This is a genomic window from Streptomyces sp. NPDC002853 (genome assembly GCF_053591915.1).
On record NZ_JBSFUS010000008.1, the window covers coordinates 452876 to 508983 of the forward strand.

Genomic DNA, 56108 nt, shown 5'->3' on the forward strand with positions numbered 1-56108 from the left:
TCAGTTCCATGCGAGCCGTGTGCGTGCCCGGCGTCGCGGGGGTTTCGGGGGTGGGTTCTGGGGTGGGGGCGACGGCGGCTCGCGTGTGTGGGTCGGGGGCCGTGGTGTCGGCGTTCCGCTGCGTGGGTGGGGTGCTGTCTTTCGCTGGACCGTCCGCCGTCGTGCGGTCATCGGCTGTCTTCGACGGATGGTTCGCCCTCGTGCGGTTGTCGCCGTTCGCCGTGGAGACGTCCGACCCTGCCCGCGCTTCGCCCGAGTCCGAGTCCGAGGCCGTGAGCAGTGTGAAGACCGGTGGGGCCGTGCTGTACGCGTCTGTTGGTGAGGGGGGTGATGCGGTGTAGGTGAGTTCCACGGTGGTCACTCCGCGGGCCGTGAACTCCAGGCGTATCCCGGCCGGCAGGCCCGCCCGTTCCCAGGTGTCCCGGGGGAGTCGCTCGCGGTCCGCCGGGTCGGCGCGTGTCATACGGCCGTTCTCCGCCCACCAGGGCACACCCCGCACGAACTCCCTCATCGTGCGCCCCCGATCGTCGGATACGGGAACTTCACGCCGACCCCGCCGTCCACCACGAGCGTCTGCCCGGTGACGTACGAGGAGAGCGGCGAGGCGAAGAAGAGCAGGGCCGATGCGATGTCCGAGGTCTCGGCCACGCGGTCGAGCGGGGCGTTGGCGGCGTTGCGCGCGCGGCCCGCCTCGCCGATCAGGCCCGCCACGCGTGGCGTCCACACGACCCCGGGCGCCACCGCGTTCACTCGTACGCCGCGCGGTCCGTACTCCACGGCAGCCGAGCGGACCAGGGACATCAGGCCCGCCTTGGCCGCCCCGTACGCGGCGTGCAAGGGCGCCGCGGTCAGGCCCGACACCGACGCGACGAAGACGAGGGGACCGCCGCCCGCGTCGGCGAGCGCCTCGCCGCCGTACTGGACCGCCAGCCACGCGTGCCGCAGGACGAGGGAGAAGTGCCAGTCCCAGGAGGCGTCGTCCAGCTCGGCCAGAGGCGTGTAGCGGGCCATGCCGACGATGTCGACGACACCGCCGAGCGGGCCCAACTCCCGCCCTGCGTAAGCGAAGAGATCCCGCATCTCCTCGCGCCGCGTCACGTCCGCGACGTACGGGACCCCGCCCGTCTCGGCGGCGACCGCCTCGGCGCGGCCCTTGTCGAGGTCCACGCACAGGACCCGCGCGCCCGCTGCCGTGAGTGCGTGCGCGGTCTGGCGGCCGATGCCGTTGCCCGCGCCGAGCAGGACGAAGGCGCGGTCGTCCAGGCGGTGCAGGGCGGCGTAGTCGGGGACGGGGGAGGTGTCGAGGGGCTCTTCGCTCACGGCGTCGAGAGGCTCCTCGCTCACGGCGTCGCCCGCCCCTGCTTCGCTCACGGCGTCGCCCGCCGGGGCCGGTAGGACGCCAGCTCCGGGATGACTTCCTTGCCCAGGATCTCGATCGTGCGCAGGATCTCCTGGTGCTCCAGATAGCCCCACTGGACGTAGCAGATGAGCTGGTCGATGCCGAGGTCGGCGTACCGCTTGGCCTTGCGGACGATCGTCTCCGCGTTGCCGATCAGGATCATGTCGCCGTCGCTGAACTCCTTGACCGGTACGTTCCCTTCGATGATCGGGGTGAGGAAGGGGAAGGTCCGCTCGCGCTCGTCGGGGGTCAGGTGCGGCAGCTCCCAGTCGAGCGTGAACTGGGCCAGGTTGCGGTACCACCACGCCACCGAGTCCCAGACCCGCCGCGAGGGACGGTCCGCGACGTGCACCAGGGTGTATGCGCTGACGCGGTCCGTGGTGACGTCCGTGATGGGGGAGGGGGCGAGTGCCGCCGCGCGGTAGGCAGCGACCTGACGGGCCATCACGTCGAGCGGCTGCATGATCGAGAAGGAGAGCAGCCCGAGGCCCGCCGCGCCCGCCACCTCTGCCGAGCCGGGCGATGTCGCCGCCATCCAGCACGGGGGGTGCGGGTCCTGCACCGGCTTCGGGGTGACCATCCGCCGGGGGAAGGTGAAGCGCTCCGACTCGTACGCGAAGTACTCCTCGCGCCACATGCCCGTCACGATCTCGATCGCCTCGCGCCAGTCGGACCGCGACTGCTCCCTGTCGACGCCAAAGGCCGTCTGTTCCATGGGAGTTGAGCGGCCTGTGCCCCACTCGACGCGGCCCTCCGACAGTACGTCCACCGCCGCCACCTTCTCCGCGATCCGCTGCGGGGGAGTGAAGCCGAAGGGGGTGAGCGTGACGCCGAAGCCGAGGCGTATCCGCTCGGTGAGTGCCGCGATGTGGCCGAGGAGCACCTCGGGCGCGGGGCAGTGCGAACGTCCCTCGCGGAAGTGGTGCTCCACCGCCCACACCGTGCGGAAGCCGACCCGGTCCGCGAGCCGGATCTGTTCGACGGCCTCGCGATACGCGCGCTGCTCGGCGCTGCGCTGGCCGTGCGGATGGGGTCCGTTCCAGGGCTTCGGTACGTCGATCTCGTACAGCACGTCGAGGTCCATCGCCTGCTGCCTCCCTATCGACCGGGGCTCGACCGGAGCCCGACCGGAGCCCGACCAGGACTCGACCCGGGGCGCACGATCGGCTCGACCGGAGTGCACGATGGGGGAGATCTGACGAAGTGTCAATGACCTCCCCGGAGCCCCGGCACGCAACGGACGAAACGGACCGCGCAACGAAGACCCGCGGGAAGGGGAAGTACGCAACGATCATGCGGGTCTGCGCAAGGTTGCTGCATTACGTACGTGAAGCACGTCTCATAGAGTCGTCCGCTGTACGTGGTGTGGCGGGGACCGCCTGCTCGGCGGTCCCCATCCATGCATGGGTGCTGCCGCCGGTCCCGCCGCCCTGACCGGCAGCGATGAAGGAGCCATGCGTGCTCGACCAAGGCGCACCCCCGCAGAACCGACCAAGTCCCCCGGGGGCCACGGGGCTCGGTCGTCGCTTGATGCGGCGAAAGCCGGTGGAACTGCTGGTCGCAGAGGGCGGCCAGGGTGAGGGCGGCTCGCTGCGGCGGTCCCTCGGCATGTGGCAGCTGACCATGATCAGCATCGGCGCCACGCTCGGCACCGGCATCTTCGTCGTCCTCGGCGAGAGTGTCCCCAAGGCCGGACCCGCCGTCACCATCTCCTTCGTGATCGCCGGACTCACCGCCCTCTTCTCGGCGCTCTCGTACGCCGAGCTGGCCGGCACCATACCGGTCGCGGGCTCTTCCTATTCGTACGCGTACGCAACCATGGGTGAACTGATCGCCTGGGTCTGCGGCTGGTGCCTGGTCCTGGAGTACGGCGTCTCGGTCGCGGCCGTCGCCGTCGGCTGGGGCGAATACCTCAACGAACTGCTCGACGGCACCATCGGTGTCACGATCCCGGACGCGCTCTCCGCGGCGCCCGGTGAGGTCGACGGGGCCATCATCAACCTGCCCGGCCTGATCGTCGTCCTGCTCGCCATGGTGTTCCTGCTCGGCGGCGCAAAGGAGTCGGCGCGGGCCAACACGATCATGGTCATCGTGAAGATCGCCGCGCTCGTGCTCTTCTGCACCATCGGCTTCATGGGCTTCAAGTCCGGCAACTACTCGGACTTCATGCCGCTGGGCACGGCCGGTGTCAGCGCGGCCGCCGCGAGCCTCTTCTTCTCGTACATCGGCTTCGACGCCGCCTCCACCGCCGGTGAGGAAGCGAAGAACCCGCAGCGCGACCTGCCCCGCGCGATCATGCTCTCGCTGATCATCGTCACGGCCCTCTACGTCCTGGTCGCCGCCGTCGCCGTCGGCGCCTGGAACTGGAAGGACTTCGAGGGCTCCGAGGCCGCGCTCGCCGCGATCATGAACGACGTCAGCGGCCAGAGCTTCTGGGGCACGCTGCTCGCGGCCGGCGCCGTCATCTCCATCGCGTCCGTCGTCCTGACCGTCCTCTACGGCCAGACCCGCGTCCTGTTCGCCATGTCCCGCGACGGCCTGGTCCCCAAGGCGTTCGGCAAGGTCAGCAAGAAGACGGGCACGCCCCGCGTGAACACCGTCATCGTGTCGCTGTTCTGCGCCGCGCTCGCCTCGGTCATCCCGCTCGGCAAGCTCGTCGACGCCACCAGCATCGGCACGCTCTTCGCCTTCGGCCTGGTCAACATCGCCGTCGTCGTGCTGCGCCGGACCCGCCCGGACATGCCGCGCACCTTCCGCGTGCCGCTCGGCTGGCTCTTCCCGGTGCTCGGCTTCGCCTTCTGCGCGTACAACATGTTCAGCCTCGACTCCATCACCTGGGTCGTGTTCGGTGTCTGGATGGCCGTCGGCCTCGTGTTCTACTTCCTGTACGGCATGAGCCGCTCCCGATTGGCCTCCGCAGAGAAGTGATCCACCCCCAGTGCGACTGAACGATCTCGACGAACGCATCGTGCACGCCCTCGCCGAGGACGCCCGCCGCTCCTACGCCGACATCGGCCAGCTGGTCGGGCTCTCCGCGCCCGCCGTGAAGCGGCGCGTCGACCGGCTGCGGGAGACCGGTGCCATCACGGGATTCACCGTGCGGGTCGACCCGGCCGCGCTCGGCTGGGAGACCGAGGGGTTCATCGAGATCTACTGCCGTCGCAACACCTCGCCGGAGGCGATCCGGCGAGGTCTGGAGAGGTATCCGGAGATCGCGTCCGCGTCCACCGTCACCGGTGACGCGGACGCGGTCGTCCAGGTCTTCGCCGCCGACATGCGGCACTTCGAGCGGGTGCTCGAACGGATCGCGGGCGAGCCGTTCGTGGAGCGGACGAAGTCCGTGCTCGTGCTGTCGCCGCTGATGCGCCGGTTCTCTTCCGGGGCGCCTGCCTAGATCTTCGGCCGCGGGCCCGCTGTGTGGCGTGTCGCGCGGTTCGCCGCGCCCCTTACGGGCGCTGATCCATCGGCCGTACGTGAAGGTCGCCGCTGCCGGGCCTCGTCCTGTCGAACGGGGCCGCGCTCACGCACTTGGGCATGTCGTCCGGCAGGTCGTTCGGGATGCCGATCATGGCCCAGCTGTAGCCGAAGCGGTCCTGCTTGCCCTGGTCGTGGACCGTCATGCCGACGCGCTTGCCGACCGCCCCTTTCAGGTCGCCGTCCGCCTTCGTGACGACCGCCGACACCGTGGCGACCTTTCCGCCGGTCAGCAAACAGTCCACGCGGGCCTCGGCGGAGCCGCCGAATTTGGGGTGCTCCATGTAGTGGCTGAACACGATGGTGCCGTGCGCGGCCGTGGGGTCGTTCCTGTCCCCGGCGTCCAGATGGGCGTCGAAGGTGACGGTGGCGTCGTCTCCGGGCCGGCGGTCCAGCTCGGCGGTCCCGGTCAGGGCGGCGGCCTCGCGCCCGGGGCGCGGGGGCTCCGACGCGGTCGCGGACCCGGCGACTCCGGCGAGCGCGAGGAACGCGGCGCCCACGGCGACGACTCGGATGAAGGTGGAGCGGCGGTGCATGCAAAGCCCCCGTCTGACGGCGGTCCGTCCGGGCGTGGTCCACGCTCCCGCGCGCCGACGCCCGGTACATCGTGCGCGAGGGGGTGAGCGCCTCCGCCGCGCGGCGGGGTGCGGCCGCTTCCCGAGGAGGAGGCACCGGGCCCGCCCGACCCCCGTACGGGCGGGCCCGGTGCCGTCAGCCGGTCGGGTACGTGGGGGACCAGGGCTTGACGTCGAAGTCACCGGTGCCCTTCCTGACCTTCTCGAAGGGAGCCGCGCTCGTGCACTTGGTCAGCTTCTTGGTCCCGTCGGGGCCGCCCACGGCGGCCCAGCTATAGCCCACGCGGTCGTGCTTGCCCTGGTCGTGGACCGTGAAGCCCACCCGGCCCCCCTTGATCTCCTTGAGGTTGGTGTCCGTGATGATGCCGGTGGCCGTGGCGACCTTGCCGCCCGTGATCAGGCAGTCGATGCGGCCCTTCGCCCAGCCGCCTTCGCCGCCCGGCTTGTCCAGGTGCACGAACTCGAAGGTGCCGGTCGCCTTGTCCGGGCGCATGGTGTCGCGCTCGGCCAGGTGCGCGTCGAAGGTGAACGTCACGTCTTCAGTGGTCTTGCGGTACAGCTTCGCGCTGCCGGTCAGCGCGGCGGCCTCGTGAGCACGGGTCTCCGAGGCGGCCTTGTGCGCCCCGCCGGCGTCCGACGCCACTGCGGCTCCCACCGCCCCCATGGCCAGCAGCAGGGCGGTCCCGACGGTGATCACGCGGCCGCGGCCGCGGCTGCGGGTACTGGTGGGGCGGCTGTAGGCGGTCCGGGTGCTTGCGTTGCGGCTCACGGGGAGCCTCCGTCCGATGTGCCGTGCACCCGGTCCTTCCGGGCGAGATCACGGTCTCGCGGCAGGGGGTGCCGGCACGTCCGGCCACAGGCGGCAATCCGCCTCCGCCGTGCGGCGGGGAACACCCCCGCCCGCCCTGCACCCGGCGGAGGACACGGCTACGGCTCCGGTCCCATGCCGCCGCGCAACGAATCGCCGCCGAGGGGCCCGCACGCGCAACGGATCGAGCATCTGCCCGCAACGCTCGCGCCTTGTCCGGACAGGGCCGCCGACCGTACCGTCTAACGGACCCCACCTGCCCCTTCGTACGCCCCGAGGATCCGCCATGCCTGCGCTGCGCACCGCCCTGCTCCAGAGTTCCGGGCAGCTCGGCTCCGTCGCCGAGAACCTCAAGGCGCTCGACGAGGCCGCCGGTCGTGCCGCGGCGGCCGGTGCGGGGCTGCTGGTCGCGCCCGAGCTGTACCTCACCGGGTACGCGATCGGCGACGACGTGCCGCGTCTCGCCGAGACCGCCGACGGGGCGTCGGCCGCCGCGATCGCCGAGACCGCCGTACGCCACGGCGTCGCGATCGCCTACGGCTACCCCGAGCGGGACGGCGAAGCGGTCTTCAACTCCGTCCAGCTGATCGGCGCCGACGGCGCCCGCCTGGCGAACTACCGCAAGACCCACCTCTTTGGCTGCTTCGAGCGGGACTACTTCACCCCCGGTGAACAGGCCGTCGTACAGGCGGAGTTGGGCGGTCTGCGGATCGGCCTGATGATCTGCTACGACGTGGAGTTCCCGGAGAACGTCCGCGCGCACGCCCTCGCGGGCACCGACCTCCTGCTCGTGCCCACGGCCCAGATGCACCCCTTCCAGTTCGTCGCCGAGTCGGTCGTGCCGGTGCGCGCCTTCGAGAACCAGATGTACGTCGCGTACGTCAACCGGGTCGGCAAGGAAGGGGAGTTCGAGTTCGTCGGGCTCTCCACGCTGGCAGGACCCGACGGCGTCGCGCGCACCCGCGCCGGACGGGACGAGCAACTGGTGTTCGCCGACGCGGACCCGGCCTTCCTCGCCGAGTCGCGCGAGGCCAACCCCTACCTGCGCGACCGCCGCCCGGGTCTGTACGCCTCCCTGGTCTGATCCCTGGTCCGACCAGCCCCGAGCTTCCCCTTCTTCTGTTCTGCCGTTCCCGCAAGGAGTCCGTACCCCATGACGTCCACGGTGCCCACCGCCGTCCAGCACACCGACGCCCAGCCGCCGATCACCATGTTCGGTCCGGACTTCCCTTACGCGTACGACGATTTCCTCGCCCACCCCGCGGGCCTCGGCCAGATACCCGCGACCGAGCACGGCACGGAGGTCGCGGTCATCGGCGGTGGCCTTTCCGGCATCGTGGCCGCGTACGAACTGATGAAGATGGGCCTCAAGCCCGTCGTCTACGAGGCCGACCAGATCGGCGGCCGGCTTCGCACCGTCGGCTTCGAGGGCTGTGACGGTGACCTGACCGCCGAGATGGGCGCGATGCGCTTCCCGCCGTCCTCGACGGCGCTGCAGCACTACATCGACCTGGTGGGCCTCAAGACCCAGCCGTTCCCCAACCCGCTCGCCGAGTCGACGCCCTCCACGGTCGTCGACCTCAAGGGCGAGTCGCACTACGCCGAGACCGTCGCCGACCTGCCGCAGGTCTACCGCGACGTGGCGAAGGCGTGGAACGACTGCCTGGAGGAGGGCGCCGACTTCTCCGACATGAACCGCGCCCTGCGCGAGCGTGACGTGCCGAAGATCCGCGAGATCTGGTCCAAGCTCGTCGAGAAGCTCGACAACCAGACCTTCTACGGCTTCCTCTGCGAGTCCGAGGCCTTCAAGTCCTTCCGGCACCGCGAGATCTTCGGCCAGGTCGGCTTCGGCACGGGCGGCTGGGACACCGACTTCCCCAACTCCATCCTGGAGATCCTGCGCGTCGTCTACACCGAGGCCGACGACCACCACCGCGGCATCGTCGGCGGCAGCCAGCAGCTGCCCCTTCGGATGTGGGACCGCGAGCCGCAGAAGATCGTGCACTGGGCGCCCGGAACCTCCCTGAGCTCGCTGCACGAGGGCGGCGTGCCGAAGCCCGCCGTGACCCGCCTCGACCGCACCGCGGGCAACCGCGTCACCGTCACCGACGCCTCGGGCGACATCCGCACCTACCAGGCGGCGATCTTCACCGCCCAGTCCTGGCTGCTCCTCAGCAAGATCGCGTGCGACGACACGCTCTTCCCCATCGACCACTGGACGGCGATGGAGCGGACCCACTACATGGAGTCCTCCAAGCTCTTCGTCCCGGTCGACCGGCCGTTCTGGCTGGACAAGGCCGTCGACGACAGGGGGAACCCGACCGGCCGTGACGTCATGTCGATGACGCTCACCGACCGCATGACGCGCGGCACCTACCTGCTGGACGACGGCCCGGACAAGCCCGCCGTCATCTGCCTCTCCTACACCTGGTGCGACGACAGCCTGAAGTGGCTGCCGCTCTCGGCGAACGAGCGCATGGAGGTCATGCTCAAGTCGCTCGGCGAGATCTATCCCAAGGTCGACATCCGCAAGCACATCATCGGCAACCCGGTGACGGTGTCGTGGGAGAACGAGCCCTACTTCATGGGCGCCTTCAAGGCGAACCTGCCGGGGCACTACCGCTACCAGCGGCGCCTGTTCACGCACTTCATGCAGGAGTCCCTGCCCGAGGACAAGCGGGGCATCTTCCTCGCCGGTGACGACATCTCGTGGACGGCAGGGTGGGCCGAGGGGGCGGTGCAGACCGCGCTGAACGCCGTGTGGGGCGTCATGCATCACTTCGGCGGGGCCACGGACGCGACCAACCCCGGTCCTGGCGATGTGTACGACGAGATTGCTCCCGTCGAGCTGCCTGAGGACTGAGCGCCGTCTCAGTCGGGGCGCGTGGGAATCTGCCGGGCCGTCGTGGCTTGTCGCGCAGTTCCCCGCGCCCCTAGGGCCTAGACCCCGGCCGCCCTCGCCGCCTCGTACACCTCCGCCGCCACGTCCTTCAGTTCCTCCGCGTCCCGTGTGCTGCCCGCGAGTTCGATGAGGATCTCCTCCACGGAGCCCGTGGAGGCGTGTGCCTCGATGTCCTCGACGATCTGGGCGACGTTGCCCCGGAAGGGGGAGCGCTTCTCGCCCTCGTACGGGGTCGGCGTGTACCGCGCGTTGGCCCGCAGGACGCTCTGGACCGGTTTCGTGCGGCCCCGCTCGGCGGCCAGTTCCTTCAGGGCCTGCGCCTGCTCGGCCAGCTTCTCGGCGCCCACGCCCACCGGCATCCAGCCGTCGGCGCGGTCGACGAGCCTGCGCAGGGCGCGCGGGCTGTTGGCGGGCAGCAGGATGGGGATGGGGCGCGCGGGCTTGGGGCCGACCACCGAGGGGGCGATCGTGGTCAGCTCGCCCTCGTACGACACCGGGTCCGGGCCCCACACCGCGTGGCAGACGTCGATCAGCTCGTCCAGGACCTTGCCGCGCTGCTCGAAGGGGGCCACCCCCGAAGCCGCGTACTCGTCACGGGACCAGCCCGTGCCGAACCCCGCGACGACGCGGCCGCCGCTCGCCGCGTCCAACGTGGCCAGCGAGCGCGCCAGTTGGAACGGCACGTGCAGCGGGGCGACCAGGACACTGGTGCCCAGGCGGGCCCGCTCGGTGGCGGCAGCCGCCAGGGTGAGCGTGATCAGCGGATCGGGCACCGAGCGGTAGGTGTCGGGCCAGGGCAGTCCCTCGATGCCGTACAGACCCTGGGTCGCGGGCTCGGGGAACAGGACGCGTTCATAGACCCACAGGCTCTCGTACCCGATCTCCTCGGCGGCGCGGGCGACAGCCGGGACATCCCGTCCGATGCTGTACTGCCGGCCCTGCGGGAGGCCGAGACCGAGTCGTGTGGCCATGCTGGTGCTCCTTCGCATCCGGGGTCACTGCCTTCAACGTACAGCTATTTGCGGGTAGTTCCCCGGCGGCGGGCGCACGGCGGCCGGATCAGTCCGGCAGGGGAGTCAGCAGCATCCGGCCCACCAGGCCGACCGCTCCGTCCAGACGCTCTCGGAACCCTTGAGCGACGAGAGGCAGTTCGTCCAGCGCCCGCATCGCCAGTGCCGTCGCCCAGGCGCCGTCCCTGGCCCGCTCCAGGCTCCAGGAACCCAGCAGGTGGGTGAGCGGGTCGGCGATCTGGAAGAGGTCGGGGCCCGGCATCAGCTCCTCGCGGATGCTCTCCTCCAGCGAGACGAGGATGTCGCCCACGCGGTCGAACTCGTCCTCCAGGTCCGCCGGTTCGCAGCCGAGCGTACGACAGGTGTCGATGACGGCCAGCGGAAGGTCGTGGCCGATGTGCGCGTTGATGCCCGCGAGCGCGAACTGCAGCGGACGTACGCCGGGATGGCGCCGGAGCTGGAACAGCGGGCGCCAGCAGGCGGGCGGCCTGCGGTCGGCGGCCACCGCGTCGACCGCCCGCAGATAGCGCTCGGCGAAGAGCACGTCCAGCGTGACCGCGGCTCCGGTGTCCCGGAAACGACCGGTGTCGAGATGGCGGCCCACCTCTTCGGTCACCGACAGATAGACCCGGTTGAAGACCCCGACCCCGTCGCCCGAGGGGAAGCCGGCGCCCAGCGCGCGCATCCGCGTCACCACGCCGTCAACCCCGTGTGCCGAGCCTGTGAACTCCGCGAACCGCTCCGACTGCGCCATGGTGGCAGGGTCCCAGCCCTAGGCTGGCCCGAGTGCCACCGCACCGGCCGCTTCCCCAGAACGAGGGAACGACAGCCGCGTGTGCCCCTGGGGAGGGGAGCCGGCACGCCGTGTCAGGGGGACACGGGAGAGGGAGGGACAGCACTGTGACAGGTAACCGCGCACGACATCGCGCCGAACGGCGGGCCGAGCGGAGGGCCGCCGCCCGCCGTGGCGTCGCGGTCGCCGCGGCGTCGGTCGTGGCCGCCGTCGGCGCCGTCACCGGAATGGTGTCCGCCGTGGACGAAGGCGGCGGCAAGGACCAGGCGCGCCCGAAGGTGACGAAGTCGCCGACGCTGGAACCGCTGCCCGCGGTGCCGACGCCGTCCGCCTCGAAGACCTCGGCGAAGCCTTCGCCCGCGAAGTCCTCCGCATCCCCGAAGCCGAGACCGAAGCCCTCGACGCAGCGCCCGAAGAAGCCGAGCAGCGCGGCTGCCTCTTCCAACTCCCTCTACCGACACGGTGATTCACAGGTCCTGGACTGGGTCAGGGCCAATCGCGGCGACCCGCGCCGGCCGCTCATCGAGTCGCGGATCGCCGCCCATCCCGCTGCCGTGTGGTTCGCGGAGTACGCGCCGGGGACCATCACGTCACGGGTGCGCGCGGTGACGTCGAACGCGGGGAGCCGGGTGCCCGTCGTCGTGCCGTACGCGATACCGGACCGTGACTGCGGGGGCGCGTCGCAGGGCGGTGCGCCGGACCTCGCGGCGTACGACGCGTGGATCGGGAAGTTCGCCGCGGGCCTCGGCTCCGGCGAGGTCATCGTCATCCTGGAACCGGATGCGATCGCGCTCTCCGAGTGCCTCTCGGCGCAGGAGCGCTCGGCCCGCTATGCCTCGCTCGCCCGCGCGGGCCGCACCCTGAAGGCCGCCAATCCCAGGGCCAGGGTCTATTACGACGCCGGGCACTCCGGTTGGAACGCCGCGGCCAAACAGGCCGGACGGCTGCGCGCGGCGGGCGCGGCATCCTCCGCGTCGTCCGACGGCGTCTTCACCAACGTCTCGAATTTCCACCGCACCGACGCCGAGACCGCGTACGCCCGAGAGGTCCTGTCCGCGCTCGGCGGTCCGGCGGGCCTCGGCGCCGTCATCGACACGAGCCGCAACGGAAACGGCGCCCCTGCGGACGGCGAGTGGTGCGACCCGGCCGGCCGCGGGCTCGGGTCGAGCCCGACACTGCGCACCGGCCAGGCCCGCATCGACGCCTATCTGTGGGTCAAACTGCCGGGCGAGTCCGACGGCTGCAAGGGTGCGCCGGGGATGTTCACGCCCGGCTACGCCTACGACTTGGCGCGCGGCTGAGAGCCGTCGCCGCTCTCGTTTCCGTCCGCTTCGTCGTACGTGGACGTGCCCGAATCGAGCAGCGGCTCCTGCGACTTGAGGTGCGGCGGGGCGAAGGCGCGCAGCACGTGGTAGCCGGTGATCACGACGATGGTGCCGAGCGCGATGCCGCTCAGCTCGAAGTTGTCGGTGATCTTCAGTGAGACGCCGCCGACGCCGATGATGATGCCCGCGGCGGCCGGGACGAGGTTCAGCGGATTGCGCAGATCCACCCCGGCGTTGATCCAGATCTGGGCGCCGAGCAGGCCGATCATGCCGTACAGGATGACGGTGATGCCGCCGAGGACACCGCCCGGGATGGCCGCCACGACCGCGCCGAACTTGGGGCAGAGGCCGAAGAGAAGGGCGAAGCACGCGGCGGCCCAGTACGCGGCCGTGGAGTAGACGCGGGTCGCGGCCATCACGCCGATGTTCTCGGAGTACGTCGTGTTGGGCGGGCCGCCGACCGCCGTGGAGAGCATGGAGGCGGCGCCGTCGGCGGAGATGGCGGTGCCGAGCTTGTCGTCCAGGGAGTCACCGGTCATCTCGCCGACCGCCTTGACGTGCCCGGCGTTCTCGGCGACCAGCGCGATGACGACGGGCAGCGCGACGAGGATCGCCGACCACTCGAAGCTCGGCGCGTGGAAGGTCGGCAGGCCGATCCAGTCGGCGTTGCCGACGGCGGAGAGGTCGAGGCGCCAGTGGTCGACGACCTTGCCCGAGCCGTCCGCCGAGTGGATCTTGCCGAAGACCAGGTCGAGGACCCAGGACAGGACGTACCCGAAGATCAGGCCCAGGAAGATCGCGACGCGTGACCAGAATCCGCGCAGGCACACCACGGCCAAACCGGTGAACAGCATCACCAGGAGCGCCGTCCACTGGTCCTGCGGCCAGTACGTGGACGCGGTGACCGGCGCCAGATTGAAGCCGATCAGCATGACGACGGCGCCGGTGACGATCGGCGGCATCGCGGCGTGGATGATCCGCGCCCCGAACTTCTGGACGGCCAGACCCACCAGGAAGAGCGCCGCGCCGACCACGAAGACCGCGCCGGTCACGGTCGCGGAGGAGCCGCCCTGCGCGCGGATGACGGCGGCCACGCCCACGAAGGAGAGCGAACAGCCCAGGTAGCTGGGGACCCGGCCACGCGTGGCGAGCAGGAAGATGACCGTCGCGACGCCCGACATCATGATCGCGAGGTTCGGGTCGAGGCCCATCAGGACGGGCGCCACGAAGGACGCGCCGAACATGGCGACCACGTGCTGGGCGCCGAGCCCGAAGGTGCGCGGCCACGAGAGCCGCTCGTCGGGACGGACGACTGCTCCGGGCGCGGGGGTGCGCCCGTCGCCGTGCAGTCTCCAGCGCACGCCGAGATCCATGGTTCTGTTCCGCCTTCTGTGCGCCCGACTTTGTCAAGACCTGAATGAGTCAGCGCAATGTTAATCCGGCGTAAGGTTCACGGTTTCCCGGCGGGCGCGTCCGCCGGAGCGGCCTCAGTGACCTCGCGGGCGTCCGTGCGCAGCACTCCCGCGAACACCGCGAGCCCGCAGGCGAGCACGGTCACCAGGCCGAAGGAGACCACCAGGCTCGTCGCGTCGGCGAGCGTGCCGATCGCGGACGGGGCGATCAGGCCCGACGTGTAGGTGATGGTGGCGACGCCCGCGATGGCCTGGCTGGGGTTCGGTCCGCTGCGTCCGGCCGCGGCGAACGCGAGGGGCACCACGACCGCGATGCCGAGCCCGAGCAGCGCGAACCCGGACATGGCGACCGCCGGGTGCGGCGCCACCACCACCAGGAGACCGCCGAGCGCCGCGACCACGCCGCCCACGCGCACCGTGCGGACCGCGCCGAAGCGGTCCACCACCGCGTCGCCCGCGAGCCGCGCGATGGCCATGGTGAGCGTGAATCCGGTGGTGCACGCCGCAGCGACACCCGCCGAGCTGTCCAGGACGTCCCGCAGATAGACCGCCGACCAGTCCAGGCTCGCGCCCTCGGCGAAGACCGCGCAGAAGCCGACCGCGCCGATCAGGAGCGCCGACTTGGGCGGCAGCGAGAAGCGCGGCGGCGCCTCGTCCTCGGGCTCCGCCTGCAGGTCGAGCACGCCCTGGCAGGCGACCAGGCCGACCGCGGTGAGCGCCGCGGCGGCGAGCGCGTGGTGCAGCCGGGCGTCCGAGCCCAGATGGGCGGCGACCGTGCCGGCCGCGGAGCCGATCAGGGCGCCGACGCTCCACATGCCGTGCAGACCCGACATGATCGACTTCTTCATGCGGGCCTCGACCTCGACACCGAGGGCGTTCATCGCCACGTCCGACATGCCCGCCGTCGCGCCGTACACGAACAGGGCCAGGCAGAGCGTGAGCAGGTTCGGCGCGAGCGAGGGCAGGATCAGGGAGAGCGTCCACAGGGCGAGCAGGCCGCGCAGCGCGGTCCGCGCGCCGAAGCGGTGACTGACCCAGCCCGCGAGCGGCATCGCCACCGAGGCGCCGATCGCGGGGAAGGCGAGGGCGAGGCCGAGGAGTCCGGCGCTGAGGTCGGCGTGCTCCTGGATCCAGGGCACGCGGGTGGCGAAGGAGCCGGTGACGGCGCCGTGCACACAGAAGACGGCGGCCACGGCGTACCGCGCCCGCTTCAACTGACGTACGTCGTAGGTCACTTCACTCATCGATGCTCCGCCCCTCCCGAGGTCCGCCCCGCTACGGCGACGTAAACTATCAGGAACCCTGCCTGATAAATAGCAGCTTTATGGAAGGATCCCCGGCATGCCCGCATCACCGAGCACCGCCCGGGCCATCAACGACCGGCTCGCCCTGGGGCTCCTGCAGCGCGAAGGGCCGCTGACGGCCAACCAGTTGAAGCAGCTGACCGGCCTCTCCCGGCCCTCGGTCGCCGACCTGGTCGAGCGCCTCCAGGGCTCCGGCCTGATCGCGGTCGTGGGGGAGGCAGGTGCCCGGCGCCGGGGCCCCAATGCCCGGCTGTACGGGATCGTCGCCGACCGGGCGCACCTCGCGGCCGTAGACGTACGCACCGACGGCCTCTCCGTCGTGATCACCGACCTGCTCGGCGCGGAGCTCGCCGAGGCATCCGAGCCCATCGGCGGCGACACCGGCACCAGCCCCGCCGTAGAACGCGCCGTCGCCCTGGTGGAACGCACCGCGCGGCACGGCGGGGTCCGGCGGCTGCACACCGTGGCGATCGGCGCACCCGGCCTCATCGACCCCGCCACCGGCGAACTGCGTGACACCACCTCGCTGCCCGCCTGGCACCGCCGCCTCGCCGGAGCCCTCCAGGAGCGGCTCCCGGCCCGCGTGCTCGTGGAGAACGAGACCAACCTCGCCGCCCGCGCCGAACAGCGCGACGGCGCCGCCCACGACCGCGACACGTTCGTCCTCCTGTGGCTCGGCGAAGGCGTCGGCGCCGCCGTGGTGCTCGACGGGAGCCTGCGCCGCGGGGCGTCCGGCGGCACCGGGGAGATCGGCTTCCTGCCGGTGCCCGGCACCCACGTACTGCCGTCCGCCACCGCCTGCGAAGGCGGCTTCCACTCGCTGGCCTGCGCCGCCGCCCTCCGCGAGCTCGGCGAGAAGCACGGCATGGCGGCCGGGGGCCAGGCCGCGGACATGATGCGCCGCGCCGTGGAGTCCGGCCCCGCGGCCTTCCTCGACGCCGCCGCCGACCGGATCGCCGTGGGCGCCGCCGCCATGGCCGCGATCCTCGACCCCGGCTGCGTCGTCCTCGGCGGCGAGGTCGGCCGCGCGGGCGGCGATGCGCTCGCCGCCCGGGTGGCGGAGCGCCTCGCCGCCATGTCACCGCTGCACACCGAGGTGCGCGCGAGCGCGCTCGGCGGCGCCGCGGTCCTGCGGGGCGCGCTGCTCGCCGCCAGGGACGCCGCCCAGGACGACCTCTTCGGCCCCGGAGGCTGAGCCACGGCGGTGCGGCCGCAGCATCGGCCTTGCGCGGCGGCAGCAACTCTTGGCCCGTAGTGGTGGGTTCGATGACGGGGATGGCCGGTGGCCCGCTGTGACATCGACCCGGCCGAAGGGATCGTCACCGCCGGTCAGAGGCCTGTCACAGGCTGCTGTGAGCCAGGCCACAGGGGTTCGCCCGTATGGGCGTCGATCAGGCGTGGCACACTGGCCTCGTACCAAAAGCAGCGCACTCCGGGGTCGGTGTAATTCCGAACCGGCGGTTACAGTCCGCGACCCGGCCGCCTCCAGCGGTCGGTTGACCAGGTGAAATTCCTGGACCGACGGTGAAAGTCCGGATGGGAGGCAGTGCGCGGCGGGCGGGCATTCGTGCACGTCGCCGAGTGGCTTGTTTTTGGGATACCCGTCTTTTCGGGTTTCCCGGGGAGAGGTCTCGTTTCCGGCGTCGCTCCCGGTGCCGCTGTCCGTACATTCTGTCGTCATCGACAGGCCCCGGAGTCCGTGCCTTATGAGGCAGGAGGACCCGGTGGCCACCGCACCCGCAACAGCAGCGGACGAGCACGAGCTCGCCGCCATGCGCCGTGCCATCTCGCTCGCTGCCCTCGGGCTCGGCTCCACCAGCCCCAATCCGGTCGTCGGATGCGTGATCGTCGACGCCTCCGGAGCCATCGTCGGCGAGGGCCACCACCAGCGCGCCGGCGGTCCGCACGCCGAGGTCCACGCCCTGCGCGCGGCCGGCGAACAGGCCCGCGGCGCCACCGCCCTGGTCACCCTCGAACCCTGCAACCACACCGGACGCACCGGCCCCTGCGCCCAGGCGCTCATCGACGCCGGGATCGCCCGCGTCGTCTACGCGGTCGGCGACCCGAACCCCACCGCGACCGGGGGCGCGCAGCGACTGCGCACCGCCGGGGTCGACGTACGGGCGGGTCTCCTGGAGGCCGAGGCTGCCGCGGGCAACGCCGCCTGGCTCACCTCCGTACGCCTCGGCCGCCCCCACGTCACCTGGAAGTACGCGGCGACGCTCGACGGCCGCATCGCCGCCGCCGACGGCAGCAGCCGCTGGATCACCTCCGCCGAGGCCCGCGCCGACGTCCACCGGCTGCGTGCCGAGTGCGACGCGGTGGTCGTCGGCTCCGGCACCCAGCGCGCCGACGACCCGCACCTCGCCGTGCGGGGCATCGAAGGCGCCGTTCAGCCGCTGCGCGTCGTCGTCGACACGAACGGCACCGCGGTGACGCCCGGCGCCCGCGTCCTGGACGACGCGGCGCCCACCCTCATCGCGCTCGCCGACAACGTGACCCCGCAGAGCGACGCCGAGACGGTGCGACTGCCCCGCGCGGACGGCGGGTTGGACATCCCCGCCCTGCTCGACGCGCTCCACGCGCGCGGGGTGCGTTCCGTCCTCCTCGAAGGCGGGCCGACGCTCGCCGGAGCCTTCGTCGCCGCGGGCGCCGTCGACCGCGTCATCGCCTACCTCGCCCCCGTCCTGCTCGGCGCGGGCCCCGCCGCCCTCACCGGCGGCGGAATCACGACCATCACCGAAGCGTTGCGGCTCGACGTGAGCGAGACCGTCCGCATCGGCCCCGATCTGCGCGTCACCGCGACCCCCGTAGCCCTCGTAGCGAAGGAGCACTGAAGTGTTCACCGGAATCGTCGAAGAGCTGGGCGAGATCACCGCCGTCGAGAACCTGGACGACGCGTCCCGCTTCCGCGTCCGTGGCCCCGTCGTCACCGAGGGCGCCAAGCACGGCGATTCCATCGCGGTCAACGGCGTCTGTCTGACGGTCGTGGAGCACGAGGGCGACGAGTTCACCGCCGACGTGATGGCCGAGACCCTGAACCGCTCCAGCCTGGGCGCACTGGCGGCGGGCTCGCGGGTCAACCTGGAGCGGCCCACCGCGGTCGGCGACCGCCTCGGCGGCCACATCGTCCAGGGCCATGTGGACGGCACCGGCGAGATCGTCGAGCGAAAGCCATCCGAGAACTGGGAGATCGTCAAGATCTCGCTCCCCGCGGACCTCTCCCGCTACGTGGTCGAGAAGGGCTCCATCACCGTCGACGGCGTCAGCCTCACGGTGGTCGACGCCGGGATCGACCACTTCACCATCAGCCTCATCCCCACCACCCTCGCCCTGACCACGCTCGGCATCAAGCAGCCCGGCGACCCGGTCAACCTCGAGGTGGACGTCATCGCGAAGTACGTCGAGCGGATGCTCGGCGACCGCGTCCTCGCCGCCGCTCCCGCCCCGGCACCCGCTCCCGCTCAGGAGGCCACGAAGTGAACTGGCTCAACTCCGAAGCCTTCACGGCCTTCGGGCAGCACGTGATCTGGTCCGACATGGTGGGCAACACCATCGGTCTGATCGCCCTCGCCCTCGGCTGGCGGCGCTCCATATGGACCTGGCCCGCCCAGTTCCTCTCCGGCCTCATCCTCGTCGGCGCCTACGCCTCCGCGCAGCTCTCCGGCGGCGTCGGCAAGCAGCTGCTCGTCATCGGCGTCGCCCTGTGGGGCTGGCGCTTGTGGACCAACGGCAGGCAGCAGGCGCAGGACGGCTCCATCGCCGTCCGGTTCGCCACCTGGAAGGAGCGCGGCGTACTGCTCGGCGGCACCGCCGTCGGCACCCTCGCGGTCGGCGCCCTGTTCTCCGCCGTCCCCGACCTGTCCTGGAACCCCTGGCCCGACGCCTACATCTTCGTCGGCACCCTCGCGGCGATGGTCGCCCAGGCCCGCGGTCTGGTCGAGTTCTGGTTCGCCTGGCTCCTGGTCGACGTGGTCGGGGTGCCCCTCGCGTTCAGCAGTGGTCTGGCCTTCTCCGGCCTCGTGTACGTCATCTATCTCGCGCTCGTCCTGTGGGGCATGCGCGACTGGTGGCTGCGGTCGCGCACAGCGTCCTCGCAGCCCGTCATGGAAGGAGCCCCGGCATGAGCGCGGCACCGGTCTGGTACAGCACGGGACACGAAGAAGACGCCTCCGACCTGGCCCTCGACCCCGTCGAGGCGGCCATCCGCGACATCGCCGCCGGGCGGCCCGTCGTGGTCGTCGACGACGAGGACCGGGAGAACGAGGGCGACCTCGTCATCGCGGCCGAGAAGGCCACGCCCGAGATCATCGCCTTCATGATGAGCGAGTGCCGCGGCCTGATCTGCGCGCCCATGGAGGGCGACGAGCTGGACCGACTCCAGCTCCCGCAGATGGTCGAGAACAACACCGAGTCGATGCGGACGGCCTTCACCGTCTCCGTCGACGCGAGCGGCGCGCACGGCGTCACCACCGGCATCTCGGCCGCCGACCGCGCGACCACGCTCCAGATGCTCGCCGCGGGCACGTATCAGCCCACCGACTTCGTGCGCCCCGGCCACATCTTCCCGCTGCGCGCCAAGTCGGGCGGCGTCCTGGTCCGCAACGGCCACACCGAGGCCGCGGTCGACCTGGCACGCCTGGCGGGCCTGCGCCCGGCCGGCGCGATCGTCGAGATCGCGGGCGAGGACGGCACGATGCTCCGCCTGCCCGAGCTGATCCCCTTCGCCCGCAAGCACGGCCTGACGATCATCTCCATCGAGGACCTGATCGCCTACCGCGGCAGCTCCGAGCCGACCGTCCGCCGCGAGGCCGAGGTCCGCCTGCCCACCGCCTTCGGCGAGTTCACGGCGTACGGCTACCGCTCCACCGTCGACGGCGTCGAGCACGTCGCCCTCGTCCACGGAGAGGTCGGCGAGGGCGACGACGTCCTGGTCCGCCTGCACTCCGAGTGCCTGACCGGCGACGTCTTCCACTCGCTCCGCTGCGACTGCGGCCCCCAGCTCGAGGCGTCGATGCGGCGCATCACCGACGAGGGACGCGGCATCGTGGTCTACCTCCGCGGCCACGAGGGGCGTGGCATCGGTCTGCTCTCCAAGCTGCGCGCCTACGAGCTCCAGGAGCGCGGCAGCGACACCCTGGACGCCAACCTGGAACTCGGCCTGCCCGCCGACGCCCGGGACTACGGGGCGGGGGCGCGGATCCTGGACGACCTCGGCGTCCGCAGCGTGCGACTGATGACGAACAACCCCGACAAGACCGACGCGGTCATCCGGCACGGCCTGAAGGTCACCGGACGCGAGCCGATGGCGGTCACGGCGGGTGAGCACAACCTCCGGTACCTGCGCACCAAGCGGGACCGCATGGGCCACGACCTGCCCTGGCTGGACACCGCCCCCGAGGTGTCCGCCTGCGGCAACCAGTAAGTACCGGCACAACGACAACCAGGAGAAGCGCGTGAGCGGCAAGGGTGCACCCGAACTGAGCGTGAAGAACTGCGGCGACCTGCGGGTCGCGGTCATCGCAGCCCAGTGGCACGAGAAGGTCATGGACGGCCTCGTCGACGGCGCCCTGCGCGCCCTGCACGAGCTCGGCATCAGCGAGCCGACCGTCCTGCGCGTACCCGGCAGCTTCGAGCTGCCGGTCGTCGCCAAGGTCCTCGCCGGCCGCGGCTACGACGCGATCGTGGCGCTCGGCGTCGTCATCCGCGGCGGAACCCCGCACTTCGAGTACGTGTGCCAGGGCGTCACCCAGGGCCTGACCCAGGTCACGGTGGACACCGGCGTGCCCATCGGCTTCGGCGTCCTCACCTGCGACACCGAGGAGCAGGCCCTGGACAGGGCGGGCATCGCGGGCTCCCGCGAGGACAAGGGGCACGAAGCGGTCACCGCGGCCGTCGCCACCGCGACCACGCTGCGTACGATCTCCGAACCCTGGCGGTGAGCGGGGCCGGGGAGCCGCGTAAAGTAAGCGACATCATGTCCAAGAAGACTTTCGAGGAGCTCTTCACCGAGCTCCAGCACAAGGCCGCCAACGGCGACCCCGCCACGTCGCGCACCGCCGAGCTGGTCGACAAGGGCGTCCATGCCATCGGCAAGAAGGTCGTCGAGGAGGCCGCCGAAGTCTGGATGGCCGCCGAGCACGAGGGCAAGGAAGCCGCGGCCGAGGAGATCTCCCAGCTGCTCTACCACGTGCAGGTGATGATGGTCGCCCGCGGCATCTCCCTCGACGACGTGTACGCCCACCTCTGAGCCGTACGCCCCCTCCGCCTAACTCTCCCGTCACGCAAAGGAATCCGACCTCATGCTGCGCATCGCCGTCCCCAACAAGGGTTCACTGTCCGGACCTGCGTCGGCGATGCTCCATGAGGCCGGATACCAGCAGCGCAAGGAGTCCAAGGAGCTCGTCCTCGTCGACCCCGAGAACGAGGTCGAGTTCTTCTACCTCCGGCCCAAGGACATCGCGATCTATGTCTCGGCCGGCAAGCTCGACATCGGCATCACCGGTCAGGACCTCCTAGTCGACTCGGGCGCGAACGCCGAGACGATCCTGCCGCTCGGCTTCGCACGCTCCACCTTCCGCTTCGCCGCCAAGCCGGGCACCGCGAGCACCATCGCGGACCTCGCGGGCAAGACGGTCGCCACCTCGTACGAGGGCATCGTCGCCAAGCACCTCGCGGACAGCGGGATCGACGCCTCCGTCGTCCACCTGGACGGCGCCGTCGAGACCGCCATCGAGCTGGGCGTCGCCCAGGTCATCGCGGACGTCGTGGAGACCGGCACCTCGCTGCGCAACGCGGGCCTCGAGGTGTTCGGCGAGCCGATCATGAAGTCCGAGGCGGTCGTCATCCGGCGCACCGGGGCGGACACCGAAGATCCCAAGGTGCAGCAGTTCCTGCGCCGCCTCCAGGGCGTCCTGGTCGCCCGGTCGTACGTGATGATGGACTACGACTGCCGTGCCGAGCACCTGGAGCAGGCCGTCGCCCTCACCCCGGGCCTCGAGTCGCCGACCATCTCGCCCCTGCACAACGAGGGCTGGGTCGCCGTCCGCTCCATGGTCCCGGCCAAGGAGGCGCAGCGGATCATGGACGACCTGTACGCCATCGGGGCGCGGGCCATCCTGACCACGGCCATCCACGCCTGCCGCCTCTGAACGGGCAGGAGAACCCGCCTCATGTCCGAGCTTCCCGCGCTCCCCGCCCTGCCCGTGACCTTCCGGCCGAGCCGGACCCGGGCCGTCCTGCTCACCGCGGGCGTCGCCATCCTGGTGGTCCTCACGGTGATTGCCCTGCTCATCCCGGGTCTCAGCCCGGGGGAGCGGCTCAGCTTCATCTTCACCGGCGTGCTGCTCCTCGGTGTCCTGATGCTCCTGAGCAGGCCCAAGGTCGTCGCCGACGAATCCGGCGTGACCGTCGTGAACATCGCCACCAGCAGGCGGCTTGCCTGGGCCGAGATCGTCCAGGTCAACCTGCGTCCCGGCGACCCGTGGGTGTTCCTCAACCTCAGCGACGGCACCAGCCTCCCCGCCCTGGGCATCCAGCCGGGCATCGCCAAGCAGCGGGCCATCGAGGACGCCCGCGCGCTGCGCGCCCTCGCCGACGCCCGCAGCCCGCAGGGCTGACGCTTCGGGCCGGGTCTTGATTAATCTGGTGGCGGGGCACGCATGGTGTGCCGCCCCGCCCCTGTCGGGCCCGCCCGGTCCACAGGGGCTCCTGCTACCCGAGGAGTGACTCCCTCCGGCGATGGACGGTTCGTCCTGTAGTACATGCGCCGCCCCCTCCCGGCATACCGGGACTGGACACACCAGGGAGGCGGCGGCATGACAACCTCCCTGCTGCTTCTCGGGGCGGCATTCCTGCTGATTCTCGCCAACGGCTTCTTCGTGGCCGCCGAGTTCGGGCTCGTCACCGTGGAGCGCCCGGACGCCGAGCAGGCCGCGGCCGAAGGTGACCGACGGGCCCGTACGGTCGTCGACGCCCTCAAGGAGCTGTCCTTTCAGCTCTCCGGCACCCAGCTCGGCATCACCATCACCTCGCTCGTGGTCGGCATGCTCGCCGAACCGGCCCTCGCGCATCTGCTCGCGGGCCCCTTCACGGCGACCGGCCTCCCCAAGGGCGCCGTACCGGGCGTCTCCGTGGTCGTCGGCATGCTCCTCGCGTCGGCCGTGCAGATGGTGATCGGCGAGCTCGTCCCGAAGAACTGGGCGGTCTCCAAGCCGCTCCAGGTCGCACGGTTCGTCGCGGGCCCGCAGCACGTGTTCTCGCGTGTCTTCCGACCCGTGATCTCCCTCCTGAACGCCACGGCCAACCGTCTTGTGCGGCTCTTCGGCGTCGAGCCCGCCGAAGAGCTGGCCTCCGCCCGCACCCCCGGTGAGCTGGTCTCGCTGGCCAGGCACTCGGCGCAGGCCGGCACCCTCGAACAGGACACGGCGGACCTGTTCGTCCGTACGCTCTCCCTGGGCGAGCTGACCGCGCAGCACGTCATGACCCCGCGCGTGAAGGTCAGCGCGCTGCAGACGTCGGCCACCGCCGAGGACGTGGTGAACCTGACCCGCGCCACCGGGCTCTCGCGCTTTCCCGTGTACCGCGAGCGGATCGACGAGGTCGTGGGCATGGTGCACCTCAAGGACGCCCTCGCGGTCCCGGCCCACGAACGCCTGCGGGCACCCGTCGGCCGCATCGCGCAGGCGCCTGTCCTGGTCCCGGAGACGCTGCCCGTGCAGCAGCTCCTGGAGCGGCTGCGCAGCCAGCAGCCCATCGCCGTCGTCGTCGACGAGTACGGCGGCACGGCAGGCGTGGTCACCCTGGAGGACATCGTCGAGGAGCTCGTCGGCGAGGTCCGCGACGAGCACGACCTGCTCGACCTGCCCGAGATCGCCGCGGCCCCTGCCGAGGACGGCCGCCCCGCCTGGGAGGCCGACGGCAGCTGCCGCGTCGACACGCTCCAGCGGATAGGACTCGACGTCCCCGAGGGACCGTACGAGACCGTGGCGGGGCTCGTCGCCGACCTGCTCGGCCGCATCCCCGCACCCGGCGACCGGGCCGAACTCCCGGGCTGGCGGCTCGCGGTGCGCCAGGTGGACCACTACCGCGCCGCGCGCGTACGGCTGGTACGGGTCCCGGAAAGCCCAGAGGCCACAGAGGCCGCGAAAGTCCTGAGCGTGGCGGAGGCCGCCCGATGAGCATGCTCCAACTCCTGTTCGCCCTCCTGCTCGTCCTCGCCAACGGCTTCTTCGTCGGGGCCGAGTTCGCGCTCGTGTCCGTGCGCCGCAGCCAGATCGAACCGCTGGCCGGCAAGCGGGCCCGCCAGGTCCTCTACGGCCTCGAACATCTGCCGCAGATGATGGCGGCCGCCCAGTTCGGCATCACCGTGTGCTCCCTGACGCTCGGCGCGGTCGCCGAGCCCACCGTGGCGCACCTCCTCGAGCCCGTCTTCGAGGCGGCGCACATCCCCGAAGGGGCGATCCACCCGCTCGGGTACGCCATCGCGCTCGCCGTGGTGGTCTTCCTGCACCTCGTCGTCGGCGAGATGGTCCCGAAGAACCTCGCGATGGCCGCCCCGGAGAAGACCGCGCTCTGGTTCAGCCCCGGCCTCGTCGCCTTCGCCCGCCTCTGCCGTCCGGTCACCGTGGCGCTCGGGGCGTGCGCGCGCGTCGTGCTCAAGCTCTTCGGGGTCGAGCCCAAGGACGAGGTCGAGGCCGTCTTCACCAGCGAGCAGCTCAACCGCCTCGTCGGTGACTCGGGCCAGGCGGGACTGCTCGACCCCGAGGAGCAGGAGCGCCTTGAGGACGCCCTGGAGCTGGGCTCGCGTCCGGTGACGGACGTCCTGCTCGACCGGGCGTCGCTGGTGACCGTGGGCGCGGGGGTCACCCCGGCGCAGGTCATCGAACTGACCGGGCGCACCGGCTACTCCCGCTTTCCGGTCTGCGCGGAGAACGGCGCCTTCATGGGCTACCTCCACGTGAAGGACGTACTCGATCTCACCGACGGCGCCGAGACGGACCGCGCGGTGCCGCAGCAGGTCTGGCGTCCGATGACGACGCTGCGCGCCGAGCTCCCCCTGGACGACGCCCTGACGGTGATGCGCCGGGCCGCGACGCACCTGGCGCAGGTCGCCGACGCGTCGGGCAAGGTGCTCGGCCTGGTCGCCCTGGAGGACGTCCTGGAGCTCCTGGTCGGCGAGGTCCGCGACCCGGCGCACCGGGTCACGGTGCCCCGCAAGCCGGAGGAGGCCCGGGACGGCGCCCTGGTGTGACCGGTGACAGGCCGGGGCGGGGGCCTCAGATCCCCGGCGGAGTCTGCGGCCCGCGCCCCGAGAGCACCTCGCCGTACGCCTGCATCAGGTCCGGGAGCCGGAGTGTCGACAAGTCGTCACGGCTCGGCTCGCCGGGGTAGCCGGAGAGCCGCAGGTCGCGGTAGGCGCAGCTCTTCTCGTAGAGCGTGCGCAGGAAGCGGCCGTTGCCCAGTTCGTCGATCCACGCCTGGTCGACCACGTGCCCGCTGATGGAGCGCAGCTCGTCCAGCGCCTCCTCGTCCCAGACGTCGCCGTTGTCGGCGGCCAGGACCTCACCGATGGAGGTGAGCTCCAGGGGGCGGTACGAGGGGAAGTCCACGCGGGTGGTGAAGCGGGACGAGAGCCCTGGGTTGGCGGCCAGGAGGCGGTCCATGCCCTCGGGATAGCCCGCGAGGATGACGACGAGGTGGTCGCGGTTGTCCTCGGCGCGCTTGAGCAGGACCTGGAGGGCCTCGTCGCCGTACGCGTCGCCCTTGCCGTAGCCCGTGTTGGAGAGCGAATACGCCTCGTCCACGAAGAGGACGCCGCCGATCGCCGAGTCGATCAGTTCGTTGGCCTTCACGGCGGTCTGGCCCAGATACTCGCCGACCAGGTCGGCGCGCTGCGCCTCCACCAGGTGGTCGCCGCCGAGCAGGCCGAGCGCGTAGAACGCCCGCCCGAGGATGCGGGCCACCGTGGTCTTGCCGGTGCCCGAGGGGCCTGAGAAGACGAAGTGTCGTTTCGGCGGCTGCACGGGCAGGCCCTGCGCGGCCCGCAGACGCGCCATGTTCAACTGCGCCGAGAGCGCCTTGACCTGCCGCTTGACCGGTTCGAGGCCGACCATTCCCTCCAGTTCGGCGAGCGCGGCCTCCAGGAGGGCGGGATCGGTGGGCCCCGGCGGCAGTTGCGGCAGTCCCGGCTGGATGGGGATCACCGCCTTCTCACGCACCGAGTCGGTCTCGGCGGGGCCGCCGGTGGGCGGCAGTTCGGGCTCGGTGACCTTCAGGTCACGGCCCTCCGTGCCGAAGAGCGGATCGATGCCGTCAGGGCCGTCCATCACGTCCTGCCCGAAGCCGGACAGCGCGATCGCCGCCAGGTCGGTGACCTCGTCGTACCCGTCGCCCTCGGAGATCGCCGCGAGCCGTGCGGAGGTGTCCATGAAGGAGGGGTCCACCCGGTGCACCGCGCGGTAGAGCGGCAGGGCCGCCGCCGAGCGGCCCGTGCCCTCGTGCGCGCGGGCCAGCCAGTAGCGCAGCTCCTTGCGCTGCGGCTGCTCGCTGCGGCACCGCATCAGGGCCGCGGAGAGCAGCGGGTCGGCCTGGCCGTACATCTCCAGGCGTACGCGGGCCATGCCTCCGAAGAGGCCGGCCTCGATGCCCAGCATCGCGTCGTCGATCAGCGAGTCCGTGTGCCGGACCAACTGCTCCCAGTCCTTGACCAGATAGGAGCGGCAGGCGTGCAGGAAGCGCACCTGCGGATCCGCGTCGACCGGCGGCAGACCCGCCAACGCCCGGTCGAGCTCCGGGACATGACGTCCGTCCAGCCAGTGCGAGGCGTGCGCGAGCAGCAGGTCACGCGTGCTCTCCAGGACGGGCTGCACCCACCAGCCCAGCCAGTACCAGGAGTTGAGCGTGCGCCCGTGCCGGGTGCGCTGTTCCCCGAACCTGTCCCTGTGCTGGAACATTCGGAGCAGTGCCGTCGTCGTGTCGATGCGCAGCGCGTGCAGTCCGAGCCAGCCGTCGGCCATCCCCGGATCCATTCGTACCGCCGCGCGGAACTCCTCCTCCGCCTGCGGATAGGCGCCCATCGTGTAGGCGTCGACGCCCCTCAGCCAGGCGAGGTCGGCCGGGGCGGGTGAGCCCACCACGTCGAAGTCCATCACGTCCCCCACAAACCGTGCCCCCGTTTGTGTACCGCCGGACCGGTGCCCGTCGGCAAACTTCGTTGAACCGCCGTGCTGCGGACGGACGTTGAACCGGCGCGCAGAGCAGCCGTCCGTAAGTCGCACCGAAAGGCATCGTACCTGCGGGGGAGCACTCGGCCGTAGGGTGCCGCAGCGCGGGATCAGGCAGGAGAAGGGAGGCCTCTTCGTCACCGAGGGTGAGCGAAAGGCGGCTCGCAGCGTCCGGAATGCGAGGATGGAGGGCAGAACGAAGCCCCCGATCACGGGGGAACAACCGGGGGCTTCGCGTCTGCGGGCGACCCCGAAAGGCCGCACATTCAGAACGTAAGTCCTGTAAGGGCCCTCGGTCAAGCCGAGTTGAGGCACTCATGGAAACTGGCGCGAAGTTCTGGGAGCGCTCTTAGCGAGGGTCAGCTGACCGCCTCTGGTCCCTCACTCTGTGTGACGATTTGGTTGTGCGCAGGCGTCTCATTCGGTCCCAGCAGCACCTCATATCCCTCGCGGCACTGTCGCACCAAAGACTGAGCGAAGGGGCGCGAAGGGTCTTCCGCGAAGTGCCGGCGCTCCGCGGGCTCCCACCCGTCCCAGAACTCGCTCTGGACCGACCCGTCCCGGCGGCGCCCCCTGCCCCAGGCCTCATCACGCGGCAGCTCCATCCACAGCAGCCACGCCAGGAACGGGCGCAGCGCACGGCGCCCCGCGCCGACCCCCTCGACAAGGACCACGGGCTCGGGCGCGAGGGTGCGGACCTCGGGACCGAAGCGGCGCGCGTGCCAGTCGTACGTCTCGTGGCGTGCCGTCTCGCCGCGCGAGAGCGGCAGGATCACCTGCCGCCGCAGCCGCTCCGTCCAGTCGAACAGCGCGTCGTGGCTCGCGATGTCGTCGAGGCGCAGGACGGGCGCACCGCCCAGGGCGTCGGCGAGGCGGTCGGCGAAGGTGGACTTGCCGGAGCCCGCGTGCCCGTCGACGGCGACGAGACGGACGGGGCCGCAGGAGGGCGGCAGGCGCAGCAGCTCCGCGGCGACACGTGACAGGGGAGTGGCGTGAGCGGTCATCGCCTGCAAGCGTACGGGTGCGGAATCGCGTACTCCGCGCGCCGTCCCAGCTCACGCCAGTGGTCGAGGCCAATATTGGCGGACGCGGTGGTGGTCGAAGCGCTGGCAGAAGTCGGCGTGAAGCAGCCATAGTTGGCCTACCGCCGTGCACCTGACCTGCCCCTTCCGGACCCGTCCGGAGCCCACGTCGACTGGGGGTCCCGCCATGGACCGAGCTGATGACATGTCCCGCAGAACCGTCCTCACCACGGCCGCGGCCGTGGCGGCACTGGCCGCCACCGCGAGCCCGGCACTCGCATCGGGCGGGTTGCGCCCCGCACCGCGCGCGAAGCGGCCCGTGAGCAACCGCTTCTGGGCCTCGCACGCCGACTGGAGCGCCGGTACCGCCGAAGGCACCCGGGCCGTCGCCGGAGCCCGCCCCGCCGTTCAGATCGCCGAGGCCGCGGGCCGCACCGAGTACGCCGATCCGCACACCGGCAGGACCGCCACCTGGGAGTACGCCCGGTGGACCTCGCCCGTGCACCGGCCCACCGTCCCCGCGACGGAGGTCGTCGCCTCCTGGAACGCCCGCACGCCCGCCGGGACGTGGCTCCAGGTCGAGCTGCAGGGGACGTACTCGGACAAGACGAAGACTCCCTGGTACGTCCTCGGCCGCTGGACCTCGGGCGACGACAAGGAGAAGGACATCCGTCGTACGTCGGTCGACGACCAGAGCGACGGGAAGTCGAGCATCTGGACGGACACCTTCGCCATCGACGACACGACGACGGGCCTGCGCCTCGTCTCGTACCGGCTGCGCCTGACCCTGTACCGCAAGCCGGACGCCACCGTGAGCCCCACCGTGTGGCGGCTCGGCGCGATGGCGTCCGCCGTCCCAGACCGCTTCACCGTCCCGGCGTCCAAGCCGGGGGTGACCAAGGAACTGAAGGTCCCGCGCTACTCGCAGGAGACCCACGTCGGCCAGTATCCGGAGTACGACAACGGCGGCGAGGCCTGGTGCAGCCCGACCTCCTCGCAGATGATCATAGAGTTCTGGGGCCGCAAGCCGACCGCAGACGACCTCGCCTGGGTCGACCCGTCCTTCGCCGACCCGCAGGTGTGCCACGCGGCTCGCCACACCTTCGACTACCAGTACGCGGGCTGCGGCAACTGGCCCTTCAACGCGGCCTACGCGTCGACGTACAAGGACATGCAGGGCGTCGTCACCCGCCTTGCCTCGCTCACCGAACTGGAGTCGCTGATCGCCGCGGGCATCCCGGCCATAACGTCACAGTCGTTCCTCAAGGAGGAGCTGACGGGCGCGGGTTACGGCACGGCGGGCCACCTCATGACGGTGATCGGCTTCACGTCGAAGGGCGACGTGATCGCCAACGACCCGGCATCGCCGAGCAATGAGGCGGTGCGCCGGGTCTACAAGCGTCGGGAGTGGGAGAACATCTGGCTCAGGACGAAGCGCTACAACGCCACCGGAAAGGTCGTCTCCGGCACGGGCGGCGTCTGCTACCTGTACTTCCCGGTGAAGCTCTCCGCCAAGCAGAAGGCGGCGCTGGCTGAGGTGGGCATTCACTGAGGCACTTGCTGTGGCAGCGAAAGGCCCCCTCTCCGCTCGGCGGGGAGGGGGCCTTCGTGTCACTGAGCAGTCCCGGGAAGCCGCAGCGTCCGCGCGAAGGTGTCCAAGGGTTCCATGACCGCGGCGATCACTTCCGGATCGTCGTGGTGCCCGCGCAGACAGACGTCGGGGAGGCCGGTCGGGGTGTGCCAGTAGTACGTCACCGAGGTCATCATGATGCTGCTGTCCGCGGGGTAGGAGCGGGTGACCCGCACCCCGTCCTCGCCCAGATACGGCGAGGCGAAGGCGATGCTGCCGGATCGCTGCTGCCACTCGGGGATGTCCGGATGCGGCACGGTGGGCGCGGTGAGCCCCTCACAGGACGCGGTGTCGGGAGCCTCGCAGTGGATGCGGGTCGCATGCATCACCAGCGGCATGGAGGTCAGCGGCACGGGGTGATAGATGAACGCCTCGTCGGCTTGAAGCTTGTCCCGGAGGGTCACCACGGTCTGCTCGTAAAAGCTCTTGTGGAATCGGCGGAGTTTGCGGGTGAGTTCGATGCCGTGGATGGTGGCCAGACCGGTCAAGTGCGGGTCCAGCCACTCCTTGAAGGTCCGCTTGTCGATCTGGAGGTGCAGATAGCCCCAGAGGTTGGGGTTGGCGTCCGTGTCGATGTGGAGCGGGGCGCCGAGGTCGGTGCTCCACAGGGTGCCTTCGGACATGAGCGGTCTCTTTCGTCGGGGGCGCGGACAGGACGGCAGCCTTCAGGCATGGCTCCAGCGGAAGGTGCCCATGACGGCGTCGAACAGCTCCACGAGGGTGTCGTGGAAGGCGGGGTCCGAGCCGGGCGCGATCAGGGCGCTGAAGGAGAACGTGAGGTACTGGTCGGGGGCGCTGTCCGGGACCGGCACGAAGTACTCGACCCGGCGGTGAGCGACGTCGACGCCCTGCGCGGGATCGGCGGGAACATCGCGCTCCGAGCGCAGCGCCGCGGTCTCGTCGAGCTCCCGCACCTCGGCTCCAGGGGTCTCGGAGGCGAGCGCCAGCAGGACCGCTTCCGGGCCGCTCTCGGGCCTGACCCTCGGGATCTCGATCGGTTCCGAGGCGACGATCGAGACGGGCAGCGTGACGCCGTGGAGCCGTTCGGTGGGGAGGTAGAGGGTCATGCCGCCCTTGGCGCTTGCCCGGCGTACGACCTTCTTCATCTCCTGGGTGAGCTTCAGCCGGGCCTTCGGGATGTCGTCCTTGGGGAAGCCGGCGGGCAGCTGCGAGATCGCCTTGCGGACGATGCGGTCCATCGCCTCCTCGGTACCCGTGTGCAGGGGGATCACGTCCCAGCCGGGCGGCGGCACCAGGTTGAAGCCGGTCGGGGCCCGGCGGTGCTCAGCGGTGGCCATGCGACTTCCGCCTCCCTTCCAGGGCGTAGGCGACACCGACGAAGAGCGCCCAGGCCGGGGCGGCGATCATGCCCGCCCAGAAACCGAAGAACAGCGAGGGCAGGAAGAAGCCGGCGCCCATCGCGAGATCACGGGTCAGGTAGGGCGGACGGCCCGCGTGGCGGGGGTACTTCACGAAGACCCACACGTAGTGCAGAAGGCATCCGACGATTCCGGCCTCGTAGATGTAGAGAACGGTGTGCATCAGGGACTTCGGCACCAGGATCATGATCCCCAGTACCGGCAGGAACAGGGGCATTCCGATGATCAGGGTCAGCCTGAGCCGCCGGTTGGGGCCGGTGCCGAGTCCGGTACGAGCGGCTTCGGCCTCGGCAATGCGTTGTGCCGAGTACAGGTCCATGGTCGTTCCTCGCTACCAGTGGGTGTCGGGGGCGGGCTTCAGGGTGTTGTCCTTCCAGTCCGAGTAGCCCGCGTTGTACGGCTTCTCGCCGGTTCCGAACTTCTCGTCCGTCACGCTGGTCAGGTCGCTCTTGCCCAGGGCCTTGTCCACGACGTCCATCCCCATGCCGCCCCAGGCGAGGCCGAGCCCCACCTGGTAGGACTTGTACGCCTTGTCCGCGGCTGCCCCCGCAGCGGCCGGGAAGGTGGCCTTGTTGGCCTGCAGCATCTTCGCCATGCCTGCCATCTCCTTGTCGCCGAGATGCAGCAGAGTCGAGAGCGGGCTGACCCTCAGCGGGCCCTTGGCCACCAGGCCGACGTTCTGGGAGATGGACTTGCGCATGGCGTTGCGGGCCCCGCCGATCGCCGTCCGGCCCGCTCCTTCCGGCAGCTTGGTCATCAGCCGCCCCATGTCGTCCAGGACGCCCTTGACGCCGCTGAGCCCCCTGCTCAGGCCTGCCGTCCGGGCGCCCTGAGCAGCGCCCACGGTGGCCTTGGCGCCGCTGGCGAGCTTCGCCGCGGCCCCGAGCCCGCCGACCACGAGCAGCCCACCCACGACGTCGAAGATGACATCGGTCCAGGTGGCGTCGCCGGATGCCACCAGGAGGAGTCTGAGTCCGATCGTGAGCGCCGCGATGCCCAAAATGATCAGATTCAGGCCAGGGATGAGCAGCGCCAAGAAGCCCAGTGCTGTCGCGATCCAGCCGAGAACATCGATGAAGGCCTTGATCATGTCCGCGTTGTCATGAACCCAGCCTTTGACGTTGTCCCACCACGAGTCCTCGATGACATCGTCGATCTCATCGTTGATCTTGCCCGCGTAGTCGCCGGCATCGCTGTCGCGGTTCCCGGTGACGGTGCCGAGGCGGGTCCTGTACGTCTGCAGCGGGTCTTGCTCAGTTCCGCTCGTCGACGAGTTCGGCTTCTTGTCCTCGTCGGCCTTCTCGGCCTTCTCGGCGTCCTTGGCCTTCTCCCGCTCGGCCTCCGCGTGCGCCTCCTTGGCCTCGCGCAGGATCCGGTCGGCGTCGCCCTGGTGATCCTCCAGCCTGTTCGCCCACTTGGTGAGGTGACCGTGCACCCGCTCGTATCGGGAGGCCACCTCCCGCATGTGCTTCTCCAGCGTGCCGGAGTCCTCGCGCAGGCGTTGGACGTACTTCCCCTTGAGCCTCTCCTCGTCCGAGATGGCCTTGAGGTTCTTCGCCTGCGTGCGCAGCTTCTCGGCGACCGACACCATGTGCCGGACCTCTGCCCGTATCTCCTCCGGGTCGCCGGGAACGGGGTCGGTCTCGCACAGCGGGTCCCAGTCGACGGGGCGGCGCTTCGATGCCGCGGTGGTCACTGGCCCTTCCCCTCGCCTTTGCCCCCGCCTTTGCCCTTGGTCTGCTTGGCGAGTTCGTCATCCAGGGCCTCGAACGACTTCTTCGTCTCCGCCACGAGCTTGCCCGTCGCTTCCAGGCCTTCGATGAGCCTGGTGCGGTAGTCGTCCCAGTTGTCGACGAAGTCCCCCATGGCGTCGGCGATGCTCCCGGCGCCCCAGTGCTTTTCCATGTCGTCACGACGGTTCTCGATGTCCTTGAACGTCGTGCGCAAATTGCCGAGTTGGCGTTCGCAACCGCTCAAGAACTCGTAGTCGACCGTCAAGTCCTTGTCGGACACGGCTCTCCCTCCCGTGGCCTGGCTGTTGTACGCGGCAGGCCACAGAGCACGTTCAGTTCATGACCTTGGGATCGTAGCCGACATAGCTGATCCGATGGTCGGCCATGGAGACGGCCCCTCCCATTCGTCCGGGAGGGGCCGTCGTGTGTCCATAGGTTTGCTGTCGGGCTACTTTGCCTCGGATGTGCCTCTGCGCATACGGGCCGCCTTCTCGTCGACCTCGTCCTGGGGTGTGCCCGCCTGGACGACGATCATCGCCTGGGTACCGTCCGGCAGCGTCGCCTCGCGCATCTCCGTGCCCAGCAGCGGCGGACGTTTCCGCTCTTGCGCGGCGTCCGCGGCGTCCGCGGCGTCCGGGTCGTTCGCCATGAGACCTCCCAGTTCGGCTGGAACCCCAACGTAGACCCGCTCACTCGCGGATTCCGTCGTACAGGCGGCCGGCGGCGTTCTTCACACGAACGCCGCCGCCAGACGAGAGACCCGGCCACCTCTCAGCCCTGGACCGGGTCCACCACCCAGTCGGGGTGCCCCGGCATGGGCGGTGTCTTCGAGCCGTACAGCCATGGCCGTAGGAAGCCCTCCAGGTCCTCGCCCGCGGCCTTCGACGCCAGGTCGATGAACTGCTGGGTGCTCGCGGTCTTTCCGCGGAAGCCGGTCACCCACGCTCGTTCGATCTTCTCGAAGGTTGCGGCACCGACCTGCTCGCGCAGGGCGTACAGGACCAGGGCCGAGCCGTCGTACCGCATGCGCTTGAAGAGGTTCGGTTCGGTCGGCTCCGCGGGGGCGCCGAAGTCGTGGCGCCACTGGTCGTGCGCGGCGTAGGCCGTCTTCATGGCGGTCTCGAAGCTGTCGCCGCCGTGCTCCTCGGAGTACATCCGCTCGTAGAAGCGGGCGTGCCCCTCGCTCACCCACAGGTCGGACCAGCTCTTCAGGGCGACACTGTCGCCGAACCACTGGTGGGTCAGCTCGTGCACCATGTTCCGCTCGGCGTCGACCTTGGTGCCCAGGAGGTCAGCCTTGGGGATGAGCGAGAGCGTCTGGGTCTCCAGGGCGACGGCCAGGTCCGTGTCGCCGACCAGGAGGCCGTAGCGGTTGAAGGGGTAGGGGCCGAGCTTCTCCTGGAGCCAGGTGAGGTGGTCCGGGGTGAGCCCCCGGTACGCGGCCGTCGGTTCGACCAGGGCGTCCGGGACGACGTCCCGCAGCGGCAGGCCGCCGGGACCCTTGCCGTCGATCAGCTTGAACTTGCCGACCGCCAGCTGCACCAGCTGGGTGGAGAGCGGCTGTTCGGAGTCGTACGTCCAGCGCACCCGGTCACCGGGGCGTTCCGTGCGGTTCACCAGCTTGCCGTTGGCGACGGCCGTCAGGTCCTTCGGCGTGGTGATGCGGAAGGTGATCGGCGCCCGCTGGCTGGGGTGGTCGTTCGCCGGGAAGATCAGCCGGGCCCCGTTCGGCTGCGGATAGACCACCGTGCCGTCGGCGGTGGGTATCCAGCCGTAGTCCTCGATGGCGTCGTCGCGGTGGCGCGTCTGCGTAGGGTCGGCGGTGTACGTGACCTTGGCGGTGAACGTACGGCCCTTGGCGATCGGGGACTTGGGCGTGACCGTCAGCTCGTCCCCGGCGCGGGACGTGCGCGCGGAGGAACCGTCGACCCGCACGCCGTGCAGGGTGTTGCCCCCGAAGTCCAGGTTGAAGCGGGACAGCGACTGCGTGGCGGTGGCCTTGATCGTCGCCGTCGCCTCGAATGGGGTCCTCGGCGCCTGCCAGTCGAAGTCCAGGGTGTAGCGGTCGACCCGGTATCCGCCGTTTCCGTCCAGCGGGAACATCGGGTCGCCCAGGCCGGGCGCGCCGGGCGAGGGCGTCCCGGATGCGGACGGCGCGGCCTGTGACGCATAGCCGGTGAGGGCCGCCGTCACGGTGACGGCGGCCGCGAGGGCGAGCCGAGCTCCGCGGCGGTGCGTCCGGTGCGTGCTCATTCGGAAACCTCTCGGTCGGAAGGTTGCGCGGACGAGCGGTGGGGGGTGCGCCTGGGGGTGTGCCCCACCACGTGTAGTGAGACGCACGCCCGGCCGCCCGAGTTGTACGGGATACGACGCATGAGTGACCAAGCTCTCGCCCGAGGAGGCCGGATCCGATGGCAAGGTGGACGGGTCAGTGGGGGGAGTCCGCTGCCGGACGTCGCGTCGAGAGGCGTGACGCATACGTATCGAGTGATGCCATGACCGCTGCCACAGCCACTGCCACCGCACAGCCCCGGGCGACCACGCGCACCGGCGGCCCCAAGGAAGACGGCCCGAAGGTCCTCGAGCACGTCCTCGGCTGGACCCTCGTCGTCGTCCTCGCGATGCTCGTCACGCAGATCGGTCTGTTGTGACCCCGGTCACGCCGTTCTCCTGGTCGGCGTAGGCCTGACCCGGGGCGAGATCCGCCCGCCAGTGCCGGTGCGGCACGCCCACGAGTCCGTACAGCAGGCGCACGGGCGAGCGCCGAGACAGCAGCGTGAGCCCCGCGATCACCGCGAACAGCGGCAGGCCGAGCCACCCGCCCAGGAGCCGCACGAGGACGCTCGCGACGAGCGCGCCGACGAACGGCAGGCCGTGGACCCCGGCCGCCGCGACGGCGATCGCCAGGAACCGGTGCACCTCGCGGTCCTCGTCGGCGCCGGGCAGCGACCAGCCCTCCATCAGCCAGCCGATCTCCGTCAACAGCATCGTGCCGATCACGGCCGCGCCGAACACCAGCAGCGCGAGGAACGTCCCGGACGTCAGGAAGTCCAGTACGTGGTTGACCACGCTGTCCTGCCGCCAGTCGGCGAAGTCCCGGGCCTCGGCGGAGAAGAACCGCTCGTACCCCCTGCCGTCCCAGCCGTGGACCAGCGTCCAGAAGAGCAGGAAGTACCCGCCCACGCACTGGAGATACGCCCAGTAGCCCGCCCCCACGAGGACGAGCCCCTGCGCCACCAGGAACCCGAGGATCGCCGCGACCGGGATGCCTCCCGCGTAGAAGAGCACGAACCCGGCCCACACCCCCACGTGCCCGTCCGCGACGTGCATCGTCGCCCAGGCGGGGTTCTGCCAGAGCAGGAAAAGCCCCGTCGGCACCATCAGGACCGCCGCGAAGAGCACGGTGAGCGCGAGATACGGATTGGCGGCACGGCTGCGCGTCCGCGGCCCCTCGCCCGCGTTGATCCGCTCCCACACCTGGAGCTGCCGGCCCGCGGAGAGCGCGAACGTCGCGCCGATCGCGTACGCCCAGAAGAGGGCCGCCTGGATCTGGATCATGCCGACGCCTTCAGGGTGAGGCCGCCCGCGACGATCAAGTCCGAGGTGACGAGGGCCTGTTCGGCCTGCACGTCGGTCATGAAGACGAACGGCGGCACGACGGGCGGCACCGGCAGCTTGTCGGGCGTGAAGGTCAGACAGAGCAGCCCCTCCAGGCAGCCCTTGAACTTCGTCAGATAGAGCGTGACGGAGCCGCTGAGGTCCAACGTGTCCGCACCCAGGGCGAGTTCCCTGCTTCCGTCGCGCGTCTTCAGTCGGTAGTCGGTGAGCGAGGCGGCCTTCATCTTCAGCACCATGACCTTCAACGGCCCCTCGGCCGTGGGGATCTAGCGTACGCCGGCCAGGAGGAAGCCCTGCGGCGAGAAGAGCGTGGTGGTGACCGTCGGCGGTGTCCGTGCCGCCACGACCGTGTCGCCGGGCGCCGCCCTCGCCGGAGTGCCGCCCCACAGCGTCGCCCCCACCATGAGTACCGGCAGCAGTATGCCGAGCGTCCGCGTGCCCTGCCCGTCCCGCACCCTCGGCCGCTCGGCGTCCTCTTCGGCACCCTCGGGCACCGGCGTCCAGCCGAAGCCCATCGCGCTGCCGACGATGCCGAGTGCCATGCCCACCAGGAACCCGCCGAGGTTCGTGGCCGCGAACGAGAGCACCGACAGGATCAGGGCGTTGACGCTCACATAGTGATGGGCGTGCGGCAGCAGCCACAGGAAGATCCCGGCGGCGATCAGGGCGAGCCCGATGCCGATCGCCGCGAGCCCGCCGAGCCCCAGACTGACCAGGACGGTCAGCGGCGACAGCGGCACGAGGAGCAGCTCGGCGCCGCCGAGTACCAGGAGCAGTCCGCCCCAGAAGGGCCGGGTGCGCCGCCACCTGCGCAGCGCGCGCCGCGCTTCCGGCAATGGCAGGCGCTTGTCGAGCCACCCGCCGCCGTCTGGGCCCCACGCCCTGACCCCGGCTCTCCGGCCGCCGGTCAGAAGCACTTCTTGCCGCCGATGCTGACGTCGAGCTTCATGCCCTTGAGCCGGAAGTTCCCGCCGGTCGCCGACCAGGCGTGGGACTTCACCCCGGAGACGGTGATGTCCCCGGCCTGCAGCCCGAACTTCCCCCGCTCGCCCTTGACGCCGGACACCTCGTCCAGGGTCGAGGCGTCCCGGCCGATCTCCGCGGTGCCGAAACGGGCGTCGCCCTCCAGGTCCTCGCCGTCGATGATGAGATTGCTCGCGGTGACCTGGCCCGCGGAGCCGCCCGCGGTCAGCTTGAACACCACGGTGCCCACCGGGGTCTTCACCTCGGCTGCCTGGCAGATGTCGGACAGGGTCGCGTCACCGATCCCGAGGAGCGCCACCGGGTGCCCCTTGCCGTCGATGTCCCGGTCGGTCTGTACGTAGGAGGACAGGCCCTCGCTGGTGAGCTTGCCGGATGACACCTGGAAGCTGGTGCCGGAGACGGCGAAGGAGGCGGCGAGCGCCCCCTCGGCCATCACGGAGGCCATCGCGCCGACGGCCAGGACGGTCGGCAGGGCCACGACGGCCGTCTTCTTCCAGGAGGTTCTGCCCTCGCGCAAAGGGGTACGCGCTGCGCTCATGAGTCTTCCTCCCGTACGGCGGTCCGTGTGCGTAGGGGGAGTGCGTGAGAGAGCGCCTTCGGACGCAGAACCGGCAGGTGGCGTTGGTTCTGCCATACTGCGGATTCCCGAGGCAGTTGGAGACTAGGGCCGAAATTGAATAATAGTCAACAGCGCGGCATCGACCGTCCCGCGGACGCTCGCCCGCAGGCACGCGGCACCGACCGCTCCGTGGCGCGCCGCGCCGAACTCATCACCATCGGGCGGAAGTTGTTCGCCGACACGTCGTACGACGCGCTCTCGATGGACGACATCGCCAAGCAGGCGTCCGTCGCCAAGGGGTTGATCTACTACTACTTCAAGTCCAAGCGCGGCTACTACCTCGCGATCATCGAGGACTCGGTCGCGGAGCTGGTCGCGCGCGCCGGGCGCCACGACGACCTGCCGCCCGCCGAACGGGTGCACAGCACGATCGACGGCTATCTGCGCTACGCCGAGCACCACCAGGCCGCGTACCGCACCATCATCAGCGGTGGCGTCGGCTTCGACGCCGAGGTGCACGCCATACGCGACGGCGTGCGCGAGGCCCTGATCGGCGCGATCGCCGACGGGGCGTACGGCCGCCGCGACATCCCGGAGCTGGCGCGCACGGCGCTGCTCGGCTGGCTGTGCAGTGTCGAGGGTGTCGCACTCGACTGGATCTCCAGCCGGGGTCTGACACGCGAGACGGTGTGTGACCTGCTGGTGCGGACCCTCGGCGACACCCTGCGCGTCATCGAGGAGTTCGAGCCGTCCTTTCCGGCTCCGCCGCGCTCGTGAGGTCCCGCCGCCGGCCATGAGGAAGGGGCGGGAGCCGACCGGCTCCCGCCCCAACGCCCTTGTCCATACGGTCAGTTGATGGCCTTGATCAGCTCACCGTTCGCCGTGTCGCCGCTGAGCTCCCAGAAGAAGGTGCCGCCGAGGCCGGCCTGGTTCTTGTAGTCCATCTTCCCCGCGATGGTCGCCGGGGTGTCATAGCTCCACCAGTTGGTGCCGCAGTGCGCGTACGCGGTCCCGCCGACCGTGCCGTTGGCCGGGCACTTGGTCTTCAGTTCCTTGTAGTCGTCGATGCCCGCCTCGTACTTGCCCGCGGCGGCGCCGGTGGCGGTGCCGCCGGGCTCCTTCTGCGTGACGCCGGTCCAGCCGCGGCCGTAGAAGCCGATGCCGAGCAGCAGCTTGTCGGACGGGATGCCGAGGCCCTGGAGCTTCTTGATGGTGGCGTCGGTGTTCCAGTTCGCCTTGGGCGCGCCCTCGTACGTCTTCAGCGGCGAGTGCGGGGCGGTCGGGCCCTTCGCCTCCCAGGCGCCGAAGTAGTCGTACGTCATCGGGTTGTACCAGTCGACGTACTGGGCGGCGCCCGCGTAGTCGGCGGCGTCGATCTTGCCGCCCTCCTCGGCGTCGGCCGGGATGGCCGCGGTGACGAGGTTGTCGCCGCCGAACTTCGAACGCACCGCGGACATCAGGTCCTTGTAGGCCGCGCGTCCGCTCGTGTCGCAGGTCAGACCGCAGGCGTTCGGGTACTCCCAGTCGATGTCGATGCCGTCGAAGACGTCGGCCCACTTGGAGTTCTCGACGAGGTCGTAGCAGGACTGGGCGAACGCGGCCGGGTTCTTGGCCGCCTCGGTGAAGCCACCGGACCAGGTCCAGCCGCCGAAGGACCACAGGACCTTCAGGTCCGGGTGGAGCTTCTTGAGCTTGCGCAGCTGGTTGAAGTTGCCGCGCAGCTCCTGGTCCCAGGTGTCGGCCTTGCCGTCGACGGACTGGTCGGCGGTGTACGCCTTGTCGGTCGCCGCGTAGGCGTCGCCCATCGCGCACTTGCCGCCCTGGACGTTGCCGAAGGCGTAGTTGATGTGCGTGAGCTTGTCGGCCGAACCGGACGTCTCGACGTTCTTGACGTGGTAATTCCGGTCGTAGGTACCCCACTCGGTGAAGTAGCCGACGACCTTGGAGCCTGCTGCGGCCTTGGAGTCCGCGGTTTTGCCGGAGGCGGCGGAAGCGGTGTCGGGGCCGGCGGCGGCGGTGCCCGCGCCGGCGAGCAGACCCCCGCCGAGCACGGCACAACAGGCGGTGGCTATGAGCGCCCTGAAGGGGGCGCGGGGGAGGTGCGGTCTGAGCATCGGATCTCCTCGTGGGGGGAGAGGGCGCATGGGGGGCGTGGTGCTGTTCGACCTGCGGATGCCAGGAGACGTCCGTGAACGTTGAATTGGCATGAACGCGGTAAAGCGCTCGGCTGGACTCTAGGAGGACTAGACCAGTGGGGTCAATGGTTCGGACCAATCCCGAGCCCCTCTTGCGGGCGTCGGTTATCTTTTGAGTAAGCGGTCGTTAACTAGTGACTGGCCGCCGCCGATCGGGCATACTCAACGCGCCAGAGCCGCTGGTCACAGCACCTTCCGCGACCCGGAAGGGCGCCATCGGCCGGGCTTGAGACACGGTGGCGCCGCATTACCCCGCGGGTCCGCCGCAGTGCCGAAAGGGAGGATGCGATCGTGCCTGAGCGAAGCTTGCAGCAGCCGGTGGACCGTCAGCTGCCCACGGACGAGGCGCGGGATCTGTTCTCGCTCGTCCGTGACCTCGTCCAGCGGGAGATCACTCCCCGCGCGGCCGAGGAGGAGGACGCCGGACGCTTCCCGCGCGAGGTCTTCGCCCTCCTCTCCGAATCCGGACTGCTCGGGCTTCCGTACGCCTCCGAGTTCGGCGGCGGCGACCAGCCGTACGAGGTCTATCTCCAGGTCCTCGAAGAGCTCGCCGCGGCACGGCTCACCGTCGGTCTCGGCGTCAGCGTCCACTCCCTGTCCTGCCACGCGCTCGCGGGGTACGGCACCAAGGAGCAGCAGGCCGAGCACCTGCCCGCGATGCTCGGCGGCGGGCTGCTCGGGGCGTACTGCCTCTCCGAGCCCGCGTCCGGTTCCGACGCGGCGTCCCTGCGGACGAAGGCCGTGCGGGACGGCGACCACTGGGTGATCAGCGGAACGAAGGCGTGGATCACGCACGGCGGGGTCGCCGACTTCTACACGGTCCTGGCCCGCACCGGCGGCGAAGGCGCCCGCGGCATCTCCGCGTTCCTGGTGCCGGGCGACGCCGAAGGGCTGAACGCGGCGGTGCCGGAGAAGAAGATGGGGATGAAGGGTTCGCCCACCGCGCAGATCAACTTCGACGGGGTGCGGGTGTCCGACTCCCGCCGCATCGGCGAGGAGGGTCAGGGCTTCGCGATCGCGCTCTCCGCGCTCGACTCGGGGCGGCTCGGCATCGCGGCCTGTGCGATCGGTGTGGCGCAGGCGGCACTCGACGAGGCGCTTTCCTATGCCACCGAGCGGCGGCAGTTCGGAAAGCCGATCGCGGACTTCCAGGGCCTTCGGTTCATGCTCGCGGACATGGCGACGCAGATCGAGGCGGGCCGGGCGCTCTATCTCTCCGCGGCGCGGCTGCGCGACGCGGGCAGGCCGTTCTCCAAGCAGGCGGCCATGGCGAAGCTGCTGTGCACGGACGCCGCGATGAAGGTGACGACGGACGCCGTGCAGGTCCTCGGCGGGTATGGCTACACCGCGGACTTCCCGGTGGAGCGTTTCATGCGCGAGGCGAAGGTGCTGCAGATCGTCGAGGGGACCAATCAGATCCAGCGGATGGTCATCGCCCGTCACCTCGCGGGTCCCGAGACGCGCTGAACTGACCGAGCCTGACCGGAGGCGCCGCTAGCCGCACCCACTCCGGGTCGTGCCGCCCCGGCAGGGTCTTGCCCCGCTCGGCCCAGCTCCGGATGAGCGCACGGTAGATGGGCGGATCCTGCAGGTGTGGCGGCTGGGGCTGGGGTGGTGGCGGCTGCTGCTGCTGGTGCGGGTGGGGGCGCTGCGGCTGCTGAGGACGCTGGGGAACCGATTCTGCGTCGGGCGGGGGAGCCGTCAGGAGGGTGCGCCTGCGGCGGCCGGTCGGCTGGTGCGCCATGGGCATCGGCGTGGGGGTGGTCATACGCGGCCAACGCGCCCCGCGGGGGACAAGTCACCGCCCGCGGGATTCGGCCCTCAGTTCGTGGCATGCCCGTGTCGAGGTTCGGGTGGACCCGCTTTCCGGCGACCCGCGACCCGCGCCCCGCGGCGATGGTGCGGTACCGGCGTCACGGCTCCCGAACGGGGAGGCACGGTTCCCCGAAGACGGGCTGACACGTGTCTGGCTCCGGCACGCGACCTGACGTACCGTCAACTCCGCGCCAAGGGCCCGGCGTCGGCCGCGCGCCCGTCAAACACCGCGCGCTCAGGGAGGTTTGCCGTGGCAGACGACCGCCCCGTCCCGCTCGACGAGTACCCGATCCATCAGGTCCCGCTGTCCATGAAGCAGGTCGCGACGGGCGACCGCAACGCATACGACCGCTGTATCTTCCACCTCTTCGATCACCAGGGACACGCGCTCCTCATCCTCGGGCTCGGTGTCTATCCGAACGTGGGTGTGATCGATGCGTACGCCACCTTGCGCATCGGCGATACGCTCCACGCCGTACGCGCGTCCGACGCGCTCGGCGACGACCGGATGAACCTCTCCGTCGGCCCCCTGACCATCACCGTCGAGGAGCCGCTGCGAAGGCTGCGCCTGACGTGCGCCGCCGATCCCGCCGACCCCGGCTCCCTCTCGTACGACATCACGTGGACCGCCGGTTTCCCCGCCCTCTGGGAGCCGCATCACATCCAGCGGCGCGGTGACCGGCTCTCCCTCGAAGGGCGCCGCTTCGTCCAGGCAGGCACCTGCGCGGGGGTGATCCGCGTCGATGGCGGCGACATCCCGGTGACGGCGGGGGAGTGGACCGCCACCCGCGACCGCAGCTGGGGAGTGCGGCCCATACCCGGCGAGGAACGCGGGCGCCTGGAAGAGGAGTTCGGGACCGAGGGCTTCCACTGGATCTGGAGCCCGGTGCGCTTCGACGACCGCTTCCTGATGGTCATCACCCAGGAGGACGCGGACGGCCACCGCTCCCTGAACGAGGCCACGGTCGTACGGAACGGGGTACGCGACCGCCAACTCGGCTGGCCCCAGGCGGACATCACCTACCGCTCCGGCACCCGGCACCCCGAGCGCGCCGTCATCCACCTCACCGACCCGGACGACCGCAAGCCCCTCGAACTCGGCGTCGAGGTCCTCGCCTCCCTGCCGCTGGCCGTGGGCGCCGGATACCCGCCCGCGGACGACTGGCAGCACGGCACCTGGCAGGGGCGGGACTGGACCGACCGCCGTACGTACGACCTGTCGGATCCGGCGGCGCACCCGATGGCCGCGTACGGAGTCATCGACCACGCCGCACGCTTCACCCTCAACGGGCGGACCGGATACGGCATTTTCGAGCACGGCAGCTTCGGTCGCCACGACCCGAGCGGCTTCACCGGCTTCGCGTCGGTCGCGCCCTGAGAGGAGCCCGCGATGGCGACAGAACCCAGCAGGCCCCGCCTGCGCACCACCACCCGCGATCCCGAGGAACTCACCCGCAGGCTCACGGCCTGGCTCGGCGTGCGGCTGCCCGGCGCCGAGGCCACCGGAGTGCGGGTACCCGAGTCCAACGGCATGTCGAGCGAGACCCTCCTCTTCGACATCGAGCACCCCCAACCACCGCTGCGGGCCTGTGCGTTGCGCGTGGCGGCGGACCCGGCCGCGTACACGATCTTCCCGGTCTACGACCTGCCGCGCCAGCACCGCACGATGCGGCTCGTCGCCGACCGCACCGACCTGCCGGTGCCGCGCGTGCTGTGGCTGGAGGAGGACCCGGGGCCGCTCGGCGCGCCCTTCTTCGTCATGGAGCGGGTCGAGGGACGCGTGCCCCCGGACGTCATGCCCTATACGTACGAGGGGAATTGGCTCCATGCGGCGAGCGACGCCGAACGCGCGCATCTGGAGGACGCGTCGATCCGCCTGATCGCCCACCTCCACGACCAAGTGCCCGTCGCCGAAGCCGAGTTCCTCGCCCTGCCCGGCGAAGGCAGCGCGCTGCGCCGCCACGTCGACGCCCAACGCACCTACTACGGCTGGGTGGTCGACGGCCTGCCCCGCTCACCCCTGATAGAGCGCGCCTTCGATCGGCTCGATGAGCAGTGGCCGAACGACGAGGGCGAGCCCGTCCTCAACTGGGGTGACGCGCGCATCGGCAACGTCATCTACGACGGCTTCGACCCCGTGGCCGTACTGGACTGGGAGATGGCGGCGCTCGCACCCCGCGAGGTCGACCTCGGCTGGATGGTCTATCTGCACCGCTTCTTCCAGGACCTGACGGTGAGCTTCGGGCAGGAGGGCCTCCCCGGCTTCCTGCGCCGCGACACCATCGAGGAGCGCTATGCCGGACTCACCGGCCACACGCCCTCGTCCATGGACTTCTACACGCTGTACGCGGCGCTGCGGCACGCCATCGTCATGCTGCGCGTCGCCTACCGCCAGGTGCACTTCGGCGAGGCCACCGTCCCCGAGGACCCGGACACGCTGATCCTGCACCACGCCAGCCTGGCGGCCATGGTGCAGGGCAGCTATTGGTAGTCCTCAGGCCGCGGAGCGGCGGTCCGGCTGGGGCACGACGCGCAGCGGGCGCGAGCCCTGGCCGCCGACGTGCGAGAAGGGCTGCGTCCGCCAGTCGAGCCCCTGAGGGAGCGTCAGGAGCAGGGCGGTGTCCTGCTCCTGAGCCTCCATCGACTCGTCGGCGGGCTCGGCGTCGGCCGCGGCACGCCCCGTGCCCGCGCACACCGTGAGCCCGAACGGGTTCCACGGCTGGGCGCACAGCGCGTGCTCGGGCAGCACGTCCTCGTCGGCCAGGAGCGCGATGGGCTGTGCGCAGTCCGGGCACGTCACCCGGTACATCTCGAAGGTGTCGTACGCGTCGAACTCGGATTCACCCGATTCGACGCCCTCCGATACGGGTGCGGACGTGGATTCGTCGGAGCGCTGCTGCTTGCTGCGGGCAGTGCGACCGGGGCGCTTCAGATTCTGCATGGGACTCTCCCCCTTGGGTGGGCCGAGAAGGCGCTGCGGCCTCGACCACAGCAAGCACTTCCCGTCCCGTCGTAGAGGTAATCGTGGCATCCCTTTGGACACGGTCACAGGTATGTGGCGTTCGTCACATGCCCCGAGAAGATGCCGCCGTCGCGCCTACCGGTATCCGCGGGGATCAAGAGCCCTGTAGGTTCGGCGCATGGAGGAGCTGGACCGACAGATCGTGCAGCTGCTCGTCAAGGACGGGCGGATGAGCTACACCGACCTGGGCAAGGCCACGGGCCTGTCCACATCGGCCGTGCACCAGCGTGTGCGCCGCCTGGAGCAGCGCGGCGTCATCCGCGGCTATGCCGCGGTCGTGGACGCCGAGGCCGTCGGGCTGCCGCTCACGGCGTTCATCTCGGTGAAGCCGTTCGATCCCAGCGCACCCGACGACATCGCCGAACGGCTCGCGGGCGTCCCGGAGATCGAGGCGTGCCACAGCGTGGCGGGCGACGAGAACTACATCCTCAAGGTGCGCGTCGCGACCCCCCTTGAACTCGAACACCTGCTGAGCCGCCTGCGCGCCCTCGCGGGTGTCTCCACGCGGACGACGGTCGTCCTGTCCACGCCGTACGAGGCCAGGCCCCCACAGGTCTGAGCCGCCCGCGGGTGACCCCTGCGCGGGCCCCGCACCAGGAGGGGCCAGACTGGGTCCCATGAGCGAGAGCACCACCCCCCAGAACGGCCCTCAGGGCCACCGCACCGTGCTGCTGCGCGGCGGCGACGTCCACAGCCCCGCCGATCCGTTCGCCACGGCCATGGTCGTCGAACGCGGGCACGTCGCCTGGGTGGGATCGGAGGGCGCGGCCGACGCCTTCGCCGACGGCGTGGACGAGGTCGTCGACCTCGAAGGAGCGCTCGTCACCCCCGCGTTCACCGATGCGCATGTGCACACCACGTCGACCGGTCTCGCCCTGACGGGCCTCGACCTGACAGGCGCCCGCTCCCTCGGCGAAGCGCTCGCTCTCGTACGTGAGCACGCCGCCGCCCGGCCCCACGACCGGGTGCTGCTCGGCCACGGCTGGGACTCGGCCCGCTGGGCGGACGGCCGTCCGCCCGCGCGCGCGGAACTCGACGAGGCGGCCGGTGGCCGTCCCCTCTATCTCACCCGCATCGACGTCCACTCGGCCGTCGTCACCACGGCGCTGCTCGACCTCGTCCCCGGCGTCACCGGGCGCACGGGCTTCTACCCGGACGCGCCGCTGACCGGCGACGCCCATCACGCGGTACGCGCCGCCGCGCTCGGCGCGCTCTCCCCGCAGCAGCGCACCGAGGCCCAGCGGGCGGCGCTGCGGCGCGCCGCGTCCCTCGGCATCGGCTCGGTGCACGAGTGCGCGGGCCCCGAGATCTCCAGCGAGGACGACCTCACCGGGCTGCTGCGCCTCGCCGCCGATGAGGCCGGGCCGCGCGTCGTCGGCTACTGGGCGCAGCAGGGCGAGGAAGGCGTCGCCCGAGCAAAGGAACTGGGGGCCATCGGCGCCGCGGGTGACCTCTTCGTCGACGGGGCCCTCGGCTCCCACACCGCCTGCCTGCACGAGCCGTACGCCGACTCCGGCCACACCGGAACCGCCTATCTGGACGCGGCCGCCGTCGCCGCGCACGTCGTCGCCTGCACCGAGGCCGGGGTCCAGGCGGGCTTCCACGCCATCGGCGACGCCGCGGTGACCGCCGTCGTCGAGGGCATCCGCGCCGCGTCCGAGAAGGTCGGCCTGGCCCGCGTCCGCGCCGCGAGGCACCGCGTCGAGCACGCCGAGATGCTCACCCCGGAGACGATCGCCGCCTTCGCCGAACTCGGCCTCACCGCCTCCGTGCAACCCGCCTTCGACGCCCTGTGGGGCGGCGACGACGGCATGTACGTCCAGCGCCTGGGCGCCGAACGGGCCCGCACCCTCAACCCGTACGCGGCCCTCCTGCGCGCCGGCGTCCCGCTCGCCTTCGGCTCCGACAGCCCCGTCACCCCGCTCGACCCCTGGGGCACCGTCCGCGCCGCCGCGTTCCATCAGACCCTCGAGCACCGCGTGTCGGTGCGCGCCGCCTTCACGGCCCACACCCGGGGCGGCTGGCGGGCCATCGGCCGGGACGACGCGGGTGTCCTGGTGCCGGGGGCGCCCGCCGACTACGCCGTCTGGCGCACCGCGGATCTCGTGGTCCAGGCGCCGGACGACCGGGTCGCCCGCTGGTCGACCGATCCGCGCTCCGGCACGCCCGGACTGCCGGACCTCTCCCCGGGTGCCGAACTCCCCGTCTGCCTGCGCACGGTGGTCTTCGGACAGCCGGTCTACGTAGGGCCGGACGAGTGATGTCCCGGCGGTGCGTACCGCCGATCGCGGCCCGTTGTCGCGTCGCACGACCTGCGTATCCTCGGCACTGACCTGGCTGTCTTTGGAATCGGCCCAGGTCACATGGCTATTGACAGAACGCGGCCGTCGGCCGGTAGGTTCGGCCGGGTCCACCAAAGGACGTCCGACCGGAGAAATTCCACGCAGCCGTCGAACGCCGCTGGGCCATGGGCGGTGTGCCGCACCGGCGCACCACCACTGGGAGCCAGGTCCAGCGCCCGCGCCGCGGAAGCGAGGGAACGTTCCACCGGGCCGGCAGGTGTGACCCGGGTGGGGCCCGGACGCTCAGTAGACAACGGCTCTCGGTCGACCCGCAGCCAGCGGGCCCCAGGTCGGCCCGAAGGGTGCCGGGCCCCGATCCGCAGTACTCCCCTCTACCGCCCGTGCCGCCGTGGCCGTGCGGGAAGCGGCCACTATGGTGGTCCTCTGCGTACGAACGAAGGGGCAGTAGTGAACGACGGCGGTGCGGTCTCCGAAACCGGTGACCAGGGGAGGCAGTTCGGCCCGCTCGGCCTGGCCTTGGTGATCATTCCGACCTACAACGAGGCGGAGAACATCCAGGCCATCGTCGGTCGTGTCCGCGTCGCCGTGCCCGAGGCGCACATCCTCGTCGCCGACGACAACAGCCCCGACGGCACCGGCAAGATCGCCGACGAGCTCGCGGCCGACGACGAGAACGTGCACGTGCTGCACCGCAAGGGCAAGGAAGGCCTGGGCGCGGCCTATCTCGCGGGCTTCCAGTGGGGCCTGGACAACGACTACGGCGTGGTCGTCGAGATGGACGCCGACGGCTCCCACCAGCCCGAGGAGCTGCCCCGGCTGCTCACCGCGCTCAAGGGCGCCGACCTCGTGCTCGGCTCGCGCTGGGTGCCGGGCGGACGGATCGTCAACTGGCCCAAGTACCGCGAGATCATCTCCCGCGGCGGCAGCACGTACTCCCGCCTGATGCTCGACGTGCCGATCCGCGACGTCACGGGCGGCTACCGCGCCTTCCGCCGCGAGACCCTCGAAGGCATCGGCCTCGGCGAGGTCGCCTCGCAGGGGTACTGCTTCCAGGTCGACCTGGCGCGCCGCGCGATCAAGGCGGGCTATCACGTCGTCGAGGTGCCGATCACCTTCGTCGAGCGGGAGCACGGCGACAGCAAGATGAGCCAGGACATCGTGGCCGAGGCGCTGTGGCGGGTCACCGCGTGGGGCGTGGGAGAGCGGGTGGGCCGCGTGGGACGCGCCCTGGGCCGCAAGGACGCCGAGGGAGCGCAGGAGCCCTCCAAGGACGGCAAGAAGTCCTGATCGTCGCTCCGGCGGCCGTCGCTTGTTGATCACTCCCTTATGCCGGTCTGAGCCGGGCCCAGGCACACTGGAGCCATGACGACTGGCGTACCGCCCACCCGACCCGCCCGGCCCCGGCGCTCCCGCGTCCTCAGGTTCCTGCCGCTCGGCATCGCCGCGTGGTTGGTCCTGGAGATCTGGCTGCTCACCGTCGTGGCGGGCGCCGCCGGCGGGCTCATGGTGTTCCTGCTGCTCGTGGCCGGTGTGGTGCTCGGCGGCATGGTCATCAAGCACGCCGGGCGCCGCGCCTTCCGCGAGCTGAGCGAGGCGGTGCAACAGCAGCAGAGCGGCCTGGCGCCGCACCCCTCCGAGCGGGGCGGCGGCAACGCCCTGACGATGCTGGGCGGCCTGCTGATCATCCTCCCGGGGCTGATCTCCGACGCCCTGGGACTGCTTCTGCTGGTGCCGCCCGTCCAGAAGGCCGTCAGCCGAAAGGCGGAGAAGACCTTCGAGCGCAAGGTCCGCGAGGCGGCCACGCAGGGCGGTCTCGGCGAGGCCTATCAGCAGGCGCGCATGCACCGTCCGGACGGAAAGGTCGTCCAGGGCGAGGTCATCAGGGACGACGAGCGGCCGCCCCGGGGCCCGCACCCGGACGACCCGCAGCTGCCTCCCCGCTGAGCGGGCCGGTGCAGCAGCCGTTGCAGCACGAAGGCCGGGGCCACTGCTCAGCAGCGGCCCCGGCCTTCGTGTGCGGTGTTGTCAGTTCGCCGTCAGGCGGACTTGCGGCTGTCCCGCGGATGCACCGCGATGTTCATGGCTCCTGACCGGAGAACCGCGAGGCGCTCCTCCAGGACCTCCTCGAGTTCCTCTCGAGTACGGCGCTCCATGAGCATGTCCCAGTGCGTACGCGCAGGCTTCCCCTTCTTCTCTTCAGGTCCGTCGCCGTCTACGAGGAGTGCCTGGGCCCCGCAGACCTTGCACTCCCACTCCGGCGGGATCTCCGCCTCGACCGAGAACGGCATCTCGAAACGATGTCCGTTCTGGCATGCGTACTCCACGGCCTGGCGCGGAGCCAGGTCGATGCCGCGGTCGGTCTCGTAGCTTGTCACCACGAGGCGCGTGCCGCGAAGAGCTCGCTCACTCATGAATCGTGCCTCCCGGGCTTGTCGCCCACAGGACAGGTGTCGCTGTCGTCGTCATCCGGTCAACGTCCGGTCGGCGGTAAAGATTCCCGTTTAAGGGTCATGCGTCGCCGTCGTATGCCGCCCCTTGTTGTACCCACCAGCGCCCGGTATGTCACATCTGACAGAGGATGTCACCCTGCGTTTCTGAATCTTCAGCGCGCAGTAACGGTCCGCCTGGTAAGCCAAACGCGTACACTACCGCCCTTTGGCTTCAGTTGCTAAATCCTGTCGGGTACGGGATTTCCCGCGTCGCGGATCGCGCGCCCTACGGGTACCCGCGCCAGCAGGACGAAACCGATCACGAAGAAGGCCACGAGCGAGACGATCGCGTCCCGGTAGCTCCCGGTGAGCTGATAGGTCAGGCCGAAGATCAGCGGCCCCAGCCAGGCCATCCCGCGGTCGCTGATCTCGTACGCGGAGAAGTACTCGGCCTCCTTGCCCGCGGGCACCAGATGCGAGAACAGGGACCGCGAGAGCGCCTGCGAACCTCCGAGCACCAGACCGATTCCCGCCGCGAGCACGAAGAACCACACCGGCGCGCCCGCGGGCAGGAAGAAGCCCGCGCCGATCGTCACCGTCCACGCGACGAGTGAACCGAGGATGGTCCGTTTGGCGCCGTACGCCCGTGCGAGGCGCCCCATGCCGAGCGCCCCGGCCACCGCGAGCACCTGAACGAGGAGTACCGCCACGATCAGCGTGGACTGGCCGAGACCGAGCTCTTCGGCGCCGTAGACGGACGCCTGGGAGATCACCGTCTGCACGCCGTCGTTGTAGACGAGATAGGCGAGCAGGAAGGACAGGGTGTGCGGATGGCGGCGCATGTCGCGCACGGTCGACGCCAGCTGTCGCCAGCCGCGGGCCGACGCCGTGGAGGGCGGCACCTTGCGGTCACGCAGCCGCCGCAGCGGCACGAGCGTGAAGGCGCCCCACCACACGCCCGCGGAGGCCAGACAGATGCGCACGGCCGTCGACTCCGAGACACCGAAGGTGTCATGCGCCAGGAACAGGACCAGGTTCGCCACGAGGACCAGCGCCCCCGCCGCGTAACCGAACGCCCAGCCGCGCGAGGAGACCGCGTCACGCTCCTGTGGGGGCGCGATCTGCGGCAGGTAGGAGTTGTAGAGCACCATCGACACGGCGAGCGAGGCGTTGGCGACGATCAGCAGGAAGCCGCCGAGCAGATAGCGGTCGCCGTCCAGGAAGAACATGCCCGCCGTCGCCGCGGCCCCCAGGTAGGCGGCCACTGCGAGCAGCGGCTTCTTGCGGCCCGTGCGGTCGGCGGTGGCGCCCGCCATCGGCATGACCACGACGGACAGGATCACCGACGCCGACACCGCGTACGCGAAGAAGGACCCGGCGCTGACCGGGACGCCCAGCGGGTGGACGTATCCGTCGCGGTCCGCGGCCGATTTGGCGATCTCCGTCAGGTACGGGCCGAGGAACACGGTCAGGACGCTGGTCGAGTAGACCGAGCACGCCCAGTCGTAGAAGTACCAGCCGCGCTGCTCGCGTCGTCGTTCGGCGGCGCTCTCGTCGGCCGGTGGCGTTGCCCGCACGGTGTCGGTGCCCACCCGTGCCCCCTCGCTGGTCCCCGTGGTCCGCTGCCGTCCCGGAGGCGGTCAGGCCCAGGCTCCCCGGTCCTTCAGCACTTCGCGCAGCGTCTCGATGTGATCAGAGATGATGCCATCTACACCGAGATCGAGAAGAGCGGCCATGCGTCCGGCGTCGTTCACCGTCCAGACGTGCACCTGCAGCCCGCGCGCGTGGGCCGCGCGGACGAAGCGGTGGTCCACCACCCGGATCCCGCCGTGTGTCTCGGGCACCTGTGCGCACACCGCGGAGCGGCGCACGCCGGCCGGGACGCCGAACGAGCTCAGCCGCAAGGCCGCCACGCCCCGCGTACCGAACGAGGTGGCCAGGCGCGGGCCCGCGAGCCGCTGGGCGCGGGCCACGCGGGCCTCGGAGAACGAGCCGACGCACACGCGGTCCCAGGCGCCGGTGCGGCGCAGCAGTTCGAGGAGCGGGAGCAGGGCGGGCTCGGCCTTCACGTCCACGTTCCAGCGGATGTCGGGGAAGGACTCCAGGAGCTCTTCGAAGAGGGGCACCGGCTCGCCGCCCGCCACGCGCGCGTGGCGCACGGCGCTCCACGGCAGGTCGGCGATCTTCCCGGCCGTGTCCGTCACGCGGTCGAGCGTCGCGTCGTGGAAGGCCACCAGGCGGCCGTCCGACGTGGCGTGCACGTCCGTCTCGATGTAGCGGTAGCCCAGTTCGACCGCGCGCCGAAACGCGGCGGCGGTGTTCTCCAGGCCGTCCGCCGCCCCGCCGCGGTGGGCGAAGGCGAGCGGGCCGGGATGGTCGAGATAGGGATGGCGTACGCGCGTGGTCACGGCTGCAGTATCGCCCGCTCCGGTTGCCCGCCGGCAGCCACCACGCCTCCCCCGGATGGAGCAGGGGCGACGGCGAAGAAGCGCAGGAAGAACTGGGCCAGCGGACCGATCGCCAGCGCGTAGAGCACCGTGCCGATGCCCACCGTGCCCCCGAAGGCGAAACCGGTGGCGACCACGGCCACCTCGACCAGCGTGCGCATGAGCCGGACGGAGCGGCCCGTGCGCTGATGCAGGCCCGTCATCAGGCCGTCCCTGGGGCCCGGCCCGAACCTCGCGGCGATGTAGAGCCCGGTGGCCGCGCCGTTCAGGACGATCCCCGCCACGAGCAGCGGGATGCGGGCGCCGAGCGCGTGCGCGTCCGGCATCAGCGCGAGGGTGGCGTCCATCGCGAGGCCGACGACGAAGACGTTGGAGACCGTGCCCAGCCCGGGGCGCTGGCGCAGCGGGATCCACAGGAGCAGCACGGCCGCCCCGATGAAGATCGAGACGATGCCGATGGACATCCCCGTCAGCTCGGCGAGGCCTTGATGCAGCACGTTCCACGGTTCGAGGCCGAGTCCGGCCACCACCAGGAGCCCGGAGCTGGCGCCGTAGAGCGCCAGACCGACGTACAACTGGATGAGCCGCCGTGTGAGATGTGGCTTCGTCGTGGACAAGAGATGCCCCCCTGCTGGTGGTGGTGGCCTGACGCATGACACTCTGTGGCTCGTAAAGGGATGCCAACCATGGCCAATTCCAGGAAGGTGGACTGGGAATCATGGCTCAGTGGACTTCGGCGGTGGGCGCCACACAGCTCGCCCGGCTGCTCACCTCCCAGCAGACGCGCCCCGCGGGCCCGGGCTCGCGCCGCCCGCCCGCCTACCGCGCCCTGGCCGACGGCGTCCGCATGCTCGTCCTCGAAGGACGTGTACCGGTCGCCGCGCGGCTGCCCGCCGAGCGCGAGCTCGCCGTGTCCCTCGCCGTCAGCCGGACCACGGTCGCGGCCGCGTACGAGGCGCTGCGCACCGAAGGCTTCCTGGAATCCCGCAGGGGAGCGGGCAGTTGGACCGCGGTCCCGGCCGGCAACCCCCTGCCCGCCCGCGGCCTCGAACCCCTCCCGCCCGAGGCGCTCGGCTCCATGATCGACCTGGGCTGCGCCGCGCTGCCCGCGCCGGAGCCCTGGCTCACCCGCGCCGTGCAGGGCGCCCTGGAGGAACTCCCTCCGTACGCGCACACGCACGGTGACTTCCCGGCCGGTCTGCCCGCGCTGCGCCAGATGCTCGCCGAGCGCTACACCGCGCGCGGCATCCCGACCATGCCCGAACAGATCATGGTCACGACCGGCGCGATGGGCGCCATCGACGCGATCTGTCATCTGTTCGCGCCGCGCGGCGAACGCATCGCCGTCGAGTCCCCGTCGTACGCCAACATTCTGCAGCTGATGCGCGAGACGGGCGCCCGTCTCGTCCCCGTCGCCATGTCCGAGGGGCTGGAGGGCTGGGACATGGACCGCTGGCGCCAGGTGCTGCGCGACGCGGCGCCCCGGCTCGCCTACGTGGTCGCGGACTTCCACAACCCCACGGGCGCCCTCGCGTCCGAGGACCAGCGACGCAAGCTCGTCGACGCCGCGCGCTCCGCCGGCACGGTCCTCGTCGTCGACGAGACCATGATCGAGCTGCAGCTCGACGACGACCTGACGATGCCGCGTCCCGTCTGCGGCTTCGACCCGGCGGGCTCGACCGTCATCACCGTCGGCTCGGCCAGCAAAGCCTTCTGGGCGGGCATGCGCATCGGCTGGGTGCGGGCCGCCCCCGATGTCATCCGCAGTCTCATCTCGGCGCGCGCGTACGCCGACATGGGGACCCCTGTCCTGGAACAGCTGGCGGTGAACTGGCTGCTGAGCACCGGCGGCTGGGAATCGGCCGTGCAGGTGCGCAGGGCCCAGGCCCGCGAGAACCGTGACGCCCTGGTGGCCGCCGTCCGCCGCGAACTGCCCGAATGGGAGTTCGCGGTACCGGCGGGCGGCCTCACCCTGTGGGCGCGCTCAGGCGGCCTCTCCGGCTCCCGCATCGCCGAAGTGGGCGAACGGGTCGGGGTCCGGGTTCCGTCAGGGCCGCGCTTCGGCGTGGACGGAGCCTTCGAGGGGTATGTGCGGCTGCCGTTCACCGTGGGAGGCGCGGTGGCCGAGGAGGCGGCGGTGCGGCTCGCCGCGGCCGCGCGTCTGGTCGAGACAGGGGCGGGCGGGGGCGTGGAGGCATCGCGGGCCTTCGTGGCCTGAGCCCCCCGGGGCGCGCGAAGGCGTCAGCCTTCGGCGGGCACGGGCTCCGGCCGCGCGCCCGGCTTCGCCGCCGCCGTGTCGGCGTCGGCATCCACGGCGACCTCGGTACCCGTCTCGGCTGTCGCCGTCTCGGTCGCGCCCGTCCCGGCGTCGGCGGGGGCGCTGCGTGGGGGCAGCAGCTCCGTCACCGCCTGCCGGTGGGCCTCACTCGTCGCGTCGTCGTACGGATCGGGCGTGGCGGGCACCTGGAGCCGGTGCACCTGACCCGTGCCGAGCCGGGCGTACCCCCGGCCGGGCGGGACGTCGCAGGTGGGCGTCGTGCGCGGCGGCACCCCGAGGATCTCCTCGACCTGGTCGGGCGTGGTGGGGCCGAGGACCACGCGCGCGCGTGTGTGCTGGCGCACCGGGTCGCTCAGGGAGTCGAGGCTGTCGAACTGGTCGGCCACGACGACCGTGACGTTGGCCGCCCTGCCGTGCCGCAGGGGCACCTGGAGCAGGGCCTGCGGGTCCTGGCGTCCGTCGGCCGCCGCGAGGTGACCGAGCACGCTGGGGCGGTCCATGACGATCCACAGGGGGCGCTTGGTGTCCTCAGGGGCGGCGTGGCCCGCCTGGCGGGCCCGGTTGGCGGAGATGAGGCGACGCTCCGTCTCGTGCGCCGCCCACTCCAGACTCGCCAGGGCTCCCGCCAGCCCGCACTCGATGGCCAGAACACCGTCGCGTCCGGTCAGGCAGGCGTAGTCGCCGATGCCGCTGCCTTCGACGATCAGGACGTCGCCGTGCTGCAGGGCCTGCAGGGCGACGGAGCGGAGCAGGGTGGTGGTGCCGCTGCCGGGTTCGCCGATCACCAGGAGGTGCGGCTCGGTGGAGCGGGGGCCGGTGCGCCAGACGACGGGGGGTACGTCGCGCTGTGTGTCGCCGTCCGCCACGGGGAGGGTGCGCTGGACCCCGGTGGGATCGGTGAAGCCGAGGACGGTCTCGCCGGGGGACGTGACGAACCGCTGGGCGGCGATGTCGGTGGGCAGCGGGGGCAGCACGTTCACCGTGAGCTGGTTGCCCTCCGCGTCCCACTCGAAGTGGTACTCGCGGCCACGGCCCGCTTTGGCGTGCAGCAGCTGCTCGATGCGGGTGCGGGACTCGGCCTCGCCGTCCGTGAAGTACGCGGGGTAGCGCACCACCAGATGGGAGACACGTCCGTCGTCGTCGAACTCGTACGACGTGAGGGCCTTGTCCCACTCTCCGCCGTGCGCGAAGAGCGGCGCCGGGTCCTCGGGGACCGAGAAGTACGGCACGAGCGCTTCGTAGAGGGACTGCAGCCGCTGGGTCTGTGCCTCGTCGGGGCCGGTGGGGGCCGGCTCCGTGCGTTCCCGGCCGGTCCATGCGGCGGCCGCCATCAGGCAGATGGCGGCGAGCAGCGGACCGTACGGCATGAGGGTCACGACCAGGATCACGGAAGCGACGAGGAACAGCAGCGGTCCGCGCCGGTCCTTGGGGGTGTCGGCCCACTTGCGCCGCCCGGCCCCTGCCAGCC

The 56108-nt window shown here is 70.9% G+C and carries 56 protein-coding genes and 1 riboswitch (2 of these 57 running past the window's edge); of the genes, 27 read left to right on the plus strand and 29 right to left on the minus strand.

The genetic code is table 11. From position 1 onward, the window contains the following. The 3 genes in view from ACWD02_RS24175 to ACWD02_RS24185 are tightly spaced (each overlapping or abutting the next) and all read right to left on the minus strand, a layout consistent with a single transcriptional unit that may run on beyond the window. Nucleotides 1-511, minus strand: the 5' end (the start) of a protein-coding gene (locus ACWD02_RS24175) for a GDSL-type esterase/lipase family protein (RefSeq protein WP_451214395.1). The gene continues 680 nt to the left of window position 1, outside the view; 511 of the gene's 1191 nt are visible here — the first part of the coding sequence; its start codon is at nt 509-511; the stop codon falls past the left edge of the window. After that, nucleotides 508-1371, minus strand: coding sequence for an SDR family NAD(P)-dependent oxidoreductase (locus ACWD02_RS24180; protein WP_451214397.1), 864 nt, complete (start codon nt 1369-1371; stop codon nt 508-510). Before ACWD02_RS24180 ends, ACWD02_RS24175 begins: the two co-directional genes overlap by 4 nt. Continuing rightward, nucleotides 1368-2483: an LLM class flavin-dependent oxidoreductase gene (locus ACWD02_RS24185; protein WP_451214399.1), complete on the minus strand. Its 1116-nt coding sequence runs from the start codon at nt 2481-2483 to the stop codon at nt 1368-1370. The genes ACWD02_RS24180 and ACWD02_RS24185 overlap by 4 nt, the downstream gene beginning before the upstream one ends. A gap of 374 nt (nt 2484-2857) precedes the next feature. Between ACWD02_RS24185 and ACWD02_RS24190 the strand changes: the two genes are divergently transcribed. Both ACWD02_RS24190 and ACWD02_RS24195 read left to right on the plus strand, forming a co-directional pair. Further along, a complete protein-coding gene (locus tag ACWD02_RS24190; RefSeq protein ID WP_451214401.1) occupies nt 2858-4327 on the plus strand; it encodes an amino acid permease in 1470 nt (489 codons plus the stop codon). A 10-nt stretch (nt 4328-4337) separates the two neighbouring features. Beyond that, a complete protein-coding gene (locus tag ACWD02_RS24195; RefSeq protein WP_363211043.1) occupies nt 4338-4793 on the plus strand; it encodes an Lrp/AsnC family transcriptional regulator in 456 nt (151 codons plus the stop codon). A 52-nt stretch (nt 4794-4845) separates the two neighbouring features. Here ACWD02_RS24195 and ACWD02_RS24200 read toward each other — a convergent pair whose 3' ends face one another. Beyond that, nucleotides 4846-5409: a Repetin gene (locus ACWD02_RS24200; protein WP_451214404.1), complete on the minus strand. Its 564-nt coding sequence runs from the start codon at nt 5407-5409 to the stop codon at nt 4846-4848. 175 nt (nt 5410-5584) lie between these two features. Continuing rightward, the gene (locus tag ACWD02_RS24205) at nt 5585-6217 is read right to left on the minus strand and encodes a Repetin (RefSeq protein WP_451214406.1); all 633 of its coding nucleotides are present in this window, start codon (nt 6215-6217) and stop codon (nt 5585-5587) included. Between the two features lie 334 nt (nt 6218-6551). On the opposite strand from ACWD02_RS24205, the gene ACWD02_RS24210 reads away from it, so the two are divergent. Both ACWD02_RS24210 and ACWD02_RS24215 read left to right on the plus strand, forming a co-directional pair. After that, nucleotides 6552-7340, plus strand: coding sequence for a carbon-nitrogen hydrolase family protein (locus ACWD02_RS24210; protein WP_451214590.1), 789 nt, complete (start codon nt 6552-6554; stop codon nt 7338-7340). A gap of 69 nt (nt 7341-7409) precedes the next feature. Continuing rightward, nucleotides 7410-9119, plus strand: a complete 1710-nt coding sequence (locus tag ACWD02_RS24215) for a flavin monoamine oxidase family protein (protein WP_451214408.1) — start codon at nt 7410-7412, stop codon at nt 9117-9119. A 77-nt stretch (nt 9120-9196) separates the two neighbouring features. Here ACWD02_RS24215 and ACWD02_RS24220 read toward each other — a convergent pair whose 3' ends face one another. After that, entirely contained in the window at nt 9197-10129 is a 933-nt protein-coding gene (locus tag ACWD02_RS24220) for an LLM class F420-dependent oxidoreductase (protein WP_451214410.1), read from the minus strand. Nucleotides 10130-10217: 88 nt separating this feature from the next. Then, complete coding sequence (locus ACWD02_RS24225) at nt 10218-10922, minus strand: DUF5995 family protein (protein ID WP_451214412.1); 705 nt, start codon at nt 10920-10922, stop codon at nt 10218-10220. Between the two features lie 146 nt (nt 10923-11068). Here ACWD02_RS24225 and ACWD02_RS24230 point away from each other — a divergent pair, with 146 nt between their 5' ends. Continuing rightward, a complete protein-coding gene (locus ACWD02_RS24230; RefSeq protein WP_451214414.1) occupies nt 11069-12262 on the plus strand; it encodes a glycoside hydrolase family 6 protein in 1194 nt (397 codons plus the stop codon). Here ACWD02_RS24230 and ACWD02_RS24235 read toward each other — a convergent pair. Both ACWD02_RS24235 and ACWD02_RS24240 read right to left on the minus strand, forming a co-directional pair. Next, nucleotides 12241-13659, minus strand: a complete 1419-nt coding sequence (locus ACWD02_RS24235) for a uracil-xanthine permease family protein (protein ID WP_451214416.1) — start codon at nt 13657-13659, stop codon at nt 12241-12243. The two genes, ACWD02_RS24230 and ACWD02_RS24235, sit on opposite strands and share 22 nt — an antisense overlap. 77 nt (nt 13660-13736) lie before the next feature. Continuing rightward, entirely contained in the window at nt 13737-14942 is a 1206-nt protein-coding gene (locus tag ACWD02_RS24240; protein ID WP_451214417.1) for an MFS transporter, read from the minus strand. 97 nt (nt 14943-15039) lie between these two features. On the opposite strand from ACWD02_RS24240, the gene ACWD02_RS24245 reads away from it, so the two are divergent. The 11 genes from ACWD02_RS24245 (at nt 15040) to ACWD02_RS24295 (ending at nt 25254) form a co-directional block, all read left to right on the plus strand. Further along, nucleotides 15040-16197 (plus strand): ROK family transcriptional regulator, encoded by a 1158-nt coding sequence (locus tag ACWD02_RS24245; protein ID WP_451214419.1) that lies wholly within the window; start codon nt 15040-15042, stop codon nt 16195-16197. A 228-nt stretch (nt 16198-16425) separates the two neighbouring features. Continuing rightward, nucleotides 16426-16556, plus strand: a riboswitch (FMN riboswitch). A gap of 218 nt (nt 16557-16774) precedes the next feature. Next, nucleotides 16775-17839 (plus strand): bifunctional diaminohydroxyphosphoribosylaminopyrimidine deaminase/5-amino-6-(5-phosphoribosylamino)uracil reductase RibD, encoded by a 1065-nt coding sequence (gene ribD / locus ACWD02_RS24250; RefSeq protein ID WP_451214591.1) that lies wholly within the window; start codon nt 16775-16777, stop codon nt 17837-17839. Between the two features lies 1 nt (nt 17840). Next, nucleotides 17841-18485 (plus strand): riboflavin synthase, encoded by a 645-nt coding sequence (locus tag ACWD02_RS24255; protein WP_451214421.1) that lies wholly within the window; start codon nt 17841-17843, stop codon nt 18483-18485. A 56-nt stretch (nt 18486-18541) separates the two neighbouring features. Beyond that, nucleotides 18542-19129: a nicotinamide mononucleotide transporter family protein gene (locus ACWD02_RS24260; protein ID WP_363211160.1), complete on the plus strand. Its 588-nt coding sequence runs from the start codon at nt 18542-18544 to the stop codon at nt 19127-19129. Beyond that, complete coding sequence (locus tag ACWD02_RS24265; protein ID WP_451214423.1) at nt 19126-20427, plus strand: bifunctional 3,4-dihydroxy-2-butanone-4-phosphate synthase/GTP cyclohydrolase II; 1302 nt, start codon at nt 19126-19128, stop codon at nt 20425-20427. Before ACWD02_RS24260 ends, ACWD02_RS24265 begins: the two co-directional genes overlap by 4 nt. A 31-nt stretch (nt 20428-20458) precedes the next feature. Then, nucleotides 20459-20944, plus strand: coding sequence for a 6,7-dimethyl-8-ribityllumazine synthase (gene ribH / locus ACWD02_RS24270; protein WP_451214425.1), 486 nt, complete (start codon nt 20459-20461; stop codon nt 20942-20944). Between the two features lie 35 nt (nt 20945-20979). Further along, the gene (locus ACWD02_RS24275) at nt 20980-21252 is read left to right on the plus strand and encodes a phosphoribosyl-ATP diphosphatase (protein ID WP_055564821.1); all 273 of its coding nucleotides are present in this window, start codon (nt 20980-20982) and stop codon (nt 21250-21252) included. 52 nt (nt 21253-21304) lie between these two features. Beyond that, nucleotides 21305-22153 carry an ATP phosphoribosyltransferase gene (gene hisG / locus ACWD02_RS24280; RefSeq protein ID WP_451214427.1) on the plus strand — a complete coding sequence of 283 codons (849 nt, stop codon included), beginning with the start codon at nt 21305-21307 and terminating at the stop codon, nt 22151-22153. A 21-nt stretch (nt 22154-22174) separates the two neighbouring features. Continuing rightward, complete coding sequence (locus ACWD02_RS24285; protein WP_451214429.1) at nt 22175-22621, plus strand: PH domain-containing protein; 447 nt, start codon at nt 22175-22177, stop codon at nt 22619-22621. 198 nt (nt 22622-22819) lie between these two features. Further along, nucleotides 22820-24181 (plus strand): hemolysin family protein, encoded by a 1362-nt coding sequence (locus ACWD02_RS24290; protein WP_451214430.1) that lies wholly within the window; start codon nt 22820-22822, stop codon nt 24179-24181. Next, on the plus strand, nt 24178-25254 hold the full coding sequence (locus ACWD02_RS24295; protein ID WP_451214432.1) for a hemolysin family protein: 1077 nt from the start codon (nt 24178-24180) through the stop codon (nt 25252-25254). The genes ACWD02_RS24290 and ACWD02_RS24295 overlap by 4 nt, the downstream gene beginning before the upstream one ends. A gap of 25 nt (nt 25255-25279) precedes the next feature. On the opposite strand, the gene ACWD02_RS24300 is transcribed toward ACWD02_RS24295, so the two are convergent. Continuing rightward, complete coding sequence (locus tag ACWD02_RS24300; protein ID WP_451214434.1) at nt 25280-27151, minus strand: AAA family ATPase; 1872 nt, start codon at nt 27149-27151, stop codon at nt 25280-25282. Nucleotides 27152-27585: 434 nt separating this feature from the next. Further along, nucleotides 27586-28230, minus strand: coding sequence for a uridine kinase family protein (locus ACWD02_RS24305; protein ID WP_451214436.1), 645 nt, complete (start codon nt 28228-28230; stop codon nt 27586-27588). 205 nt (nt 28231-28435) lie between these two features. On the opposite strand from ACWD02_RS24305, the gene ACWD02_RS24310 reads away from it, so the two are divergent. After that, on the plus strand, nt 28436-29800 hold the full coding sequence (locus ACWD02_RS24310) for a peptidase C39 family protein (RefSeq protein ID WP_451214438.1): 1365 nt from the start codon (nt 28436-28438) through the stop codon (nt 29798-29800). Nucleotides 29801-29859: 59 nt separating this feature from the next. Here ACWD02_RS24310 and ACWD02_RS24315 read toward each other — a convergent pair whose 3' ends face one another. The 7 genes from ACWD02_RS24315 to ACWD02_RS24345 all read right to left on the minus strand — a co-directional run bounded on the left by ACWD02_RS24315 (nt 29860) and on the right by ACWD02_RS24345 (nt 35243). Next, the gene (locus ACWD02_RS24315; protein ID WP_451214440.1) at nt 29860-30501 is read right to left on the minus strand and encodes a hypothetical protein; all 642 of its coding nucleotides are present in this window, start codon (nt 30499-30501) and stop codon (nt 29860-29862) included. 42 nt (nt 30502-30543) lie between these two features. Then, on the minus strand, nt 30544-31176 hold the full coding sequence (locus ACWD02_RS24320) for a hypothetical protein (RefSeq protein WP_451214442.1): 633 nt from the start codon (nt 31174-31176) through the stop codon (nt 30544-30546). Continuing rightward, complete coding sequence (locus ACWD02_RS24325; RefSeq protein ID WP_451214444.1) at nt 31163-31576, minus strand: hypothetical protein; 414 nt, start codon at nt 31574-31576, stop codon at nt 31163-31165. The genes ACWD02_RS24320 and ACWD02_RS24325 overlap by 14 nt, the downstream gene beginning before the upstream one ends. A gap of 12 nt (nt 31577-31588) precedes the next feature. Beyond that, nucleotides 31589-32953 carry a hypothetical protein gene (locus ACWD02_RS24330; RefSeq protein WP_451214446.1) on the minus strand — a complete coding sequence of 455 codons (1365 nt, stop codon included), beginning with the start codon at nt 32951-32953 and terminating at the stop codon, nt 31589-31591. Then, the gene (locus tag ACWD02_RS24335; protein ID WP_451214448.1) at nt 32950-33270 is read right to left on the minus strand and encodes a hypothetical protein; all 321 of its coding nucleotides are present in this window, start codon (nt 33268-33270) and stop codon (nt 32950-32952) included. Before ACWD02_RS24335 ends, ACWD02_RS24330 begins: the two co-directional genes overlap by 4 nt. A gap of 168 nt (nt 33271-33438) precedes the next feature. Beyond that, the gene (locus ACWD02_RS24340) at nt 33439-33639 is read right to left on the minus strand and encodes a hypothetical protein (RefSeq protein WP_451214450.1); all 201 of its coding nucleotides are present in this window, start codon (nt 33637-33639) and stop codon (nt 33439-33441) included. A 122-nt stretch (nt 33640-33761) separates the two neighbouring features. Further along, on the minus strand, nt 33762-35243 hold the full coding sequence (locus ACWD02_RS24345; RefSeq protein ID WP_451214452.1) for a M1 family metallopeptidase: 1482 nt from the start codon (nt 35241-35243) through the stop codon (nt 33762-33764). A 242-nt stretch (nt 35244-35485) separates the two neighbouring features. Between ACWD02_RS24345 and ACWD02_RS24350 the strand changes: the two genes are divergently transcribed. After that, nucleotides 35486-35641 (plus strand): SCO1431 family membrane protein, encoded by a 156-nt coding sequence (locus tag ACWD02_RS24350; RefSeq protein ID WP_363211071.1) that lies wholly within the window; start codon nt 35486-35488, stop codon nt 35639-35641. Here the strand turns inward: ACWD02_RS24350 and ACWD02_RS24355 are convergent. From ACWD02_RS24355 to ACWD02_RS24370, 4 genes are all read right to left on the minus strand, one after another. Further along, entirely contained in the window at nt 35619-36548 is a 930-nt protein-coding gene (locus ACWD02_RS24355; protein ID WP_451214454.1) for a hypothetical protein, read from the minus strand. The genes ACWD02_RS24350 and ACWD02_RS24355 overlap by 23 nt on opposite strands. After that, nucleotides 36545-36844 (minus strand): hypothetical protein, encoded by a 300-nt coding sequence (locus ACWD02_RS24360; RefSeq protein ID WP_451214456.1) that lies wholly within the window; start codon nt 36842-36844, stop codon nt 36545-36547. Before ACWD02_RS24360 ends, ACWD02_RS24355 begins: the two co-directional genes overlap by 4 nt. A 30-nt stretch (nt 36845-36874) precedes the next feature. Further along, nucleotides 36875-37444, minus strand: coding sequence for a DUF6114 domain-containing protein (locus ACWD02_RS24365; protein ID WP_451214458.1), 570 nt, complete (start codon nt 37442-37444; stop codon nt 36875-36877). Between the two features lie 71 nt (nt 37445-37515). Continuing rightward, nucleotides 37516-38130 carry a DUF6230 family protein gene (locus ACWD02_RS24370; RefSeq protein WP_451214460.1) on the minus strand — a complete coding sequence of 205 codons (615 nt, stop codon included), beginning with the start codon at nt 38128-38130 and terminating at the stop codon, nt 37516-37518. Between the two features lie 135 nt (nt 38131-38265). Between ACWD02_RS24370 and ACWD02_RS24375 the strand changes: the two genes are divergently transcribed. After that, nucleotides 38266-38928 (plus strand): TetR/AcrR family transcriptional regulator, encoded by a 663-nt coding sequence (locus tag ACWD02_RS24375; protein WP_451214462.1) that lies wholly within the window; start codon nt 38266-38268, stop codon nt 38926-38928. A 71-nt stretch (nt 38929-38999) separates the two neighbouring features. On the opposite strand, the gene ACWD02_RS24380 is transcribed toward ACWD02_RS24375, so the two are convergent. After that, the gene (locus ACWD02_RS24380) at nt 39000-40265 is read right to left on the minus strand and encodes a glycoside hydrolase family 18 protein (protein WP_451214464.1); all 1266 of its coding nucleotides are present in this window, start codon (nt 40263-40265) and stop codon (nt 39000-39002) included. 372 nt (nt 40266-40637) lie between these two features. On the opposite strand from ACWD02_RS24380, the gene ACWD02_RS24385 reads away from it, so the two are divergent. From ACWD02_RS24385 to ACWD02_RS24395, 3 genes are all read left to right on the plus strand, one after another. Next, nucleotides 40638-41813, plus strand: coding sequence for an acyl-CoA dehydrogenase family protein (locus ACWD02_RS24385; protein WP_451214466.1), 1176 nt, complete (start codon nt 40638-40640; stop codon nt 41811-41813). 598 nt (nt 41814-42411) lie between these two features. Continuing rightward, nucleotides 42412-43539 carry a hypothetical protein gene (locus tag ACWD02_RS24390; RefSeq protein ID WP_451214468.1) on the plus strand — a complete coding sequence of 376 codons (1128 nt, stop codon included), beginning with the start codon at nt 42412-42414 and terminating at the stop codon, nt 43537-43539. Between the two features lie 12 nt (nt 43540-43551). Next, nucleotides 43552-44652, plus strand: coding sequence for a phosphotransferase family protein (locus ACWD02_RS24395; protein WP_451214470.1), 1101 nt, complete (start codon nt 43552-43554; stop codon nt 44650-44652). Between the two features lie 3 nt (nt 44653-44655). Here the strand turns inward: ACWD02_RS24395 and ACWD02_RS24400 are convergent, their stop codons facing one another. Continuing rightward, the gene (locus ACWD02_RS24400; RefSeq protein WP_451214472.1) at nt 44656-45102 is read right to left on the minus strand and encodes a hypothetical protein; all 447 of its coding nucleotides are present in this window, start codon (nt 45100-45102) and stop codon (nt 44656-44658) included. A 199-nt stretch (nt 45103-45301) separates the two neighbouring features. Here ACWD02_RS24400 and ACWD02_RS24405 point away from each other — a divergent pair, with 199 nt between their 5' ends. From ACWD02_RS24405 to fxsA, 4 genes are all read left to right on the plus strand, one after another. Next, nucleotides 45302-45742: an Lrp/AsnC family transcriptional regulator gene (locus tag ACWD02_RS24405; protein WP_160503714.1), complete on the plus strand. Its 441-nt coding sequence runs from the start codon at nt 45302-45304 to the stop codon at nt 45740-45742. A gap of 58 nt (nt 45743-45800) precedes the next feature. Continuing rightward, nucleotides 45801-47444, plus strand: coding sequence for an amidohydrolase (locus tag ACWD02_RS24410; RefSeq protein WP_451214474.1), 1644 nt, complete (start codon nt 45801-45803; stop codon nt 47442-47444). A gap of 489 nt (nt 47445-47933) precedes the next feature. Continuing rightward, nucleotides 47934-48773 carry a polyprenol monophosphomannose synthase gene (locus ACWD02_RS24415; RefSeq protein WP_451214476.1) on the plus strand — a complete coding sequence of 280 codons (840 nt, stop codon included), beginning with the start codon at nt 47934-47936 and terminating at the stop codon, nt 48771-48773. A gap of 75 nt (nt 48774-48848) precedes the next feature. Then, nucleotides 48849-49430: an FxsA family membrane protein gene (gene fxsA, locus ACWD02_RS24420; protein WP_451214477.1), complete on the plus strand. Its 582-nt coding sequence runs from the start codon at nt 48849-48851 to the stop codon at nt 49428-49430. A 92-nt stretch (nt 49431-49522) separates the two neighbouring features. On the opposite strand, the gene ACWD02_RS24425 is transcribed toward fxsA, so the two are convergent. The 4 genes from ACWD02_RS24425 to yczE form a co-directional block, all read right to left on the minus strand. Beyond that, nucleotides 49523-49897, minus strand: a complete 375-nt coding sequence (locus ACWD02_RS24425; protein ID WP_030360404.1) for an RNA polymerase-binding protein RbpA — start codon at nt 49895-49897, stop codon at nt 49523-49525. A gap of 257 nt (nt 49898-50154) precedes the next feature. After that, nucleotides 50155-51507: an MFS transporter gene (locus tag ACWD02_RS24430; RefSeq protein WP_451214479.1), complete on the minus strand. Its 1353-nt coding sequence runs from the start codon at nt 51505-51507 to the stop codon at nt 50155-50157. Between the two features lie 48 nt (nt 51508-51555). Continuing rightward, entirely contained in the window at nt 51556-52323 is a 768-nt protein-coding gene (locus ACWD02_RS24435; protein WP_451214481.1) for a glycerophosphodiester phosphodiesterase, read from the minus strand. Beyond that, entirely contained in the window at nt 52320-52979 is a 660-nt protein-coding gene (gene yczE, locus ACWD02_RS24440) for a membrane protein YczE (protein ID WP_451214483.1), read from the minus strand. Before yczE ends, ACWD02_RS24435 begins: the two co-directional genes overlap by 4 nt. Before the next feature lie 101 nt (nt 52980-53080). Between yczE and ACWD02_RS24445 the strand changes: the two genes are divergently transcribed. Further along, nucleotides 53081-54580, plus strand: a complete 1500-nt coding sequence (locus ACWD02_RS24445) for an SCO1417 family MocR-like transcription factor (RefSeq protein ID WP_363211087.1) — start codon at nt 53081-53083, stop codon at nt 54578-54580. Between the two features lie 23 nt (nt 54581-54603). Here ACWD02_RS24445 and ACWD02_RS24450 read toward each other — a convergent pair whose 3' ends face one another. Continuing rightward, nucleotides 54604-56108, minus strand: the 3' portion of a protein-coding gene (locus ACWD02_RS24450) for a hypothetical protein (protein ID WP_451214485.1). 139 nt of this gene lie beyond the right edge of the window; 1505 of the gene's 1644 nt are visible here — the last part of the coding sequence; the start codon falls outside the window, past its right edge; the stop codon is at nt 54604-54606.

Coding starts and splice junctions, on each gene's coding strand:
- ACWD02_RS24185 (WP_451214399.1), bottom strand. CDS start 2,483: ATGGACCTCGACGTGCTGTACGAGATCGACGTACCGAAGCCCTGGAAC.
- ACWD02_RS24200 (WP_451214404.1), bottom strand. CDS start 5,409: ATGCACCGCCGCTCCACCTTCATCCGAGTCGTCGCCGTGGGCGCCGCG.
- ACWD02_RS24215 (WP_451214408.1), top strand. CDS start 7,410: ATGACGTCCACGGTGCCCACCGCCGTCCAGCACACCGACGCCCAGCCG.
- ACWD02_RS24220 (WP_451214410.1), bottom strand. CDS start 10,129: ATGGCCACACGACTCGGTCTCGGCCTCCCGCAGGGCCGGCAGTACAGC.
- ACWD02_RS24225 (WP_451214412.1), bottom strand. CDS start 10,922: ATGGCGCAGTCGGAGCGGTTCGCGGAGTTCACAGGCTCGGCACACGGG.
- ACWD02_RS24235 (WP_451214416.1), bottom strand. CDS start 13,659: ATGGATCTCGGCGTGCGCTGGAGACTGCACGGCGACGGGCGCACCCCC.
- ACWD02_RS24240 (WP_451214417.1), bottom strand. CDS start 14,942: ATGAGTGAAGTGACCTACGACGTACGTCAGTTGAAGCGGGCGCGGTAC.
- ACWD02_RS24245 (WP_451214419.1), top strand. CDS start 15,040: ATGCCCGCATCACCGAGCACCGCCCGGGCCATCAACGACCGGCTCGCC.
- ribD (WP_451214591.1), top strand. CDS start 16,775: ATGCGCCGTGCCATCTCGCTCGCTGCCCTCGGGCTCGGCTCCACCAGC.
- ACWD02_RS24260 (WP_363211160.1), top strand. CDS start 18,542: ATGGTGGGCAACACCATCGGTCTGATCGCCCTCGCCCTCGGCTGGCGG.
- ACWD02_RS24265 (WP_451214423.1), top strand. CDS start 19,126: ATGAGCGCGGCACCGGTCTGGTACAGCACGGGACACGAAGAAGACGCC.
- ACWD02_RS24275 (WP_055564821.1), top strand. CDS start 20,980: ATGTCCAAGAAGACTTTCGAGGAGCTCTTCACCGAGCTCCAGCACAAG.
- hisG (WP_451214427.1), top strand. CDS start 21,305: ATGCTGCGCATCGCCGTCCCCAACAAGGGTTCACTGTCCGGACCTGCG.
- ACWD02_RS24285 (WP_451214429.1), top strand. CDS start 22,175: ATGTCCGAGCTTCCCGCGCTCCCCGCCCTGCCCGTGACCTTCCGGCCG.
- ACWD02_RS24290 (WP_451214430.1), top strand. CDS start 22,820: ATGACAACCTCCCTGCTGCTTCTCGGGGCGGCATTCCTGCTGATTCTC.
- ACWD02_RS24295 (WP_451214432.1), top strand. CDS start 24,178: ATGAGCATGCTCCAACTCCTGTTCGCCCTCCTGCTCGTCCTCGCCAAC.
- ACWD02_RS24300 (WP_451214434.1), bottom strand. CDS start 27,151: ATGGACTTCGACGTGGTGGGCTCACCCGCCCCGGCCGACCTCGCCTGG.
- ACWD02_RS24305 (WP_451214436.1), bottom strand. CDS start 28,230: ATGACCGCTCACGCCACTCCCCTGTCACGTGTCGCCGCGGAGCTGCTG.
- ACWD02_RS24310 (WP_451214438.1), top strand. CDS start 28,436: ATGGACCGAGCTGATGACATGTCCCGCAGAACCGTCCTCACCACGGCC.
- ACWD02_RS24315 (WP_451214440.1), bottom strand. CDS start 30,501: ATGTCCGAAGGCACCCTGTGGAGCACCGACCTCGGCGCCCCGCTCCAC.
- ACWD02_RS24320 (WP_451214442.1), bottom strand. CDS start 31,176: ATGGCCACCGCTGAGCACCGCCGGGCCCCGACCGGCTTCAACCTGGTG.
- ACWD02_RS24325 (WP_451214444.1), bottom strand. CDS start 31,576: ATGGACCTGTACTCGGCACAACGCATTGCCGAGGCCGAAGCCGCTCGT.
- ACWD02_RS24340 (WP_451214450.1), bottom strand. CDS start 33,639: ATGGCGAACGACCCGGACGCCGCGGACGCCGCGGACGCCGCGCAAGAG.
- ACWD02_RS24345 (WP_451214452.1), bottom strand. CDS start 35,243: ATGAGCACGCACCGGACGCACCGCCGCGGAGCTCGGCTCGCCCTCGCG.
- ACWD02_RS24350 (WP_363211071.1), top strand. CDS start 35,486: ATGACCGCTGCCACAGCCACTGCCACCGCACAGCCCCGGGCGACCACG.
- ACWD02_RS24355 (WP_451214454.1), bottom strand. CDS start 36,548: ATGATCCAGATCCAGGCGGCCCTCTTCTGGGCGTACGCGATCGGCGCG.
- ACWD02_RS24360 (WP_451214456.1), bottom strand. CDS start 36,844: ATGGTGCTGAAGATGAAGGCCGCCTCGCTCACCGACTACCGACTGAAG.
- ACWD02_RS24370 (WP_451214460.1), bottom strand. CDS start 38,130: ATGAGCGCAGCGCGTACCCCTTTGCGCGAGGGCAGAACCTCCTGGAAG.
- ACWD02_RS24380 (WP_451214464.1), bottom strand. CDS start 40,265: ATGCTCAGACCGCACCTCCCCCGCGCCCCCTTCAGGGCGCTCATAGCC.
- ACWD02_RS24395 (WP_451214470.1), top strand. CDS start 43,552: ATGGCGACAGAACCCAGCAGGCCCCGCCTGCGCACCACCACCCGCGAT.
- ACWD02_RS24400 (WP_451214472.1), bottom strand. CDS start 45,102: ATGCAGAATCTGAAGCGCCCCGGTCGCACTGCCCGCAGCAAGCAGCAG.
- ACWD02_RS24405 (WP_160503714.1), top strand. CDS start 45,302: ATGGAGGAGCTGGACCGACAGATCGTGCAGCTGCTCGTCAAGGACGGG.
- ACWD02_RS24410 (WP_451214474.1), top strand. CDS start 45,801: ATGAGCGAGAGCACCACCCCCCAGAACGGCCCTCAGGGCCACCGCACC.
- fxsA (WP_451214477.1), top strand. CDS start 48,849: ATGACGACTGGCGTACCGCCCACCCGACCCGCCCGGCCCCGGCGCTCC.
- ACWD02_RS24425 (WP_030360404.1), bottom strand. CDS start 49,897: ATGAGTGAGCGAGCTCTTCGCGGCACGCGCCTCGTGGTGACAAGCTAC.
- ACWD02_RS24445 (WP_363211087.1), top strand. CDS start 53,081: ATGGCTCAGTGGACTTCGGCGGTGGGCGCCACACAGCTCGCCCGGCTG.